The organism is Pseudomonas laurentiana (genome assembly GCF_014648275.1).
GTDB classification, from domain to species: Bacteria; Pseudomonadota; Gammaproteobacteria; order Pseudomonadales; family Pseudomonadaceae; genus Aquipseudomonas; species Aquipseudomonas laurentiana.
Genome location: NZ_BMQU01000011.1, coordinates 57,672 through 115,342, shown reverse-complemented (window position 1 = coordinate 115,342; position 57,671 = coordinate 57,672). Strand labels below are relative to the sequence as shown.

The 57,671-nt window shown below is 59.8% G+C and carries 51 protein-coding genes (2 of these 51 cut by a window edge); 17 read left to right on the top strand and 34 right to left on the bottom strand.

The features are described 5' to 3' along the window. From pyrG to rpsB, 19 genes are all read right to left on the bottom strand, one after another. Window positions 1–519, bottom strand: the beginning of a protein-coding gene (gene pyrG / locus IE038_RS13365) for a CTP synthase (RefSeq protein ID WP_099773732.1). Its footprint begins 1,110 nt before the window's first position; only the first 519 of its 1,629 coding nucleotides appear in the window; its start codon is at window positions 517–519; its stop codon lies off the left edge, out of view. 271 nt (window positions 520–790) lie between these two features. Beyond that, window positions 791–2,098, bottom strand: a complete 1,308-nt coding sequence (gene tilS / locus IE038_RS13360) for a tRNA lysidine(34) synthetase TilS (protein WP_189395762.1) — start codon at window positions 2,096–2,098, stop codon at window positions 791–793. Between the two features lie 102 nt (window positions 2,099–2,200). Then, window positions 2,201–3,148, bottom strand: coding sequence for an acetyl-CoA carboxylase carboxyl transferase subunit alpha (gene accA / locus IE038_RS13355; protein ID WP_099773730.1), 948 nt, complete (start codon window positions 3,146–3,148; stop codon window positions 2,201–2,203). A gap of 98 nt (window positions 3,149–3,246) precedes the next feature. Continuing rightward, window positions 3,247–6,768, bottom strand: coding sequence for a DNA polymerase III subunit alpha (gene dnaE, locus IE038_RS13350; protein WP_189395761.1), 3,522 nt, complete (start codon window positions 6,766–6,768; stop codon window positions 3,247–3,249). Window positions 6,769–6,872: 104 nt separating this feature from the next. Further along, entirely contained in the window at window positions 6,873–7,502 is a 630-nt protein-coding gene (rnhB, locus tag IE038_RS13345) for a ribonuclease HII (protein WP_189395760.1), read from the bottom strand. Then, complete coding sequence (gene lpxB, locus IE038_RS13340) at window positions 7,503–8,630, bottom strand: lipid-A-disaccharide synthase (protein WP_163936666.1); 1,128 nt, start codon at window positions 8,628–8,630, stop codon at window positions 7,503–7,505. It abuts the gene before it with no gap. A 2-nt stretch (window positions 8,631–8,632) separates the two neighbouring features. Continuing rightward, on the bottom strand, window positions 8,633–9,409 hold the full coding sequence (gene lpxA, locus IE038_RS13335; RefSeq protein ID WP_189395759.1) for an acyl-ACP--UDP-N-acetylglucosamine O-acyltransferase: 777 nt from the start codon (window positions 9,407–9,409) through the stop codon (window positions 8,633–8,635). Further along, entirely contained in the window at window positions 9,406–9,846 is a 441-nt protein-coding gene (fabZ, locus tag IE038_RS13330; protein ID WP_099773725.1) for a 3-hydroxyacyl-ACP dehydratase FabZ, read from the bottom strand. The genes lpxA and fabZ overlap by 4 nt, the downstream gene beginning before the upstream one ends. A 111-nt stretch (window positions 9,847–9,957) precedes the next feature. Further along, window positions 9,958–11,013 (bottom strand): UDP-3-O-(3-hydroxymyristoyl)glucosamine N-acyltransferase, encoded by a 1,056-nt coding sequence (lpxD, locus tag IE038_RS13325; RefSeq protein ID WP_189395758.1) that lies wholly within the window; start codon window positions 11,011–11,013, stop codon window positions 9,958–9,960. A 1-nt stretch (window position 11,014) separates the two neighbouring features. Further along, on the bottom strand, window positions 11,015–11,518 hold the full coding sequence (locus IE038_RS13320) for an OmpH/Skp family outer membrane protein (protein WP_099773723.1): 504 nt from the start codon (window positions 11,516–11,518) through the stop codon (window positions 11,015–11,017). A gap of 44 nt (window positions 11,519–11,562) precedes the next feature. Continuing rightward, the gene (gene bamA, locus IE038_RS13315) at window positions 11,563–13,911 is read right to left on the bottom strand and encodes an outer membrane protein assembly factor BamA (RefSeq protein WP_189395757.1); all 2,349 of its coding nucleotides are present in this window, start codon (window positions 13,909–13,911) and stop codon (window positions 11,563–11,565) included. Window positions 13,912–13,985: 74 nt separating this feature from the next. Further along, the gene (gene rseP / locus IE038_RS13310; protein WP_163934188.1) at window positions 13,986–15,338 is read right to left on the bottom strand and encodes an RIP metalloprotease RseP; all 1,353 of its coding nucleotides are present in this window, start codon (window positions 15,336–15,338) and stop codon (window positions 13,986–13,988) included. Between the two features lie 57 nt (window positions 15,339–15,395). After that, a complete protein-coding gene (ispC, locus tag IE038_RS13305) occupies window positions 15,396–16,586 on the bottom strand; it encodes a 1-deoxy-D-xylulose-5-phosphate reductoisomerase (protein ID WP_163934190.1) in 1,191 nt (396 codons plus the stop codon). Then, entirely contained in the window at window positions 16,583–17,398 is an 816-nt protein-coding gene (locus IE038_RS13300; RefSeq protein WP_163934193.1) for a phosphatidate cytidylyltransferase, read from the bottom strand. Before IE038_RS13300 ends, ispC begins: the two co-directional genes overlap by 4 nt. Further along, entirely contained in the window at window positions 17,398–18,153 is a 756-nt protein-coding gene (gene uppS / locus IE038_RS13295) for a polyprenyl diphosphate synthase (RefSeq protein ID WP_163934198.1), read from the bottom strand. The genes IE038_RS13300 and uppS overlap by 1 nt, the downstream gene beginning before the upstream one ends. A 15-nt stretch (window positions 18,154–18,168) precedes the next feature. Next, a complete protein-coding gene (gene frr, locus IE038_RS13290) occupies window positions 18,169–18,726 on the bottom strand; it encodes a ribosome recycling factor (RefSeq protein ID WP_163934201.1) in 558 nt (185 codons plus the stop codon). Next, window positions 18,723–19,466, bottom strand: coding sequence for a UMP kinase (gene pyrH / locus IE038_RS13285; protein ID WP_099773716.1), 744 nt, complete (start codon window positions 19,464–19,466; stop codon window positions 18,723–18,725). The genes frr and pyrH overlap by 4 nt, the downstream gene beginning before the upstream one ends. 183 nt (window positions 19,467–19,649) lie before the next feature. Then, window positions 19,650–20,513, bottom strand: coding sequence for a translation elongation factor Ts (gene tsf, locus IE038_RS13280; protein ID WP_163934204.1), 864 nt, complete (start codon window positions 20,511–20,513; stop codon window positions 19,650–19,652). A gap of 195 nt (window positions 20,514–20,708) precedes the next feature. Further along, complete coding sequence (rpsB, locus tag IE038_RS13275) at window positions 20,709–21,449, bottom strand: 30S ribosomal protein S2 (RefSeq protein ID WP_099773714.1); 741 nt, start codon at window positions 21,447–21,449, stop codon at window positions 20,709–20,711. 342 nt (window positions 21,450–21,791) lie between these two features. On the opposite strand from rpsB, the gene map reads away from it, so the two are divergent. The 3 genes from map to dapC are packed head-to-tail and all read left to right on the top strand — an operon-like array spanning window position 21,792 to window position 26,518. After that, window positions 21,792–22,574: a type I methionyl aminopeptidase gene (gene map / locus IE038_RS13270; protein ID WP_163934207.1), complete on the top strand. Its 783-nt coding sequence runs from the start codon at window positions 21,792–21,794 to the stop codon at window positions 22,572–22,574. A 28-nt stretch (window positions 22,575–22,602) separates the two neighbouring features. Beyond that, the gene (locus IE038_RS13265; RefSeq protein ID WP_163934210.1) at window positions 22,603–25,302 is read left to right on the top strand and encodes a [protein-PII] uridylyltransferase; all 2,700 of its coding nucleotides are present in this window, start codon (window positions 22,603–22,605) and stop codon (window positions 25,300–25,302) included. Window positions 25,303–25,324: 22 nt separating this feature from the next. Next, window positions 25,325–26,518, top strand: a complete 1,194-nt coding sequence (dapC, locus tag IE038_RS13260; RefSeq protein WP_163934213.1) for a succinyldiaminopimelate transaminase — start codon at window positions 25,325–25,327, stop codon at window positions 26,516–26,518. 144 nt (window positions 26,519–26,662) lie between these two features. On the opposite strand, the gene IE038_RS13255 is transcribed toward dapC, so the two are convergent. Further along, on the bottom strand, window positions 26,663–28,321 hold the full coding sequence (locus tag IE038_RS13255) for a Na+/H+ antiporter (protein WP_163934216.1): 1,659 nt from the start codon (window positions 28,319–28,321) through the stop codon (window positions 26,663–26,665). A gap of 254 nt (window positions 28,322–28,575) precedes the next feature. Between IE038_RS13255 and IE038_RS13250 the strand changes: the two genes are divergently transcribed. From IE038_RS13250 to IE038_RS13235, 4 genes are read left to right on the top strand one after another with little or no spacing between them, the layout of a single operon-like run. Continuing rightward, a complete protein-coding gene (locus IE038_RS13250; RefSeq protein ID WP_268244569.1) occupies window positions 28,576–28,917 on the top strand; it encodes an ArsC family reductase in 342 nt (113 codons plus the stop codon). A gap of 41 nt (window positions 28,918–28,958) precedes the next feature. Further along, on the top strand, window positions 28,959–29,993 hold the full coding sequence (gene dapD / locus IE038_RS13245; protein WP_163934222.1) for a 2,3,4,5-tetrahydropyridine-2,6-dicarboxylate N-succinyltransferase: 1,035 nt from the start codon (window positions 28,959–28,961) through the stop codon (window positions 29,991–29,993). A 54-nt stretch (window positions 29,994–30,047) separates the two neighbouring features. Further along, window positions 30,048–31,253, top strand: a complete 1,206-nt coding sequence (locus IE038_RS13240; protein WP_189395778.1) for an aminotransferase class V-fold PLP-dependent enzyme — start codon at window positions 30,048–30,050, stop codon at window positions 31,251–31,253. Further along, window positions 31,250–31,660, top strand: a complete 411-nt coding sequence (locus IE038_RS13235) for a SufE family protein (protein ID WP_163934225.1) — start codon at window positions 31,250–31,252, stop codon at window positions 31,658–31,660. Before IE038_RS13240 ends, IE038_RS13235 begins: the two co-directional genes overlap by 4 nt. Here the strand turns inward: IE038_RS13235 and tcdA are convergent. Continuing rightward, window positions 31,639–32,463, bottom strand: coding sequence for a tRNA cyclic N6-threonylcarbamoyladenosine(37) synthase TcdA (gene tcdA, locus IE038_RS13230; RefSeq protein ID WP_189395756.1), 825 nt, complete (start codon window positions 32,461–32,463; stop codon window positions 31,639–31,641). The genes IE038_RS13235 and tcdA overlap by 22 nt on opposite strands. Before the next feature lie 282 nt (window positions 32,464–32,745). Between tcdA and IE038_RS13225 the strand changes: the two genes are divergently transcribed. From IE038_RS13225 to IE038_RS13210, 4 genes are all read left to right on the top strand, one after another. Then, window positions 32,746–35,337: a glycosyltransferase gene (locus IE038_RS13225; RefSeq protein ID WP_189395755.1), complete on the top strand. Its 2,592-nt coding sequence runs from the start codon at window positions 32,746–32,748 to the stop codon at window positions 35,335–35,337. A gap of 97 nt (window positions 35,338–35,434) precedes the next feature. Next, window positions 35,435–36,586, top strand: coding sequence for a succinyl-diaminopimelate desuccinylase (dapE, locus tag IE038_RS13220; RefSeq protein WP_189395754.1), 1,152 nt, complete (start codon window positions 35,435–35,437; stop codon window positions 36,584–36,586). Continuing rightward, window positions 36,586–37,398, top strand: a complete 813-nt coding sequence (locus IE038_RS13215) for a putative RNA methyltransferase (RefSeq protein ID WP_163934231.1) — start codon at window positions 36,586–36,588, stop codon at window positions 37,396–37,398. Before dapE ends, IE038_RS13215 begins: the two co-directional genes overlap by 1 nt. A 22-nt stretch (window positions 37,399–37,420) precedes the next feature. Then, window positions 37,421–37,798, top strand: coding sequence for a hypothetical protein (locus tag IE038_RS13210; protein WP_163934261.1), 378 nt, complete (start codon window positions 37,421–37,423; stop codon window positions 37,796–37,798). A 61-nt stretch (window positions 37,799–37,859) separates the two neighbouring features. Here IE038_RS13210 and IE038_RS13205 read toward each other — a convergent pair whose 3' ends face one another. Beyond that, window positions 37,860–38,069, bottom strand: coding sequence for a cold-shock protein (locus IE038_RS13205; protein WP_099773702.1), 210 nt, complete (start codon window positions 38,067–38,069; stop codon window positions 37,860–37,862). Window positions 38,070–38,279: 210 nt separating this feature from the next. Here IE038_RS13205 and plsB point away from each other — a divergent pair, with 210 nt between their 5' ends. The 3 genes from plsB to IE038_RS13190 all read left to right on the top strand — a co-directional run bounded on the left by plsB (window position 38,280) and on the right by IE038_RS13190 (window position 41,969). After that, complete coding sequence (gene plsB, locus IE038_RS13200) at window positions 38,280–40,766, top strand: glycerol-3-phosphate 1-O-acyltransferase PlsB (RefSeq protein ID WP_163934264.1); 2,487 nt, start codon at window positions 38,280–38,282, stop codon at window positions 40,764–40,766. 81 nt (window positions 40,767–40,847) lie between these two features. Then, window positions 40,848–41,246 (top strand): YbaY family lipoprotein, encoded by a 399-nt coding sequence (locus tag IE038_RS13195; protein WP_163934269.1) that lies wholly within the window; start codon window positions 40,848–40,850, stop codon window positions 41,244–41,246. Between the two features lie 33 nt (window positions 41,247–41,279). Next, the gene (locus tag IE038_RS13190) at window positions 41,280–41,969 is read left to right on the top strand and encodes a DUF4197 domain-containing protein (RefSeq protein ID WP_163934272.1); all 690 of its coding nucleotides are present in this window, start codon (window positions 41,280–41,282) and stop codon (window positions 41,967–41,969) included. Between the two features lie 111 nt (window positions 41,970–42,080). Here IE038_RS13190 and IE038_RS13185 read toward each other — a convergent pair whose 3' ends face one another. Then, window positions 42,081–45,146: an efflux RND transporter permease subunit gene (locus IE038_RS13185; protein WP_189395753.1), complete on the bottom strand. Its 3,066-nt coding sequence runs from the start codon at window positions 45,144–45,146 to the stop codon at window positions 42,081–42,083. Between the two features lie 6 nt (window positions 45,147–45,152). Next, complete coding sequence (locus IE038_RS13180; RefSeq protein WP_189395752.1) at window positions 45,153–46,253, bottom strand: efflux RND transporter periplasmic adaptor subunit; 1,101 nt, start codon at window positions 46,251–46,253, stop codon at window positions 45,153–45,155. Between the two features lie 202 nt (window positions 46,254–46,455). Between IE038_RS13180 and IE038_RS13175 the strand changes: the two genes are divergently transcribed. Next, on the top strand, window positions 46,456–47,091 hold the full coding sequence (locus IE038_RS13175; protein ID WP_163934376.1) for a TetR/AcrR family transcriptional regulator: 636 nt from the start codon (window positions 46,456–46,458) through the stop codon (window positions 47,089–47,091). Here IE038_RS13175 and IE038_RS13170 read toward each other — a convergent pair whose 3' ends face one another. After that, complete coding sequence (locus IE038_RS13170) at window positions 47,092–47,874, bottom strand: class I SAM-dependent methyltransferase (protein ID WP_163934275.1); 783 nt, start codon at window positions 47,872–47,874, stop codon at window positions 47,092–47,094. It lies immediately after the preceding gene. Window positions 47,875–47,969: 95 nt separating this feature from the next. Between IE038_RS13170 and IE038_RS13165 the strand changes: the two genes are divergently transcribed. Continuing rightward, window positions 47,970–48,590, top strand: coding sequence for an energy transducer TonB (locus IE038_RS13165; protein WP_163934277.1), 621 nt, complete (start codon window positions 47,970–47,972; stop codon window positions 48,588–48,590). Window positions 48,591–48,612: 22 nt separating this feature from the next. On the opposite strand, the gene IE038_RS13160 is transcribed toward IE038_RS13165, so the two are convergent. The 5 genes from IE038_RS13160 to ppc form a co-directional block, all read right to left on the bottom strand. Further along, a complete protein-coding gene (locus IE038_RS13160) occupies window positions 48,613–49,482 on the bottom strand; it encodes a DUF72 domain-containing protein (protein WP_189395751.1) in 870 nt (289 codons plus the stop codon). 3 nt (window positions 49,483–49,485) lie between these two features. Beyond that, the gene (locus IE038_RS13155; protein WP_163934280.1) at window positions 49,486–49,779 is read right to left on the bottom strand and encodes a hypothetical protein; all 294 of its coding nucleotides are present in this window, start codon (window positions 49,777–49,779) and stop codon (window positions 49,486–49,488) included. Window positions 49,780–49,908: 129 nt separating this feature from the next. After that, window positions 49,909–50,583 (bottom strand): tRNA (adenosine(37)-N6)-threonylcarbamoyltransferase complex dimerization subunit type 1 TsaB, encoded by a 675-nt coding sequence (gene tsaB, locus IE038_RS13150; protein WP_189395750.1) that lies wholly within the window; start codon window positions 50,581–50,583, stop codon window positions 49,909–49,911. Window positions 50,584–50,671: 88 nt separating this feature from the next. Then, a complete protein-coding gene (adk, locus tag IE038_RS13145) occupies window positions 50,672–51,319 on the bottom strand; it encodes an adenylate kinase (RefSeq protein ID WP_099773690.1) in 648 nt (215 codons plus the stop codon). 209 nt (window positions 51,320–51,528) lie between these two features. Further along, window positions 51,529–54,156 carry a phosphoenolpyruvate carboxylase gene (gene ppc, locus IE038_RS13140; protein WP_189395749.1) on the bottom strand — a complete coding sequence of 876 codons (2,628 nt, stop codon included), beginning with the start codon at window positions 54,154–54,156 and terminating at the stop codon, window positions 51,529–51,531. 132 nt (window positions 54,157–54,288) lie between these two features. On the opposite strand from ppc, the gene IE038_RS13135 reads away from it, so the two are divergent. Beyond that, window positions 54,289–54,633, top strand: coding sequence for a pilin assembly protein (locus tag IE038_RS13135; RefSeq protein ID WP_163934283.1), 345 nt, complete (start codon window positions 54,289–54,291; stop codon window positions 54,631–54,633). A 52-nt stretch (window positions 54,634–54,685) separates the two neighbouring features. Here IE038_RS13135 and IE038_RS13130 read toward each other — a convergent pair whose 3' ends face one another. The 4 genes in view from IE038_RS13130 to IE038_RS13115 are tightly spaced (at most 24 nt apart) and all read right to left on the bottom strand, a layout consistent with a single transcriptional unit that may run on beyond the window. Beyond that, entirely contained in the window at window positions 54,686–55,012 is a 327-nt protein-coding gene (locus tag IE038_RS13130; protein WP_163934285.1) for a PA3694 family proteiin, read from the bottom strand. A gap of 2 nt (window positions 55,013–55,014) precedes the next feature. Then, window positions 55,015–55,932, bottom strand: coding sequence for an alpha/beta hydrolase (locus IE038_RS13125; protein ID WP_163934288.1), 918 nt, complete (start codon window positions 55,930–55,932; stop codon window positions 55,015–55,017). Beyond that, window positions 55,904–57,181 (bottom strand): flavohemoglobin expression-modulating QEGLA motif protein, encoded by a 1,278-nt coding sequence (locus tag IE038_RS13120; RefSeq protein ID WP_163934290.1) that lies wholly within the window; start codon window positions 57,179–57,181, stop codon window positions 55,904–55,906. Before IE038_RS13120 ends, IE038_RS13125 begins: the two co-directional genes overlap by 29 nt. A 24-nt stretch (window positions 57,182–57,205) precedes the next feature. Continuing rightward, on the bottom strand, window positions 57,206–57,671 hold the 3' portion of the coding sequence (locus IE038_RS13115) for a hypothetical protein (RefSeq protein WP_189395748.1). It continues 80 nt past the right edge of the window; only the last 466 of its 546 coding nucleotides appear in the window; its start codon lies off the right edge, out of view; the stop codon is at window positions 57,206–57,208.

Here is a 57,671-nt window from a genome sequence, read left to right as displayed (position 1 = left end):
CAGGTGCATCAGCATCGCACGCTTGGAGCCTACTTCAACACGCAGTTGACGGATCGCTTCGAGGAACGGTTGCGACTCAATGTCACCCACGGTACCGCCGATTTCCACCAGGGCCACGTCGGCATCGCCAGCACCCTTGATGATGCGGCGCTTGATCTCGTCGGTGATGTGCGGAATGACCTGGATGGTCGCGCCCAGATAATCACCACGGCGCTCTTTGCGCAGCACGTGCTCGTAGACACGTCCTGTGGTGAAGTTGTTGTTCTGGGTCATGGTGGTGCGGATGAACCGCTCATAGTGGCCCAGGTCCAGGTCGGTCTCGGCGCCGTCGTGGGTAACGAACACTTCACCGTGCTGGAACGGGCTCATGGTGCCCGGGTCGACGTTGATGTACGGGTCCAGCTTGAGCATGGTGACCTTGAGCCCCCGCGCCTCCAGGATGGCCGCCAATGAAGCCGAGGCAATGCCTTTCCCCAATGAAGAAACAACACCGCCCGTGACGAATATGTAGCGCGTCATGAAAAACCCTAGAAGTCTGCGTTAAAGCGGTCTGCGCCGCCGGGGAAAGCGAAGGAAGGCCGAAGCCCCCGATCACCTGCGTCAATCACAGTGCATCTTAAAAAACTGCCGCGTCTGGACAGACCGGGGGTAAAAAACCCGGTACGGAGCTCGCTAAACATTTTTAGAATCGCCCAGCAAAAAACTGCTTGGTAATCGGCAACTGCCGTGATTTCGATGAAGTCACAGAAGCTGTATCAAGAAGGGAGCGTAGTCTACCCGAAACTGCCCCTCATCTCAAACCTTGCTCGTTCGTCGGTACTGACCAGTGCAATTGCCACCCATCCTGCGCCAGCGACGGCAGGTTCGCTACCGCCAACAAGCGATCACCGGCAAACAGTAATGGTAGCCGGGCACGCACGAACAGCGGCAGATGTCGCTCATTAAGCAAGCGCTTGAGATCGCGCTGACCGCGCCCCGGCACATGAAGCGTTTCACCGCCCTGACGATAGCGAATCTGCAATACGCCCTGCGGCGCGTCACCGCTTATCCGGACACAGCCATTATCGATCAACGCCAGTGGGCGGCCAGGATCACTCCAGGACTGACTCGGTGGCTGCGGTTTCAGCCAGTCACCCGCCAACCACCAGATGCGCTCACCACACCGGTGCAACTCACCATCAGTGAGGCGCCACAGGGCACGACTACCCTCGGTTGCATCGCGTAGATCTTCCCAGCCAGCCCAGTGCCGGCTGTCGGGTAAACGGGTGTACCCGGCCAACCAGCACTGTAACGCGTTGCGCTGGCGTGCTGGGGAAAGCGCCCTGAGTGCCGGCAAATCCAGCGAAGGCAATGCCAACCATTCAAAGCCACTGTCAGTGCGCGCCTGAGCCAGGTCCTGCTGCGCCAGCTCCTCGAGCAGCACCCGGGCCTCTTCGAGGTGAACAGCGCTACGTGCAAGGCTAAGTGCCGCCTGAGGCCAGCGCCGGGTCAATGCCGGGAACACGTCATGGCGCAAGTAGTTACGCGAGAAGCGACTATCGGTATTGGAGGGATCTTCGACCCACTCCAGCCCCTGCTGCCTCGCATAGCGCTCCAGCTCTTCGCGCCCCACCGCCAAAAGCGGACGCACCAGTTGTCCCGCGCCCAATGGGCGCTGCACCGGAATCGCCGCCAACCCTCGCACACCTGCGCCACGCAGCAACCGAAACAACACCGTTTCAGCCTGATCCTCACGGTGCTGAGCCGTCAACAACACCTCAGCGGGGCGCAATGCTTCGGTAAACGCACGGTAGCGTGCATCCCGTGCGCCCTGCTCCAGGCTCGCACCTGGCGCTACCGTGACATGGATGACCTGAAGCTCAATACCGAGCGCGTCGCAGCGTTGCTGGCAAAGCTGCGGCCAAGCGTCAGCAGCGGCTTGAAGACCGTGATGGATGTGAATAGCACGTAGAGGGGGCAAGGCATGCTGGCGGGACAAGAGCACCAGCAGATGGAGCAGGACGCTGGAGTCCAACCCACCGGATAGCGCCACACACCAGGACGGTGCGCTGCGCCAGGGCGCCAGGCTGGCGAGCAGCCTGGAGGAAAGGTCTGTCATCGGTGCACCTCGTCAGCGAGCGCGCTGCGCTCGATCACCGATATGCCAAGCCCCAACAAAGGAGCCTGGCACACCTGCAAGCGGGGCACCGATGCCTTCAGATCAGAGCCCGTAGCTCATCAGACGGTCGTAGCGACGCTTAAGCAGCGCGTCGTTGTCGAACTTCTTCAGCATGTCCAGTTGCTCAAGCAACTCACCACGGATCGAGGCGGCGGCGGCTGCCGGATCACGGTGCGCACCACCCAGAGGCTCGGCGATGACCTTGTCGACAATACCCAGGCCTTTCAGACGCTCAGCCGTAATGCCCATGGCCTCGGCAGCGTCAGCAGCCTTCTCGGAGGTTTTCCAGAGAATCGACGCACAACCTTCCGGCGAAATCACCGAATAGGTGGAGTACTGCAGCATGTTCAGTTGATCGCAGACACCAATGGCCAGCGCGCCACCGGAACCACCCTCACCGATAACGGTAGCGATGATCGGGGTCTTCAGGCGAGCCATGACCCGCAGGTTCCAGGCAATGGCTTCACTTTGGTTGCGTTCTTCTGCGTCGATACCTGGGTAAGCACCCGGAGTGTCGATGAAGGTCAGGATCGGCATCTTGAAACGCTCGGCCATTTCCATCAGGCGGCAGGCCTTGCGGTAGCCTTCAGGACGCGGCATACCGAAGTTGCGGCGAACTTTCTCGCGCACTTCGCGGCCTTTCTGATGGCCGATGACCATGACTGGCCGACCGTCCAGGCGCGCGACACCGCCAACGATAGCGGCGTCGTCGGAGAAGTGACGATCACCGTGCAGTTCGTCGAACTCGGTGAAAATGTGTTCGATGTAGTCCAGGGTGTAAGGACGACGCGGATGACGAGCCATTCGTGCAATCTGCCAACTGGTCAGATTGTTGAAAATGCTGGCAGTCAGGGCGCTGCTCTTGTCCTGCAGGCGCGAAATTTCCTCGCCAATGTTCAACGAGTTGTCGTTACCAACCAGGCGCAGCTCTTCGATCTTGGCTTGCAGGTCAGCAATCGGCTGTTCGAAATCCAGAAAATTCGGGTTCATAGGCTTCCGTCTTGGGTCGACGGCCAGGCGGCCGGCCGGTTGATCCGTTTGGCGCCCTACCTTAAGGGATCGGGCGCATTCAGGTCGAGATTAAAAATTCATCGATATTGCAAAAAGACGTTCTCACGTCCGAACTGGTCACGCAGTGCCTGGATCAGGCCATCGGCCGGATCGATACGCCAACCCTCGCCGAACTGCAACAAGGCCTTGGCATCGGTTCCGGTGTACTCCAATGTGATCGGGCAAGCGCCACGATGACGCTTGAACAGCTCACCCAACCAGCTCAACCGATCACCTTTGAGCGCATCACTACGCACCTTCAGGCGCAGGCTCTCGGCCAGGTTGGTGCGCGCATCCTCCATACTCATGACGCGCTTGACCCGCAGGCGCAAGCCGCCGGAGAAGTCATCGTTACTGACTTCACCTTCAACCACCACCATGGCGTCGGTCTGCAGCAATGCCTGAGCAGAATGGAATGCGTCGGCGAACAAGGACGCCTCGATCCGTCCAGAACGGTCATCGAGGGTCACAAAGCCCATCTTGTCGCCTTTCTTGTTCTTCATCACCCGCAGGGCAATGATCATCCCCGCCACTGTCTGGGTATCGCGAGCCGGCTTGAGATCAATGATTCGCTGACGGGCAAAACGACGGATCTCACCTTCATACTCGTCGATCGGGTGCCCGGTCAGGTAGAGGCCAAGGGTATCTTTTTCCCCCCGCAGCCGCTCCTTGAGCGTGAGTTCCCGAGCTTTGCGGTGGTTGGCATAAACGTCAGCGTTTTCCTCGACGAACAGCCCACCAAACAGGTCCGCGTGGCCGCTGTCGTGGGTACGGGCGGTCTGCTCTGCCGACTTGATGGCCTCTTCCATGGCCGACAGCAATACCGCACGGTTGCGATCGATGTTGGCCTGGTAGGCCTTGAGCTCATCATGGAAAAACGGCCCCAGGCGGTCCAGCGCCCCGCTGCGAACCAATGCGTCGAGGGTCCGCTTGTTGATGCGTTTGAGATCGACACGCTCGCAAAAGTCGAACAGATCCTTGAACGGCCCCTCGGCACGCGCCTCGACAATGGCCTCTACCGGTCCTTCACCAACACCCTTGATCGCGCCCAGGCCATAGACAATGCGGCCGTCGTCATTGACCGTGAACTTGAAGTCGGAAGTGTTCACGTCCGGCGCATCCAGGCGCAGCTTCATGCTGCGTACTTCCTCGATCAGCGTCACCACCTTGTCGGTGTTGTGCATATCCGCGGAAAGCACGGCCGCCATGAACGGTGCCGGATAGTGGGTCTTGAGCCAGGCAGTCTGGTAGGAGACCAGGCCATAGGCCGCCGAGTGCGATTTGTTGAAGCCGTAACCGGCGAACTTTTCCACCAGGTCGAAGATGTTGCCTGCAAGCTCGGCATCGATATTGTTGTTCGCACAACCTTCGATGAAGCCCCCGCGCTGCTTGGCCATCTCCTCGGGTTTCTTTTTACCCATGGCACGACGGAGCATGTCCGCGCCACCGAGGGTGTAACCTGCCATGACCTGGGCAATCTGCATCACCTGTTCCTGATACAGGATGATGCCATAGGTTGGCGCCAGCACCGGCTTCAGGCCTTCGTACTGGTAGTCCGGATGCGGATAGGCCAGCTCGGCACGACCGTGCTTGCGGTTGATGAAGTCATCCACCATGCCCGACTGCAGCGGGCCCGGACGGAACAGCGCCACCAGTGCAATGAGGTCTTCCAGGCAGTCAGGCTTGAGCTTTTTGATCAGCTCTTTCATGCCGCGCGATTCAAGCTGGAAAACCGCCGTGGTTTCGGCTTTTTGCAGCAGCTCGAAGGTTTTTCTGTCGTCGAGCGGGATGAAATCGATATTCAGGTCGTCCAGGCCGCTCTTGGCCTGCTCACGGTTGATCGTCTCCATCGCCCACTTGATGATGGTCAGGGTACGCAAGCCGAGGAAGTCGAACTTCACCAGGCCCGCCGCCTCGACGTCGTCCTTGTCGAACTGGGTCACCAGACCGCCGCCCTCTTCATCACAGGCAATCGGTGAGAAGTCAGTCAGCTTGGTCGGGGCGATGACCACACCACCGGCGTGCTTGCCCGTCCCCCGGGTAACACCCTCCAGCTTCAGGGCCATGTCCCAGATTTCCTGGGCTTCCTCGTCGTTCTTGAGGAAGTCCCGGAGCATCTCCTCCTGCTCGTAGGCTTTCTCAAGGGTCATGCCGACTTCGAACGGGATCATCTTCGACAGCCGGTCCGCAAGGCCATAGGACTTGCCCTGCACACGCGCCACGTCTCGCACCACCGCTTTCGCAGCCATGGTACCGAAGGTGATGATCTGGCTTACCGCATTGCGCCCATAGGCTTCGGCCACATAATCAATCACCCGATCACGACCATCCATGCAGAAGTCGACGTCGAAGTCGGGCATGGAGATCCGTTCAGGGTTGAGGAAACGTTCAAACAGCAGGTCGTAGGCCAACGGATCGAGGTCCGTGATCTTCAGAACATAGGCCACCAGGGAACCCGCACCCGAGCCCCGGCCGGGGCCAACCGGCACGCCGTTGTTCTTGGCCCACTTGATGAAGTCCATAACAATCAGGAAGTAACCCGGGAACCCCATCTGGATGATGATATCCAGTTCGAACTTGAGCCGGTCCAGGTAGGTCTGGCGCTTCGCTTCGTAGTCGGGCGTGGTCTCTTTGGGCCACAACACGGCCAGACGCTCTTCCAGGCCCTCATGTGAGACATGGCGCAGGTAGTCATCAATGGACATGCCGTTGGGCGTCGGGAAGTCCGGCAGGAAGTATTTACCCAACTGCACCTGAATGTTGCAGCGCTTGGCAATTTCAACCGTGTTTTCCAGCGCCTCGGGAAGATCACTGAACAGCTCGGCCATTTCTGCCGGGCTTTTCAGGTATTGCTGATCGCTGTAGTTACGCGAGCGGCGCGGGTCATCCAATGCACGCCCTTCACCGATGCACACACGCGTTTCATGCGCATCGAAGTCGGACTGCTTGATGAAACGTACATCGTTGGTCGCCACCAGCGGCGCGCCAAGCTTGTCAGCCAGGGCCACCGCTGCATGCAGGTATTCTTCATCCCCCGTGCGGTTGGTACGCTGCACTTCCACATAGAAGCGCTCCGGGAACAGGGTCATCCAGTCCCGCAGCAGGGATTCCGCCTCGTCGGGGTTACCGGCGAGCAATGCCATGCCGATATCACCTTCGCGGGCTGCAGAAAGGGCAATCAGCCCTTCGCTGGCCTGGGCAATCCAGTCACGCTCAATGATAACCAGACCATTACGCTGCCCATCCATCCAGCCGCGGGAAATCAGCTCGGTGAGGTTGCGATAACCCTGGGCATCCATCGCCAGAAAGCAGATACGGGCCAACGGTGCGTCCGGGTCCGCGCTTGCCAGCCACAGGTCCGCACCACAGATAGGCTTGATGCCCGCCCCCATGGCCGCCTTGTAGAACTTGACCAACGAACACATGTTGCTCTGGTCCGTGACCGCAACTGCCGGCATGTTCATCCCGGCCAGCGCCTTGACCAGCGGCTTGATGCGCACCAGGCCATCGACCAGCGAGTATTCGGTGTGCAGGCGAAGATGAACGAAGGAAGCCGACATGATGATCCTATAGCAGCGCAAAACAACAAGGCCCGGATTGTACCGGGCCTTGAGCGAAACATCAGCCGGTGCAAGGCACTGGCTGAAAATGAATGGTCAAACGGTCAGATACCCGGAAAACCTTCAGCGTGCAGACTACGGGCCTCGAAGGCTGCACGCACCGGCGCGAATGAGCGCCGATGAATGGGGGTCGGCCCCAATCGGGCCAATGCCTCAAGGTGCACGGGCGTTGGGTAGCCCTTGTGCCCGCCAATACCGTAACCGGGGTAGACCTTCTCAAATTCGGCCATCTCGCGGTCACGCGTGACCTTGGCCAGGATCGAGGCTGCGGCAATCGCCGGCACCTGACTATCACCCTTGACCACCGGAGCTGCGGGCACATCAAGTTTGGGGCAGCGATTACCGTCGATCAACGCCAGCTTCGGGGTGATATGCAACCCCTCTACCGCACGCTGCATGGCCAACATGGTGGCGTGCAGGATGTTCAGTTGATCGATCTCTTCGACCTCGGCCCGGGCTATACAAAAACTGAGCGCTTTCTCGCAAATCTCGTCAAAGAGCTTTTCACGACGCGCTTCGGTGAGTTTTTTCGAGTCATTCAGGCCAAGAATCGGCCGTTTCGGGTCCAGGATCACGGCTGCGGTGACCACCGCGCCACACAGCGGCCCGCGACCGACTTCGTCGACACCGGCGACGAGGTCCTCGACCAGGTTGAAGTCCAGTCCCATTTGCATTTATCGGTTTTCCAGCAAGGCAAGCACCGCTTCAGCCGCCTGATTGGAGGCGTCACGGCGCAGCGTACGGTGAATCTGATCGAAGCTGTCGGTCTGCCCACGACCATCGGCAAGCAACGGCGCCAATGTTTCGGCCAATGCCTCGGGCGTCGCAGCATCCTGCAGCAGCTCCGGCACGAGCAGGCGCTGAGCGAGCAGGTTGGGCAGGGAGACGTACGGGCTCTTCACCAGACGTTTGAGAATCCAGTAGGTCAACGGTGCCAAGCGGTAGGCAACCACCATCGGCCGCTTGAACAGCAATGCCTCAAGGGTAGCGGTACCTGAAGCGATCAACACGGCATCACACGCCGCCAGGGCCTGGTGCGACTGACCGTCAAGCAGGGTCACCGGCAAATCACGCCCGACCAGCATCTGCTCAAGCTGTTCACGGCGCAGGGCATTGGCGCAGGGGGAAACGAAGCGCACACCCGGAACCAGTGCTTGCAGGCGTTGCGCGGCATCCAGGAACAACGCACCCAGACGGCCGACTTCACCGCCACGACTACCTGGCATCAAGGCTACCAGCGGCCCATCCGACAACCCTAACTGAGCGCGAGCTGCGTTGCGGTCGCATGTCAGGTCGATGGTATCGGCCAACGGATGACCGACGAAGCGCACCGGAACGCCCTGCTCCTCGTAGAACTTCGCCTCGAAAGGCAGCAGGGTGAGCATCAGGTCGCAACCTTCGCGAATCTTCAATACACGCTTCTGCCGCCAGGCCCAGACCGACGGGCTGACGTAATGCACCGTCTTGATGCCGACCTGACGCAGCTTCAACTCGATATTGAGGGTGAAGTCCGGGGCATCGATACCGATAAACACATCGGGCTTCTCGGCCATCAGCGTCTGGATCAGTGCCTTGCGGCGCTTGAGCAACTCACGCAGGCGCCCAAGCACCTCGACCAGGCCCATGACGGCCAGGCGCTCCATAGGGAAATACGAATCCAGGCCTTCGGCCTGCATCAACGGGCCGCCTACGCCAATGAAGCGGATATCCGGGTGACGGCTCTTCAATGCGCGCATCAGGCCCGCACCCAGGATATCGCCACTGGCCTCACCCGCCACCAGCGCTATACAAAGCTGCGCCATGGTCAGCGAGTGATGCCGCGAGTGGAGTTCTTGATCGACGTGAGGAACAGGTCGACTTCAGGAAATTGACTGGCCGACTCGGCGAGTTCGACGATGGCCTGCTCGACCGTCAGTCCTTGGCGGTAAACCACCTTGTAGGCACGGCGCAGCGCATGAATGGCATCGTCACTGAACCCACGACGACGCATGCCTTCGAAGTTCATGCTGCGTGCTTCAGCGGGGTTGCCAAAGACCGTTACGAATGCCGGTACATCCTTGCCGATTGCGGTACCCATGCCAGAGAAGCTATGAGCGCCAATATGGCAGAACTGATGAACCAGAGTGAATCCGGAGAGGATCGCCCAATCATCAACGTGCACATGGCCGGCCAGCGCGGTGTTGTTAACCAGAATGCAATGGTTGCCAATGACGCTATCGTGGCCGATGTGAGCATAAGCCATGATCAGGTTGTGATCACCCAGTGTCGTCTCCGAGCGGTCCTGTATGGTGCCCCGATGAATGGTCACGCCCTCGCGAATCACGTTGTGATCGCCAATGACCAGGCGGGTAGGTTCACCCTTGTACTTCAGATCAGGGGTGTCTTCGCCAACTGAGGAAAACTGATAAATGCGATTGTGCCGACCGATACGGGTTGGCCCTTTGATGATCACATGCGGACCGACAACGGTCCCCTCCCCGATCTCGACATCTGCGCCGATGATCGACCAGGGGCCGACCTCGACGCCTTCGGCCAACTTGGCCGAAGGGTCGATGATTGCCCGAGGGTCAATCAAACTCATAGTTTACGTTCCGCGCAGATGATTTCGGCCGAACAGACCGGCTTGCCATCCACCGAAGCCTGGCAGTCAAACTTCCAGATCTGGCGCTTGCAGCTGATGAACTTGGCCTCAAGAATCAGCTGGTCACCCGGCAGAACTGGCTGTCGGAAGCGCAGTTTGTCGGAACCCACGAAGTAGTAGAGGGTACCGTCCGCAGGTTTGACGTCGAGCATCTTGAAGCCGAGGATACCAGCTGCCTGAGCCATGGCCTCGATGATCAATACACCGGGCATGATCGGGTGCGCCGGGAAGTGACCATTGAAGAAAGGCTCGTTGATGCTGACATTCTTGTAAGCACGAATGCGCTGAGCCTCTACGTCCAAGTCCACTACCCGGTCCACCAGCAGGAACGGGTAACGGTGAGGCAGGTATTCGCGAATCTCGTTGATGTCCATCATTTCGGGGGGAAGCCTGTAGTAAAGATAGGGAGCGCAAGCATTCGCTTAACGCTCCTTTTGCAAATCAAGGCGGCTATCCAGCAGTTGAGCGCGCCTGATCAGGAAATGGTATCAGCCTTCTGATGAAGCTTTGCCGTCTGAGGTCACGGTGTCGACTCGCTTTTCCACCTGGACGAGACGTTTCGCCATCTCGTCCAACTGCCGAATTCGCGCCGCGCTCTTGCGCCACTCTGCCAACGGCTGCATGGCCGTACCGGAAGAATAGGCACCCGGCTCAGTGATTGAGCGAGTAACCATCGTCATACCGGAAACGAACACACCATCACAGACATCGATATGGCCGACCATCCCGACGCCACCTGCGATCGTGCAATGCTTACCGATCTTGGTGCTACCGGAGATTCCGACGCAAGCGGCCATGGCCGTGTGATCGCCGATCTGAACGTTATGTGCAATCTGGATCTGGTTGTCGAGTTTGACACCATTACCAATGCAGGTATCAGCCAAGGCACCCCGATCGATAGCGGTGTTGACACCGATTTCGACATCATCACCGATCGTCACACCGCCAATCTGAGCGATTTTCTGCCAGACACCCTTTTCGTTGGCAAAACCGAAACCTTCGCCACCCAACACGGCACCGGACTGAATCACAACGCGCTTACCAATCCTGACGTCGTGATACAGGGTCACCTTGGGCGCCAACCAGCCACCCTCGCCGATCACACAACGGGCACCGATAAAGCACTGCGCGCCAACCGTTACACCAGGACCGATCCGGGCACCGCTCTCGATGACAGCAAAGGCACCGATACTGGCGCTGGCGTCGATCTGGGCATCCGCAGCCACCACGGCGCTGGGATGAACTCCCGCCACAGCCTTTGGTTTGGGATCGAACAAGTGGGAAATGCGCGCATACGCAAGATAGGGATCAGGCACGATCAACGCATGACCGGCAAAACCTTCGGCATCGCTCGGCTTGAGCAATACCGCAGCGGCAGTGCTCTCGCCCAGATACTTGCGGTACTGAGGGTTGGCCAGAAAGCTCAATTGGCCCGGACCTGCATCCTGCAAGGTTGCCAGGCCGACGATTTCAAGCTCAGCAGGGCCACTGAGCGTCGCCCCGAGAAACTCTGCCAGTTGCCCCAGTTTCATACTGAACGTCATATCAGCGAGACTGATTCATGCGCTCGATCACTTGGCGGGTGATGTCGTACTGAGGTTTGACATCGATCACCGCACCGCGCTCAAGCACCAGGTCGAAAGCACCTTTCTTGATGACTTCCTCAACAGCACCGTCCAGCTTCGGCTTCAATTGCTTGAGCATGTCACGGTCAGCGACTGCCTTGGCCTCATTCAGCTCCTTGGACTGGAACTGGAAGTCACGTGCTTTCTGCTTGAACTCGAGCTCCAGGCGTTCACGCTCACCCTGAGGCATCTTGTCGCCACCTTTGACCAGGCGATCCTGAATACCCTTGGCGCTGCTTTCCAGGTTTTTCAGCTTGGTCAACTGAGGACCGAATTTTTTCTCGGCATCAACGGCATACTTCTTCGCCGCATCCGACTCCAGCAGTGCCATCTGATAGTTCAGCACGGCAATTTTCATTTCGGCGAATGCCGGGGTCGCAACCAGAGCAGCGGCCAGAACAGCCAGTTGGGTCAACTTACGCACGATGCACTCCTACAGAATCCGTTGTCGTTACAAGGATCAGACCCTTAGAAGGTCTGGCCCAGAGAGAATTGGAACACCTGGGTATCGGCGCTGCTCGGCTCTTTGACCGGCATTGCCAGGCTGAAGCTCAGCGGGCCAAGCGCCGTGATCCAGGTCACGCCCAAACCAACGGAACTGGCCAGCCCGGAAAGGCCAACCTTTTCACAGTCCGGTTGAGAACCGCATTGAGTGTCGAAGACGTTACCCACATCCCAGAAAACCGAGGTGCGCAAGGAACGCTGATCCTTGACGAACGGTAGCGGGAACAGCAACTCGACACCACCCTGAACGAGGACGTTACCACCGAACGGCAGGGGATTCTGATCCGGGTCACGAATGGTGCCTGGGTTCTTGCCGGTGCTCGGGGTACTGCGCGGGCCAAGACTGCTGTCCTTGAAGCCACGAACCGAGTTGAAGCCACCTGCGTAGTAGTTCTCGTAGAACGGCAGCCCATTGGTAGAGCCAAAACCGTCGCCATAACCGAGTTCGGTGTGCATACGCAGGGTATAGTCGTTGGTAATCGGCTTGAACACCTGGCCACGGTAGTCCAGCTTGAAGAACGACAGGTCGCTACCTGGCGTAGTCGCTTCCAGCACCAGGCTTTGCGAGTGACCACGGGTGGCCAGCACGCCCTTGTTCAGGGTCGACTCGGACCAACCTGCGGAGGCTTTGAAGTTCAGGTACTTGTCACCCTCTTGTTTGACGAAATCGAAGATCTCGTCAACGGTGTAACGACCGGTCTTGATCTGATCCTGCTGCGCGGTCAAACCAAAGGTCAGGCGCGACGTTTCGCTAATTGGGTAACCAACGCTGACACCCGCACCGAGGCTGTCTACGGCATAGCTGGCAACGTCGACATCCAGGTCCTTGTAGTCAGTGGTGCGGTAAAAGGCGTTGTAGCCCAGGCTAACACCATCCGCGGTCCAGTAAGGGTCGACGAAGCTGAAGTTGTAACGGCTCTGGTACTGGCTACGGGTCAAGCCAATGGAGACCTTGTTACCGGTACCCAGAAAGTTGCTTTGGCTGATCGAACCACCGAGGATCAGGCCCGCACTTTGGGCAAAACCAACGCTCGCAGTGATCGAACCGGAAGCCTGCTCTTCCACGCTGTAGTTGACGTCTACCTGGTCATCGGTACCTGGCACGGCAGGCGTTTCGACGTTGACTTCCTTAAAGAAGCCCAGGCGCTCCAGACGGGTCTTGGACTGATCGATCAGGTAGGTGGATGCCCACCCGCCTTCCATCTGGCGCATTTCACGGCGCAACACTTCGTCCTCGGACTTGGTATTACCGCGGAAGTTAATGCGGTTGACGTAAGCACGCTTGCCCGGATCGACTACAAAGGTGATATCGACAGTCTTGTCATCGTCGTGCGGTTGCGGCACACCGTTGACGTTGGCGAACGTGTAGCCTTCGTTACCCAGGCGACGGGTAATCAGCTCGGAGGTAGTGGTCATGACCTTGCGCGAGAACACTTGCCCAGGCTGCACCAGCAACAGTGCCTTGACCTGGTCTTCCGGTACTTTCAGGTCGCCGGATAGCTTGACGTCACGAACGGTGTATTTCTCACCTTCGTTGACGTTCACGGTGATATAGACGTGCTTCTTGTCCGGGGTGATGGATACCTGGGTGGAGGCGATATCCATGTTGATGTAGCCGCGGTCCAGGTAGTAGGAGCGCAAACGTTCCAGGTCACCGGAGAGTTTTTCACGAGCATACTTGTCATCGTTCTTGAAGAACGACAGCCAGTTGGTGGTCTTGAGCTCGAACAGACCTGCCAGCTCTTCATCGGAGAAGACGGTATTACCGACCACGTTGATGTGCTGGATCGCTGCAACGGTGCCTTCGTTGATCTTGATTTTCAGCGCTACGCGGTTACGCGGCTGCGGTACGACCTCAGTATCGACCTCGGCCGAGTAACGACCCTGGGCAACGTACTGACGCTGCAACTCGTTACGCACGCCCTCAAGGGTTGCGCGCTGGAAAATTTCACCTTCGGACAGCCCGGACTGTTTCAAGCCCTTGAGCAGATCCTCAGTGCTGATGGCCTTGTTACCGTCGATCTCGATACTCGCAACCGAAGGACGCTCGACCACATTGATGATCAGAACGTTGCCTTCACGCCCCAGTTGGATGTCCTGAAAGAAGCCGGTTTTGAACAGCGCACGGGTGGACTCCACCAGGCGGCGGTCATCGGCGTCGTCACCGACATTCAGCGGCAATGCGCCAAATACACTGCCCGCGGAAACCCGCTGCAGGCCATTGATACGAATATCGGAGATGGTGAAGGACTCGGCGTGAACTTCAGCGATCATCAGTACGGCGAGAACCGCAGTTAGCAGCAGACGTTTCATGAAGTCCTTTCTTATTCCAACTGGCAATAAACGACCCTCCGCGAAAGACGGCGGGTTCGCAATTGAGCGAAGCGTTACAGACGACCCAAATCGTTGATCAAGGCGAGCAACATCACCCCGACTACCAAACTGATACCGATCTGGATTCCCCAACCTTGCACCCGATCAGAGAGCGGGCGACCACGCGCCCATTCGATCAGGTAAAACAGCAAATGCCCCCCATCCAACACTGGAATAGGCAGCAAATTCAGAACCCCCAGGCTAATGCTCAGGTAGGCGAGGAAATTAAGGAAATCCCCAACACCGGACTGGGCTGAAGCGCCCGCCACTTTAGCAATGGTTATCGGTCCGCTCAAGTTTTTTACCGAGAGCTCGCCGAACAGCATTTTCTTGAGCGAATCCAGGGTCAGGACACTCATGTTCCACGTGCGCGAGAGCCCTTCGCCGACGGCTGCAAGCGGCCCGTAGCGCACCTCGCGCAGCATGCTAGGTGGCCATTCGACAGCTTTGACACCTGCACCAAGATAGCCACTGGCAGCCTTACCCTCACCACGGGTCGCCAGGTTCACCGGCAGCTCCAGGGTGGCACCATCTCGCTCAACACTCAGCGTGACGCGGCCGCCGGCACGACTGCGCACCTTGTCGACCACCTGCTGCCACTCACTCACCACCTGCCCATCAAGCGCAAGAAGACGATCACCCGCTTTCAGACCGGCAGCCTGAGCAGGACCTTTAGGGTCAAGTTCGGCCAACACGGGCGGCAAGGCAGGACGCCATGGCCGAATCCCCAACGAGCGGATCGGGTCCGGCTCATCAGCCCCCTTCAGCCACTTGTCGAGTTTGAGCACATGGATGCTGTCAACAGTGCCCCCCTCTTCCCTGACTGTCACCTGCAGCGAACCGGTCTCACCCAGGCGGCGAATCAACTGCAGATTGACCGCAGCCCAACCGTTGATCGGCTCACCGTCTACTGCAATGACTTCCTGACCCGCCGCCAGACCGGCAACCGCAGCAATGCTATCGGCCTCGACTGCGCCAATGACCGGGCGCACCTGCTGACTGCCAAGCATGGCCAACACCCAGAAAAACAGGATAGCGAGCAGAAAGTTGGCAACAGGACCGGCCGCGACGATAGCAATACGCTGGCGTACCGACTTACGATTGAAAGACTGATCGAGCTGATCGGGCGGCACCTCGCCCTCTCGTTCATCAAGCATCTTGACGTAGCCACCCAACGGGATAGCCGCGACTACAAACTCAGTACCATGCCGATCATGCCAACGAAGCAGTGGCAGGCCGAAACCCACAGAAAAACGCAGGACCTTGACGCCGCAGCGGCGCGCCACCCAGAAGTGACCGAACTCGTGAAAGGTGACCAGCACACCCAATGCAACCAGGGTGCCGATAATCATGTAGAGCGCACTCATGTCTCTCTCCGAATGACGTTCATCGGACGTTGACGCCGCGCCATGAAGCGCGACGTATCAGCGTCCGTGACGACTCAACCACTGTTCTGCCAGAAGGCGCGCCTGGCGATCAGCTGTAAACACGGCATCAAGCGTATCTACCGCAACCACTGGCTCACGATCGAGTACATGCTCGATCATACTCGCGATCTCAGGGAAACGGATGCGCCGCTCAAGAAATGCGGCCACTGCCACTTCATTAGCGGCGTTGAGCAGTGCCGGAGCACTGCCCCCTGCGTCAGCAGCCTCACGCGACAACCGCAGACAAGGGAAGCGCTGCTCATCCGGCGCCTGGAAGTCCAATCGGGCAATGGCAAACAGATCCAGCGGCGCAACACCGGAATCAATACGCTCGGGCCAGGCCAGCGCATTGGCGATCGGCGTACGCATATCGGGATTACCCAACTGCGCCAGCACCGAGCCATCGACATAATCAACCAGCGAATGGATGACGCTTTGCGGATGAACCACCACTTCAATCTGAGCTGGCCGCGCATCGAACAACCAACAGGCCTCGATCAACTCCAACCCTTTGTTCATCATGCTCGCCGAATCGACAGAGATTTTTCGCCCCATCGACCAGTTCGGGTGCGCGCACGCCTGTTCCGGTGTAACAGCAGCCAATTCACTTTGCGGGGTTTGCCTGAACGGGCCACCGGATGCGGTCAACAGAATTCGCCGCACGCCGACCTGAGGCAAACCACGGGAAAAATCACCCGGCAGGCATTGGAAGATCGCATTATGCTCGCTATCAATCGGCAGAAGCACTGCGCCACTACGGCGCACAGCCTGCATGAAGAGTGCGCCGGACATGACCAGCGCCTCCTTGTTTGCGAGCAGCACTTTTTTGCCAGCCTCGACAGCCGCCAGGGTCGGACGCAACCCCGCTGCTCCGACGATGGCGGCCATGACAGCATCCACCTCAGGGGCAGCGGCAACCTGGCACAACCCCGCCTCGCCGACCAGCACCTCGGTAGCTGAACCAGCAGCACGCAGATCGGCGCGCAACTGCTGCGCCGCCTCGGCACTGGGCACCACGGCATAGGATGGCGAGTGACGAACGCACAACGCCAGTAACTCGCTCAAGCGCGAGTAGCCGCTCAGCGCGAACACCTGGTAGCGCTCAGGATGACGAGCAATTACATCAAGCGTACTCAGACCAATGGAGCCAGTGGCCCCAAGCACGGTAATTCGTTGCAAGCCGCTCACATCGCGCCCCAGTTAGCTGCCCAGAGCAGCACAGCAAATAGCGGAATGGCAGCTGTCAGGCTATCAATACGGTCCAGCACACCGCCGTGACCCGGCAACAGGTTGCTGCTGTCCTTGAGCCCGGCACGGCGCTTGAACATGCTCTCGGTCAGGTCGCCCACAACCGAAACCGCCACGACCAACGCAGCGCCCAGCAGCCCCAGCAGCAGTTCAGCGACAGACCAACCGCGATTCACCCCGACCGCCGCAGTGATGGCCAAACTCAACGCTACGCCGCCATACACCCCTTCCCAGCTCTTGCCTGGGCTGACTTGCGGCGCCAGTTTGCGCTTGCCAAAGGCCTTGCCGGAGAAATAAGCGCCAATATCGGCAGCCCAGACCAGCACCATGACCGACATGATCAACCCGTTACCGAGCGGCCAGTGCTTGAGCAGGATCAACCCCTGCCATGCAGGCAGGAGGATCAACAGGCCAATGAGCAACTTGCAGGCCGCACTGGCCCACAGCTCACTGCTGGCCGGATAGGTCAACACCAACCAGGTCGCTACCCCCCACCACAGCACCGATGCACCAAGTACCCAAGGCGCCAGATCCGGCATCAGGTGAAGCAGCATCAACAAACCCGCCACCACGGCGGCATAGGTAATGCGCAACGACTGAGCAACCAGGCCCGACAAACGCGCCCACTCCCAAGCCCCAAGGGTGACAATTGCACCAATGAACAAGGCAAAATCCCCGCCATCGAGCAGGAAGAAACCACCCAGAGCGATCGGCAACAGGATCAGCGCAGTGATGATGCGTTGTTTAAGCATTAAGCACGGGCTCCAGCTTCGACCTGCTCGCTGGTTTTACCAAAGCGGCGCTGGCGCGAAGCGAAATCGGCCAGCGCCTGGCGCATGGCTTCGTGTTTGAAGTCCGGCCAGAACAGGTCGGAGAAATACAGCTCGGAATACGCCAGCTGCCACAACAAGAAGTTGCTGATGCGGTGCTCGCCACCCGTGCGGATACACAGATCAGGCAACGGCAGATCACCGGTAGCCAGGCAAGGCTGCAGCAGCTCGGGCGTGATGTCTTCCGGGCGCAAGTGCCCCGCTTGAACTTCCCGCGCCAAGCGCTGGGCTGCCTGAGCGATATCCCACTGACCACCGTAGTTGGCAGCGATCTGCAGGATAAAGCGACCACTGCCCGCCGTCAGCGCTTCAGCTTCACGCATGGCAGCCTGCAGCTCCGGATGAAAACGCGAGCGATCACCAATGATCCGGAGACTGATCTTGTTTTCGTTCAGGCGCTTGGCCTCCCGGCGCAAGGCTGAGAAGAACAGCTCCATCAGCGCACCGACCTCTTCTGCCGGCCGCTGCCAGTTTTCACTGGAGAACGCGAACAGGGTCAGCACCTCGACCTTGGCTTCGGCGCACACCTCGATCACAGCACGAACGGCATCAACACCCGCCTTGTGCCCGGCAACGCCGGGCAGCAGACGTTTCTTCGCCCAGCGATTGTTTCCGTCCATGATGATCGCGACATGGCGCGGTACCGACGGGGACACACCCTGCTTGCTCTTTTCCATGAAAAAGTCCCGGCCTCAAACAGCCATCAGATCCTTTTCCTTGGCTTCCAGGGCCTTGTCCACCTCTGCGACAAACTTGTCGGTCAGCTTCTGCAGCTCGTCAGCAGCACGACGCTCTTCGTCTTCGCTGATCTCCTTGTCCTTGGACAGTTTCTTCAGGTCGGCCAGGGCATCGCGACGCACGTTGCGCACGGCAACCTTGGCGTCTTCAGCAACACCGCGCGCCTGCTTGGTGTAGCCCTTACGGGTTTCTTCGGTCAGAGCAGGCATTGGCACACGGATGGTGGTGCCGGCGCTGCTTGGGTTCAGACCCAGATCAGAGGTCATGATCGCTTTTTCAATAGCTGCGATCAGCGTCTTGTCGTGCGCAACGATTTTCAGGGTACGTGCATCTTCCACGCTGATACCGGCAACCTGATTCAATGGCATATCGCTGCCGTAGGCCGGCACCTTGACGCTATCGAGAATGCTTGGGTGCGCACGGCCAGTACGAATGGAGGCCAGGTTACGAGCCAGCGACTCCAGGGACTTGCCCATACGGCCTTCAGCGTCTTTCTTGATTTCGTTGATCATTCTTCGCCTTCCTCGATCAGAGTTCCTTCAGCGCCGCCCACTACGATATTCAGCAGAGCGCCAGGCTTGTTCATGTTAAATACCCGCAATGGCATCTTGTGGTCACGGCACAGGCAAATTGCGGTGAGGTCCATCACGCCGAGCTTGCGGTCCAGCACTTCATCGTACGTCAGACGGTCAAACTTCTCAGCATGCGGATCCTTGAATGGATCGGCAGTGTACACGCCATCGACCTTGGTCGCCTTCAATACCACATCGGCATCGATTTCGATGGCACGCAGGCACGCGGCCGAGTCGGTGGTAAAGAACGGGTTACCGGTACCGGCAGCAAAGATCACGACATCGCCGGAGTTGAGATGACGAACACCTTTGCGGCGGTCGTAGTGATCGGTTACACCGACCATGGAGATAGCCGACATGACGATTGCCGGGATGTTCGAGCGCTCAAGCGCATCACGCATGGCCAGGGCGTTCATCACGGTAGCCAGCATACCCATGTGGTCGCCAGTGACGCGATCCATGCCCGCAGCACTCAGCGCGGCGCCGCGGAACAGGTTGCCGCCGCCAATGACCAGACCAACCTGAACACCGATGCCAACCAACTGGCCGACTTCAAGGGCCATGCGATCCAGGACTTTCGGGTCGATACCGAACTCTTCCGAGCCCATCAGGGCCTCGCCGCTAAGTTTGAGCAAAATGCGTTTATAGCGAGGTTGACGACCACTCACCTGCTGAGCCATTGCGAATCTCTCCTGCGGCGTTTGTATAAAATTCTGAGCGGGCTGTTTTCAGCCTGCGCTAACTCTAGCGTGGCGCTGCTACAGCGCCTGCGGGAAAAGGTCTCGTAAACCACCCCCGCTTTGACAAAGAGGCTGCGCGCGTAAGCGGGCAGCCTCTTTGGGGCAGACAGATGTGAGTCTGTCTTATTGCTTGGCAGCAGCCAGTTGAGCAGCAACTTCTTCAGCGAAGTTGTCAACTGGCTTCTCGATGCCTTCGCCGACCTTGAAGTAGGTGAAGGAAACGATTTCAGCGCCAGCTTTCTTGGCCAGAGCACCAACGGTGACTTCTGGGTTCATTACGAAGGCTTGCTCAACCAGGCTGGCTTCAGCCAGGAACTTGGTGATACGACCAGCAATCATCTTCTCGACGATTTCAGCTGGCTTGCCTTTCATCTTGTCTTCGTTGAGGGTCAGGAAGACATTCTTCTCACGCTCGATGGCCTCAGGAGAAACCTGCGATGGCAGCAGGAACTCAGGGTTGCTGGCAGCAACGTGCATGGCGATTTCTTTGGCCAGTTGGACGTCACCGCCCTTCAGGACAACAGCGACACCGATCTTGTTGCCGTGCAGGTAGGTACCAACAACGTCACCCTCAACGCGCACCAGGCGACGGATGTTGACGTTTTCGCCGCACTTGGCAACCAGCGCTTCACGAGCAGCTTCACGCGAAGCGATCAGCGGAGCGGCATCGGTCAGCTTCTCGGCGAAAGCCTGTTCCACGCTTTCGGCAACGAAGTTTTTGAAGTCGTCTTGCAGAGCCAGGAAGTCGGTCTGCGAGTTCACTTCCAGCAGGACGGCAGACTTGTCGTCAGCCTTGATGGCGATAGCGCCTTCAGCGGCAACGTTGCCAGCCTTCTTGGCAGCCTTGATGGCGCCCGAAGCACGCATGTCATCAATGGCTTTTTCGATGTCGCCGCCAGCCTTTTCAAGGGCTTTCTTGCAGTCCATCATGCCTTCGCCAGTACGCTCGCGCAGTTCTTTTACCAGCGCCGCAGTAATTGCTGCCATTTCAAAATCCTCTTGGATAGGTTTTCAACCATTCCACCCGATCGGAACGGGCGTTCAATTCTGTAGAAATCCACTGCCAGCTGCACACGCAGATAAAGATGATGCAACGACAATGCTGACAAGTGGATTTCAAGGTGGCAAAAAGGGGGCCTAGCCCCCTTTTTGCGCACTGAGTCAACGCAAAGCGTTACCGACTCAGCCCTCTACCGAAGCAGCTGGAGCGTCTTGGACGTACTCTTCGGTACCGCCAGCGACGTTGTTGCGGCCACGGATAACGGCGTCTGCCATGGAAGCCATGTACAGCTCGATGGCGCGGATGGCGTCGTCGTTACCTGGGATGATGTAGTCAACACCTTCTGGGCTGCTGTTGGTATCGACAACGCCGATAACCGGGATGCCCAGCTTGTTGGCTTCAGTGATCGCGATGCGCTCGTGATCAACGTCGATGACGAACAGTGCATCAGGCAGGCCGCCCATGTCCTTGATACCGCCCAGGCTGCGATCCAGTTTTTCCAGATCACGGGAGCGCATCAGGGCTTCTTTCTTGGTCAGCTTGGTGAAAGTGCCGTCTTCAGCCTGAGTTTCCAGCTCGCGCAGGCGCTTGATGGAAGCACGGATGGTTTTGTAGTTGGTCAGCATGCCGCCCAACCAGCGGTGATCGACGTACGGCGAACCGCAACGAGCTGCTTGTTCAGCAACGATCTTGCCAGCGGAACGCTTGGTGCCGACGAACAGAATCTTGTTTTTGCCCTGAGCCAGGCGCTCAACGAAAGTCAGCGCTTCGTTGAACATTGGCAGGGTTTTTTCAAGGTTGATGATGTGAATCTTGTTGCGCGCGCCGAAAATGTATTTACCCATTTTCGGATTCCAGTAACGGGTTTGGTGACCGAAGTGCACACCGGCCTTCAGCATATCGCGCATGTTGACTTGGGACATGATAGTTCCTTGATAAGTCGGGTTGGGCCTCCACGCATCCCAATGACCAACCAGCGATCCGAAGATCGAGGCACCCAGGCCATCGTGTCGACACGTGTGTGGGTTAATGCTTTCGGGGCTATCCCCGGAAAGCGGCGCATTTTATACCACAGAAGCGCGCCCAGCGAAACCCGAAATACCAACGCAACCGGGCGACTTTTGCACCGAGGGCGTAACCACGCCATTATGCGCCCCTATATAGAGGTAGCAAGCACGCCAGCGACGCCTGCTCGGCACATCGCTCTGTTAGAATCCTGACTTTATCCGTTTATTCGCGCGGCACCGCGCTGTAGAGAGCCTGCAATGACCGTCACCATCAAAACCGCCGAAGACATCGAAAAGATGCGCATCGCCGGCCGTCTGGCCGCCGACGTCCTGGAGATGATCGAAGAGTACGTCAAACCCGGCGTGACCACCGAAGAGCTGGATCGTATCTGCCACGACTACATCGTCAATGTCCAACAGGCCATCCCTGCACCGCTCAACTACAAGGGCTACCCGAAGTCGATCTGTACGTCGATCAACCACGTGGTCTGCCACGGCATCCCGAATGAGAAGCCGCTGAAGGATGGCGACACCCTGAACATCGACGTCACCGTCATCAAGGACGGCTACCATGGCGATACCAGCCGCATGTTCCACGTCGGCACCGTGCCGGTCTGGGCCGAGCGGCTGTCCAAGGTCACCCAGGAATGCATGTACAAGGCCATCGAACTGGTCAAGCCTGGCTGCCGCCTGGGTGACATCGGCGAAGTGATCCAGAAGCATGCCGAAAAGAACGGCTTCTCGGTGGTTCGCGAGTTCTGCGGCCACGGTATCGGCAAAGTGTTCCATGAAGAGCCACAGATCCTGCACTATGGTCGTGCCGGCACTGGCATGGAGCTCAAGGAAGGCATGACCTTCACCATCGAGCCGATGATCAATCAGGGCCGTGCCGACACCAAGGTGCTGGGCGACGGCTGGACGGCCATCACCAAGGATCGCAAGCTCTCTGCGCAGTGGGAACATACCTTGGTCGTGACGGCCACCGGGTATGAGATCTTCACGTTGCGCAAAGACGACACCATCCCCCGCACTTCGGCCTGAACCCGCCCTACTGTAGGAACTTGATTCGATGCCCCAGGTGGATCCCGAGCTGTTCGACCGCGGTCAGTTCCAGGCGGAACTGGCCCTCAAGGCAAGCCCCATCGCCGCCTTCAAGAAGGCCATCCGCCAGGCCCGCGAAGTGCTCGACCAGCGCTTTCGCGATGGCCGCGAGATCCGCCGGCTGATCGAAGACCGCGCCTGGTTCGTCGACAATATCCTGCAACAGGCCTGGAACCACTTTGAATGGAGTGACCGGGCCGATATCGCCCTGGTTGCGGTTGGCGGCTATGGCCGTGGCGAGCTGCACCCTTACTCGGACATCGACCTGCTGATTCTGCTCGACAGCGCCGACCACGAGGTGTTCCGCGACTCGATTGAGCGCTTCCTTACGCTGCTGTGGGATATTGGCCTTGAAGTTGGCCAGAGTGTGCGCTCGGTCGACGAATGCGCCGAACAGGCCCGCGCCGACCTGACGGTGATTACCAACCTGATGGAAAGCCGCACCATTGCGGGCCCCGAACGCCTGCGTCAGCGCATGCTCGACGTCACCAGCACGGCGCACATGTGGCCAAGCCGGGAGTTCTTCCTGGCCAAGCGCGCCGAGCAGAAAGCCCGGCACCACAAATACAACGACACCGAATACAACCTGGAGCCCAATGTCAAAGGCTCCCCTGGCGGCCTGCGCGACATCCAGACCATTCTCTGGGTTGCGCGCCGCCAGTATGGCACGCTCAACCTGCACGCCCTGGCAGATGAAGGCTTCCTGCTGGAGAGTGAAAACGAGCTGTTGGCCGCCTCCCAGGAGTTCCTCTGGAAGGTCCGCTACGCCCTGCACATGCTCGCCGGGCGCGCCGAAGACCGCCTGCTGTTCGACCACCAACGCAGCATTGCTGCACTGCTGGGTTTCACCGACGAAAACCCCAAGCGCGCCATCGAACAGTTCATGCAGCAGTATTACCGGGTGGTCATGAGCATCGCCGAGCTGAGCGATCTGATCATCCAGCACTTCGAGGAAGTGATCCTCGCCGATGACAGCTGCAGCAGCACCCAGCCACTGAACGCGCGCTTCCAGTTGCATGACGGCTACATCGAAGCCGTGCGCCCGAATGTGTTCAAGCGCACACCGTTCGCCATGCTGGAAATTTTCGTGCTGATGGCCCAGCACCCGGAGATCAAGGGCGTACGCGCCGACACCATCCGTTTGCTGCGCCAGCATCGCCACCTGATCGATAGCGAGTTCCGCCACGACATCCGTAACACCAGCCTGTTCATCGAACTGTTCAAGTGCGAGATCGGTATCCACCGCAACCTGCGTCGCATGAACCGCTACGGCATCCTCGGCCGTTATCTGCCAGAGTTCGGCTTGATCGTTGGCCAGATGCAGCACGACCTGTTTCACATCTACACGGTCGACGCTCATACACTGAACCTGATCAAGCACCTGCGAAAACTGCAGTACACGCCTGTATCGGAAAAATTCCCGCTGGCCAGCAAGCTCATGGGCCGCTTGCCCAAGCCTGAGTTGATCTACATGGCCGGGCTGTACCACGACATCGGCAAAGGCCGTAAAGGCGACCACTCCGAGATCGGCGCCATTGATGCAGCCAGCTTCTGCAAGCGCCATCAGCTACCGGTCTGGGACAGTCGTTTGATCGTCTGGCTGGTGCAGAACCACTTGGTGATGTCCACCACGGCCCAGCGAAAAGACCTCTCCGACCCGCAAGTGATCTACGACTTTGCCCAGCTGGTGCGCGACGAGGTTCACCTGGACTACCTCTACGTACTGACCGTGGCCGACATCAATGCCACCAACCCGAGCCTGTGGAACTCATGGCGGGCCAGCCTGCTGCGCCAACTCTACACCGAGACCAAGCGTGCCTTGCGCCGGGGCCTTGAAAACCCGCTGGACCGCGAGGAACAGATCCGCCAGACACAGAGCGCCGCGCTGGACATCCTGGTGCGAGAGGGCACGGACCCGGATGACGTCGAGCAACTCTGGTCACAACTGGGCGACGACTATTTCCTGCGCCACACCGCAGCCGACGTGGCCTGGCACAGTGATGCGATCCTGCAGCAACCCGCGGATGGCGGGCCGCTGGTATTGATCAAGGAAACCACACAACGCGAGTTCGAGGGCGGCACCCAGATCTTCATCTATGCCCCCGACCAACATGACTTCTTCGCCGTGACCGTGGCGGCCATGGACCAGCTCAACCTGAACATCCATGACGCACGGATCATCACTTCCAGCAGCCAGTTCACACTCGACACCTACATTGTGCTCGACAACGACGGCGGTGCGATTGGCGACAATCCAAAGCGGGTCAAGCAGATCCGCGACGGCTTGACTGAAGCACTGCGCAACCCGGATGACTACCCGACCATCATCCAGCGCCGAGTACCGCGCCAACTCAAGCATTTCAACTTTGCCCCGCAGGTGACCATTCACAACGATGCCCAGCGCCCGGTCACCGTACTTGAGCTGAACGCCCCTGACCGCCCGGGCCTACTGGCACGGATCGGCCTCATCTTCCTGCAGTTCGACCTGTCGCTGCAGAACGCCAAGATCGCCACATTGGGCGAGCGCGTAGAAGATGTGTTCTTCATTACCGATGCGAACAACCAGCCACTCTCCGACCCACAACTGTGCAGCCGCCTGCAGGATGCGATCGTGCAACAGTTGCAGGCCGACCAGGCCGGTGTCGAAATGTCCCGCTTGACCATTTAACGTTTGACGAGATTCAGCGCCGATGAACAACGCCTTGCAAAAGCTTCAGCCTTACCCGTTTGAAAAACTGCGCGCCCTGCTCGGCGCTGTACAACCGGCCGCGGACAAACGCGCCATCGCCCTGTCGATCGGTGAGCCAAAGCACACCTCGCCGGCGTTCGTCGCCCAGGCACTGGCCGACAATCTGGATCAGATGGCCGTTTACCCCACCACCTTGGGTTTGCCGGCACTGCGCGAGGCGATTGCGCACTGGTGCGAGCGCCGTTTCAATGTACCCGCTGGCTGGATCGACCCAGCTCGCCATGTACTGCCGGTCAATGGCACCCGCGAAGCGCTGTTTTCCTTCACCCAGGCCGTCGTCAACCGTAGCGACGATGCACTGGTGGTCAGCCCCAACCCTTTCTACCAGATCTACGAAGGTGCGGCCCTGCTGGCAGGTGCTCAGCCACACTACCTGCCTTGCCTGGATCAGAACGGCTTCAACCCGGACTTCGACGCCGTGCCAGCCGAAATCTGGCAACGCTGCCAGATTCTGTTCCTCTGCTCCCCCGGCAACCCGACTGGCGCGTTGATTCCACTGGACACCCTGAAAAAGCTGATTGCACTGGCTGACCAGTACGACTTCATCATCGCCGCCGACGAATGCTACAGCGAACTCTACTTCGACGAGCAAAGCCCGCCACCGGGCCTGCTGAGCGCTTGTGCGGAACTTGGCCGCAGCGACTTCAAGCGTTGCGTGGTGTTCCACAGCTTGTCCAAACGCTCCAACCTGCCGGGCCTGCGTTCGGGCTTCGTCGCCGGTGATGCCGATGTGCTCAAGGGCTTCCTGCTCTATCGCACCTACCACGGCTGCGCCATGCCAGTGCAAACCCAGCTGGCCAGCATTGCAGCCTGGAACGATGAAGAACATGTACGCGCCAACCGCGACTTGTACCGGGAAAAGTTCGACGCCGTACTGGAAATCCTCGGCCCGGTGCTGGATGTGCAGAAACCGGACGGTGGCTTCTACCTCTGGCCGAAAGTACCGATGGACGACGCCACCTTCTGCCGCGACCTGTTCGAGCAGCAGCACGTAACCGTGGTGCCGGGCTCTTACCTGTCTCGCGAGGTCAACGGTGTCAACCCCGGCGCCAGCCGCGTACGCCTGGCCCTGGTCGCACCACTTGCCGAATGCGTTGAAGCCGCACAGCGGATTCGGACGTTCATCGAGGGCTAACCCGGAAGCTGGCCTGCCAGTGATGCGAGCGCTGCAGACTCACTGAGCCCCACCGCACCCCCGTCGGCGATCCGACTCCCGCGTAATGAATAGCGGGAGTCGGTACACGGAAGAGGTAATTGGCGCTGGTTTTCCAGGCGCCAGCTATTTGACCGCCCCCAGGTTGGCCTCGCTCATGTCCAGCTCACCCAACACCTGCCGTAGCACGTCATCGCCGATCTCATGATTGCGGCGCAGGTTGTACAGCTCCAGACGTTGCGCACGCAGGGCGCGTAACCGCAGACGCCGCTCCAGTTGGTCCATCTGCTCGGCCAATGCCTGCGCTTCGGCGCTGTCATTGAAGGTATCGAGTTGGTGCCGATACTCGGCCATCAAACGCCCCTTGAGTTCTATCGCCAGCGCCGCATGGTTGGCATCCTGCAGGGCATCCGGAGGTACGCTCGACTCCACCAATTCCTCGGCCTCCAACGCATGAATTGCAGCTTCAGCGGTGCGTCGCCAAGCCTCCTTGGCCTCTTGGCGCAAAGTGTCGTCCGGGCTTTTTGCAACCCCGCGCAGCAGCAGAGGCAAGGTAATGCACGCCGAAATGAGTGACAGCAGAATCACCCCGGCAGCAATGAATATCAGCAAATCGCGCTCGGGGAAGGCTTTGCCTGCACTGAACAACAACGGCACCGACATGACACCGGCCAAGGTCACCGCACCTCGCACACCACCCAGGGTCAACAACCCGCATGAGCGCGCGGTGGGCACCAGAACCAGATCAGCCTTGCCCCGCCAGCGACGAATTACCCCGATCAGACGCCAGATGCTCTGCACCCAGACAAAACGCAATGCAATCAACACCAGGAAAATCGCCAGCACATCCAGGCAACGCCACAGCAAGGTCGGCCATAGCGACGCCTCGTGACTGGTCACCGCCTTGACGATGTCCGGCAACTGCAGCCCCAGCAGCAGGAAGATCAGACCATTGAAGGCAAACTCCAACAGCGACCAGACACTGCGATTGAGCAAGCGAGTGCTGGTCTGGCGTGGTAACAGATCGAGCCAGCTCTGCATCATGCCCGCCGCCACGGCAGATAGAATGCCCGATGCCCCGAGACGCTCGGCCAACACATAAGCCGCAAATGGCAGCAACAGCATGAACACCACGTGGGTCGCCGGATCATCCCAGCCTCGCGCAATCATCCAGGCCCGCAAACGTCCAACCAGCCAGCTCAACGCCACGCCGATAGCCAAGCCACCCACCGCGACCAAGACAAAGGTCAAGCTTGCTTCAGCCAGGGAAAATACCCCGGTGATAGCCGCTGCCAGAGCAAATTTGAACGTTACCAGGCCCGAGGCGTCGTTCATCAGCGCTTCGCCTTGAAGCATGTGCATCAAGGGCGTCGGTAGACGGTCCTGGGTAATGGCTGAAACGGCGACGGCATCGGTCGGCGACAGCACTGCAGCCAGCGCAAAGGCCACCGGCAACGGAATACTCGGCAGAATCCAGTGGATGAAATAGCCAGCACCGACGACCGTGAACAGCACCAAACCGACCGCCAGGGTCAGGATTGGCCCACGCAGGCGCCACAGCTCGCGCTTGGGCATGCGCCAACCATCGGAAAACAGCAAGGGTGGCAGGAACAAAAAGAGGAACAACTCAGGATCGAGGGCGACATGAAGCCCCAGGGTTGGCCAGGCCAGCAAGGCTCCCGCGGCAATCTGCACCAGCGGCAACGGCAACGGAACAAGCCTTCCGACCAACTTGGAAACGCTGACCAGCATCAGCAGAATTAAGACGGTATAGGCTGACTGCATGCGGCGTAATTCCTGTTCGATTTCAAAGCGTTCAATAACGATATGTATCCAGAATCGGAGAGCGCCATTGAAGCGACATATTAGCCGCTTAGGCTGCGCGCACACCGCTGCACAAAAGTCGCAAACACTGCCGCAACCTGTAACACAATGCTACAAAGAACCATGACCAGCGCCACGACCCGGTGTCGGTCGTGGCATAATCCGTCATCATTTTTTCCCAGGAGGGGCAAGACTTGACTACTAGCGGCACGCCATTGCGCCTTTACGGAATCAAGGCCTGCGACACCATGAAGAAAGCACGTACCTGGCTGGAAGAAAATGCCATTGCCTACGACTTTCACGATTACAAGAGCCAGGGCATCGATCGCGAGAGCCTTGAGCGCTGGTGCGACGAACATGGCTGGCAGGTTGTCCTCAACCGTGCAGGCACCACCTTCCGCAAGCTCGACGACGCCCAGAAGGCCGACCTTGATCAGGCCAGGGCCGTTGCATTGATGCTCGCCCAGCCCTCGATGATCAAACGCCCGGTACTCGACCTGGGTGAACGAACCCTGGTTGGCTTCAAGCCTGACCTTTACGCGGCGGCCCTCTCCTGATCGGCGCCACGCTTTCATTCAATTTCCCAAGAGGTAAACGCATGTCCACTACCCTGTTCAGCCTGGCCTTTGGTGTTGGCACCCAGAACCGCCAGGGCGCCTGGCTGGAAGTTTTCTACGCACAGCCGCTGGTCAACCCGGCTGCCGAAGTGGTTGCTGCCATTGCGCCGATCCTTGGCTACGAAGGCGGCAACCAGGCCATTCCCTTCAACACCACTCAGGCCGCACAACTGGCTGAAGCCCTGAAGGCCGTCGATGCCGCCCAGGCTGCGCTGCTGACCCGCCTGGCAGAAAGCAACAAGCCGCTGGTCGCTACCTTGCTGGCGGAAGACGGTGCCCTGACCTCCACGCCGGAAGCCTACCTCAAGCTGCACCTGCTCTCGCACCGCCTGGTCAAGCCGCACGGCGTAAGCCTGGCGGGCATCTTCCCACTGCTGCCAAACGTGGCCTGGACCAGCCAGGGCGCCATTGATCTGGGCGAACTGGCCGGGCTGCAACTGGAAGCGCGCCTGAAGGGCGAACTGCTGGAAGTCTTCTCGGTCGACAAGTTCCCGAAAATGACCGACTACGTCGTACCGAGCGGTGTACGTATCGCCGACAGTGCGCGGGTACGCCTGGGCGCTTACATCGGCGAAGGCACCACCATCATGCACGAAGGCTTCGTCAACTTTAACGCAGGCACCGAAGGCCCAGGCATGATCGAAGGCCGTGTGTCGGCTGGCGTATTCGTCGGCAAGGGCTCGGACCTTGGCGGCGGCTGCTCCACCATGGGTACCCTGTCGGGTGGCGGCAACATCGTGATCAAGGTTGGCGAAGGCTGCCTGATCGGCGCCAACGCCGGTATCGGTATTCCACTGGGCGACCGCAATACCGTCGAGGCTGGCCTGTACATCACCGCCGGCACCAAGGTGGCCCTGCTTGACGAGCAGAACCAACTGGTCAAAGTGGTCAAGGCACGCGACCTGGCTGGCCAGCCAGATCTGCTGTTCCGTCGCAACTCGGTCAGCGGCGCAGTGGAGTGCAAGACCCACAAATCGGCTATCGAGCTGAACGAAGCGCTGCACGCTCACAACTAAGTGGTACGATCGGGCTTGGCCCTTGCCAAGCCCGATGCCCAGAGCCCGACCATCATGTTCCTGCCTTCTCCATGGCGCGCTGACTTTCCGGCCATCGCCGCCCTGCAACGACAGCACCAGACCTATCTGGACAATGCTGCGACCACTCAGAAACCTCAAGCGCTGCTTGACGCCCTGAGTCACTACTACAGTCACGGTGCAGCCAATGTCCACCGTGCCCAACACCTGCCCGGTGCGCTGGCCACACAGGCCTTTGAACGTACCCGGGAGAAAGTTGCCGGCTGGCTGAATGCGGCCAGCACCGACGAAATCATCTTCACCCATGGCGCCACTTCGGCATTGAACCTGCTGGCCTATGGCCTGGAGGCACGCTTTCATCCGGGCGACGAAATAGTCATCAGCGCCCTGGAACACCATGCCAACCTGCTGCCTTGGCAGCAACTGGCCCGACGCCGCAACCTCAAGCTGGTGGTGCTGCCCATCAATCCTGAGGGCGTCATCGATGTAGAGGCTGCGCTGCAACTGATTGGCCCACGCACGCGCCTTGTCGCACTCAGCCAGCTGTCGAACGTGCTGGGTAGCTGGCAGCCCCTCGAACCCTTGCTGGCCCACGCCCGGGCTCAAGGTGCACTGAGTGTGATCGACGGCGCCCAGGGTGTGGTCCATGGTCGGCATGATGTCCAGCAACTGGGCTGTGACTTCTATGTCTTTTCCAGCCACAAGCTCTATGGCCCGGACGGTGTCGGCGTGCTCTATGGTCGACACCAGGCCCTGAACCTGCTGCAGCACTGGCAGTTCGGTGGCGAAATGGTGCAACTGGCCGACTATCAAGAGGCCACGTTCCGCCCGGCCCCATTGGGTTTTGAAGCGGGCACACCGCCGATAGCCGGTGTCATTGGCCTGGGCGCAAGCCTTGATTACCTGGCCAGCCTGGACCCATCTGCAGTTGACGAACATGAGGCCACCCTGCACCGCCTGCTGCTGCGCGGCCTGAACGACCGTGAAGGCGTGCGTGTGCTTGGCGCGCCAGAGTTGGCACTGGCCAGTTTCGTCATTGAGGATGTACACAGCGCCGATCTGGCCCACCTGCTGACCGAGCAGGGTATCGCCGTACGTGCCGGCCATCATTGCGCTATGCCACTGCTGAAAAGCCTCGGCCTTGCAGGGGCAGTACGGGTGTCATTGGCGCTATATAACGACTCCGATGACCTGCAACGCTTCTTCGAGGCACTGGATAAGTCACTGGACCTGCTGCGATGAACCTGCCAATAGCCGCCCAGGAGGCGCTCGATAGTTTTGAACAGGCTGCCGGCTGGGAGCAGCGCGCCCGCTTACTGATGCAATGGGGCGAGCGTTTACCCGCCTTGAGCAGCGACGAACAGTGCGAAGCCAACCGTGTACAGGGTTGTGAAAGCCAGGTGTGGCTGGTGGCCGAACAACACGCCGGACACTGGCACTTTCGCGCCAGCAGCGATGCACGGATGATTCGTGGCTTGCTGGCGCTGCTGCTGGTCCGGGTCGAAGGCCTGTCCAGCAGCGCCCTGCAACAGCTGGACTTGCCTGGCTGGTTCAACCAGTTGGGCTTGGGTCGACAGCTATCGCCCTCGCGCAGCAACGGCCTCAATGCCGTGCTGCAGCGTATGGCTCAGCTCGCCTCGGGCGGCTGAGCCGGCTTGCGCTCAGACGGGCGCCGGGTACCGGCCACCAGCTTATCCAGCGCCTTGCTCGCCGCAACCATGCCGAAGGTCGCGGTGACCATCATGACCGCGCCGAAGCCACCCGAGCAGTCCAGCTTGACCCCATCACCGACAAAACTTTTCTGCAGGCAAACACCGCCGTCCGGCTTCGGGTAACGCAACTGTTCAGTAGAGAACACACACGGCACGCTGTAGTTGCGGCTGACATTGCGCGAGAAGCCGTAATCACGGCGCAGGGTCGACCGTACACGCGAAGCCAAGGGGTCGTTATAGGTACGGTTCAGGTCGGTGACCTGAATCTGGGTAGGGTCGATCTGTCCACCCGCCCCCCCCGTGGTGATGATCGAGATCTTCCGACGTTTGCACCAGGCAATCAGTGCCGCCTTGGCCTGCACAGCGTCAATGCAGTCGATGACGAAATCCAGGTCTTCGGTGATGTACTGAGCGAGGGTCTCCTTGGTCACAAAGTCCGCCACCGCATGCACCGTGCATGCCGGGTTGATCGCCCTCAAGCGTTCGGCCGTTGCGTCCACCTTCGGTTTGCCGACATTGCCTTGCAGCGCATGCAACTGACGGTTGGTATTGCTGACACAGACATCATCCAGGTCGAACAGCGAGATTTCACCAACACCGCTGCGAGCAATGGCTTCGGCCACCCATGATCCGACGCCACCGATGCCGATGATCGCCACATGGGCGTCGCGCAGGCGCTGCAGCCCCTCCAGCCCGTACAACCGGGCAACACCGGCAAAGCGTGGATCTTCTGTACTCATGGTCCTACCCCGAAAAAACCGGCGCGCATTATAGGCTGCTCTGCGCTCGATGCCATCCCGTGGCTGAGCGACAGCCAACACAACCGATTGGTCATACCGGTTGCAATGCTGCTTTAATATCCAGCGTAACCCCAAGTCCTGGACGACAATTGCACGGGCGTCAGAACTAAAGCTGCTAATGAAAATCCAAGTCGATACCTGCCGGCATCATACGGCAGGCAACGATAAGGATTTGCGCCGCACGGCGCTTGCCCGTTCCACCCTTCGGAACCCGAACTCCCTATGTCATCGCGTAAATTTGGTCTCAACCTGGTCATCGTCGTGGCAATCGCCGCGCTGTTCACCGGGTTCTGGGCGCTGATCAACCGCCCCGTCTCGACACCCGACTGGCCGGAGCAAATTTCCGGCTTCTCCTACTCACCTTTCCGTCTAGGGCAAAACCCACAGAAAGGCCAGTATCCAACCACCGACGAGATGCGTCAGGACCTGGAACAGCTGAGCAAGCTGACCGACAGTATCCGTATCTATACGGTGGACGGCACCCAGGATCAAATACCGGCCCTGGCCGAGGAGTTTGGCCTGCGCGTAACGCTGGGGGTATGGATCAGCCCCGACCAGGAACGTAACGAACGGGAAATCCAGCGCGCTATCGAACTGGCCAACAGTTCACGCAGTGTCGTAAGGGTCATGGTCGGTAACGAAGCCCTGTTCCGCAAGGAGATTACGCCGGAGGCGTTGATAAAGTACCTGGATCGGGTTCGTGCTGCCGTCAAGGTACCGGTCACGACCTCCGAGCAATGGCACATCTGGAAAGAACACCCGGAGCTGGCCAAGCACGTCGACCTGGTAGCGGCGCACATCCTGCCGTATTGGGAGTTCATCCCAATGAAGGACGCCGGCCAGTTTGTTCTCGACCGTGCCCGCGACCTCAAGCACCTGTTCCCGAAAAAGCCACTGCTGCTCTCGGAAGTCGGCTGGCCGAGCAATGGCCGTATGCGTGGTGGCGCTGAAGCAACCCAGGCCGATCAGGCCATCTATCTGCGCACACTGGTCAACAAACTGAACCGCCAGGGCTACAACTACTTCGTCATCGAAGCCTACGACCAACCCTGGAAGGCCAGCGACGAAGGTTCGGTCGGCGCGTACTGGGGCGTATTCAATGCTGCCCGCCAACAGAAGTTCAACTTTGAAGGCCCGGTCGTTGCTATCCCGCAGTGGCGCCTGTTGGCCATCAGCTCCGTGGTACTGGCGATGCTCTCCCTGGCCCTGCTGCTGATCGACGGCTCGGCCCTGCGTCAGCGTGGTCGGACCTTCCTGACCTTCATCGCCTTCCTGTGCGGCTCGGTGCTGGTCTGGATCGGCTATGACTACAGCCAGCAATACAGCACCTGGTTCAGCCTGACCGTGGGCTTCCTGCTTGCCCTCGGCGCACTGGGCGTCTTTATCGTGCTGCTGACCGAGGCCCATGAGCTGGCCGAAGCGGTGTGGATTCACAAGCGGCGTCGCGAGTTCCTTCCGGTTCAGACCGATAGTGCCTACCGCCCCAAGGTCTCGGTTCATGTGCCCTGCTACAACGAGCCGCCGGAAATGGTCAAACAGACCCTCAACGCGCTGGCGGCACTGGACTACCCGGATTACGAAGTCCTGATCATCGACAACAACACCAAGGATCCGGCGGTCTGGGAGCCGATCAAGGCCCACTGCGAGCTGCTCGGCGAGCGCTTCAAGTTCTTCCACGTCGCCCCTCTGGCAGGTTTCAAAGGCGGGGCGTTGAACTACCTGATCCCGCATACGGCCAAGGACGCCGAGGTCATCGCAGTGATCGACTCGGACTACTGCGTCGATCGCAACTGGCTCAAGCACATGGTGCCGCACTTCGCCGACCCGAAAATCGCCGTGGTGCAATCGCCACAGGACTACCGCGACCAGTATGAGAGCACCTTCAAGAAGCTCTGCTACTCGGAGTACAAGGGTTTCTTCCATATCGGCATGGTGACCCGTAACGACCGTGACGCGATCATTCAGCACGGCACCATGACCATGACCCGCCGCTCGGTGCTCGAAGAACTGGGCTGGGCCGACTGGTGTATCTGCGAAGATGCCGAGCTGGGCCTGCGCGTGTTCGAAAAAGGCTATTCGGCAGCTTACGCCCACAACAGCTACGGCAAGGGCCTGATGCCCGACACCTTCATCGACTTCAAGAAGCAGCGCTTCCGCTGGGCCTATGGCGCGATTCAGATCATCAAGCGTCACGCCGCAAGCCTGTTGCGCGGCAAGGACACTGAACTGACGCGCGGCCAGCGCTACCACTTCCTGGCCGGCTGGCTGCCGTGGGTCGCCGATGGCATGAACATCTTTTTCACGATCGGCGCACTGCTCTGGTCGGCGGCGATGATCATCGTGCCGCAGCGGGTCGACCCGCCGCTGATGATTTTCGCCATCCCGCCCCTGGCTCTGTTTGTGTTCAAGGTGGGCAAGATCGTGTTCCTCTATCGCCGCGCGGTCGGGGTGAACCTCAAGGATGCCTTCGCCGCAGCGTTGGCGGGCCTGGCCTTGTCGCACACCATTGCCAAAGCGGTGCTGTACGGCTTCTTCACCAGCAGCATTCCATTCTTCCGTACGCCGAAGAACGCCGACAGCCATGGCCTGCTGGTGGCGATTTCCGAAGCTCGCGAAGAGTTGTTCATCATGCTTCTGCTGTGGGGGGCTGCGGCGGGTATCTACCTGGTTCAAGGCATGCCGAGCGCCGACATGCGTTTCTGGGTCGCCATGCTGCTGGTCCAGTCGCTGCCCTACCTCGCCGCGCTGATCATGGCGATGCTGTCGTCGCTGCCAAAACCGTCGGATGAGGTGCAGCCTGCCACCGCCGGATAAAATCCGCGCAACCTCTAAACGGCGGCCTTGGGCCGCCGTTTTTGCTATAAGATAACGCCCCTAATTTTTGTGCCTTGCCTTGCTTCCGGAGTCTTTCATGACGGCCCCAGCCGACCTCTCGCCTACCCTTGAACTGGCCTGCGACCTGATCCGTCGGCCCTCGGTGACCCCTCTCGACGCCGACTGCCAGAAACAGATGATGCAGCGCCTGGGCGATGCCGGCTTCATGCTGGAGCCGATGCGTATCGAAGACGTTGACAACTTCTGGGCTACCCACGGCACTCAGGGCGGTCCGGTGTTGTGCTTTGCCGGTCATACCGACGTGGTGCCTACAGGCCCGGTACAAGCCTGGCAGAACGATCCGTTTGAAGCCCTGATCGACGAGAACGGCATGCTTTGCGGCCGCGGCGCGGCCGACATGAAGGGCAGCCTGGCGGCCATGGTCGTGGCCACCGAGCGATTCGTGGCCGACTACCCCAACCATCGCGGCAAGGTTGCATTCCTGATCACCAGTGACGAAGAAGGCCCGGCCCACCACGGCACCAAGGCCGTAATCGAGCGCCTGGCCGCCCGCCAGGAACGCCTGGACTGGTGCATCGTCGGCGAACCGTCGAGCACCACCCTGGTGGGTGACGTGGTCAAGAACGGTCGACGTGGCTCCCTCGGCGCGAAGCTGACCGTGCGCGGCAAGCAAGGCCATGTGGCCTACCCGCACCTGGCGAAGAATCCGATTCACCTCGCCGCCCCGGCACTGGCCGAGCTGGCCGCCGAGCACTGGGACGAAGGCAACGCCTTCTTCCCGCCAACCAGTTTCCAGATTTCCAACCTCAACTCGGGCACTGGTGCCACCAACGTCGTGCCCGGTGAGCTGACCGCACTGTTCAACTTCCGCTTCTCCACCGAGTCGACGGTTGAGGGCCTGCAACAACGCGTCGCAGCCATCCTCGACAAGCATCAGTTGGATTGGCATGTGGAGTGGGCGCTGTCGGGCCTGCCGTTCCTGACCGAGCCGGGCGAACTGCTCGATGCGGTATCGGCAAGCATCAAGGCCGTGACCGGTCGCGACACCCAACCGTCGACCAGCGGCGGTACCTCCGATGGCCGCTTCATCGCAACCCTCGGTACTCAGGTCGTCGAACTGGGCCCAGTCAATGCCACCATTCACCAGGTCAACGAACGTATCCTGGCCAGCGACCTCGATGTGCTGACCGAGATCTACTACCAGACCCTGACCCGGCTGCTCGCCTGATGCTCACCTGCCCTCTTTGCAGTGCGCCGCTGGCCAGCGTCGATAATGGCGTGGCCTGCCCCGCTGGCCATCGATTCGACCGTGCTCGTCAAGGCTATCTGAACCTGCTGCCGGTGCAGCACAAGAACAGCCGTGATCCCGGCGACAACCAGGCCATGGTAGAAGCGCGTCGGGACTTCCTCAGTGCGGGCCACTACGCCCCGGTCGCACGTCGGCTGGCCGAACTGGCGGCTGAGCGCGCACCTCAATGCTGGCTGGACATCGGTTGCGGCGAAGGCTACTACACCGCCCAGATCGCCGAAGCCCTGCCCGCTGCCGAAGGCTATGCACTGGACATCTCCCGGGAAGCGGTGAAGCGAGCCTGTCGGCGAAGCCCCGCGGTCACCTGGCTGGTCGCAAGCATGGCACGGGTGCCACTGGCCGACGCCAGTTGTGGCTTCCTGGCCAGCGTCTTCAGCCCACTGGATTGGCACGAGGCCAAGCGCCTGCTGGCTCCGGGGGGTGGACTGATGCGCATCGGCCCGACCCGTGAACACCTGATGGAACTGCGCCAGCGTTTGTACGATGAAGTGCGCGACTACAGCGACGACAAACACCTGGCGCTGGTTCCCGAGGGCATGGTTCACGATCACAGTGAAACCCTGACGTTTCGCCTGACCCTGGACAACCCCAAGGCCCGCGCCGACCTGCTGGCCATGACCCCTCACGGCTGGCGTGCCAGCGCGGAAAAACGCGCGGCGGTCATCGACCAGGCCGATCCTTTCGAGGTGACGGTCTCCATGCGTTACGACTATTTTGTACGGCAAGGCTAAGCCGAACCTGGAGGATTGCCCCATGCGTCAACCCGATATCGAGATTTACCTCAAGGATGCGGACGTCGACCACAAAGCCGTTGCAGCCTGGTTAAGCGAAGCCCTCGGGCCATGCACTGAATGGGTGCAGAAAGGCCAGACCTGGAAATGCAAGGCTGGAAACGTGCCCGTAACCTGGCTGCCGAAAGCCGTTGGCAAATGGAACAGCCTTTACCTGGAAAGCGACCAGACCCCGTGGGAAGATGACATTGCCTGCGCCCGTGCAGCATTTGCAGTGCTGAACGTCGAAGTACGCTGCGCACCGGGAAGCTGGGTAGAGGAAGAAGGCGAGGAAGACGCCGATCGCTGGATTCGCATCAGTGCCGACGGTGAAGAAGAGATCACCTGGCGCACGCAGTAACCTGCATGTCTTCGAAAAGGCCCGTCCCGGTCGTCCGGCGACGGGCCTTTTCGTTCATGGCTTAAAGGCCGACCACATCTTCAGCCTGAAGGCCTTTCTGGCCCTCCACCAATGCGTACTCAACCCGCTGCCCCTCGCTCAGGGTGCGATGCCCCTCTCCACGAATCGCACGGTAGTGAACGAATACATCGGCACCGCCTTCACGCTGAATGAAGCCATAACCTTTGGCGTCATTGAACCACTTCACGTTCCCAGTCTCACGAGACGACATCTTTACTACTCCGGTTTTTTATTTTGGAATCGCCTTGCTGGCAGGGATCACCACCCTCTGCCGACGCAGCTTGCAACAAAAAACTTGCAAGCTGCGGACCGAGTATAAGGCAGCCTTTAAAGATTTTTTATGACCTGAGTGCTTTTTGCTGAACTTGCACAGATACGGCACACTAACCTGCTTGAACTCAATATCCAGAGCAGAGCCCGTATGACCCGTTCACCTTTGCACCGCCTGATCTTTGGTGCTCTGCGCCGCCTGCTGTACCTATGGGTTCGTTCCGAGACTATCAACCAGTCGTCTTTCACCCTGAACCTGGACCGCAGTCGCCCGGTGTTCTATGCCCTGCAATCACCGTCGCTGGCCGATCTGGCCGTGCTGGATCGTGAATGCAGCAAAGCCGGCCTGCCCCGCCCTGTGTTACCTGTTTCTCTGGGTAACCTTGAAGAGCCCGCTGCTTTCTTTTACTTGACCCCAGACCCGGACTGGCTCGGTCGGCACGACAAACGCGGCGCGCCACCGACCTTGGCACGACTGATCAATACCGTCAGCCTGCACGCCGAGCTCGACGCGCAGATCATCCCGGTCAGTGTGTTCTGGGGCCAATCACCAGCCAGTGAATCGAGCCCTTGGAAACTGCTGTTCGCCGACAGCTGGGCCGTGACCGGACGCCTGCGCAAGCTGCTGAGCATTCTGATCCTGGGGCGAAAGACCCGTGTGCAATTCTCCGCCCCGATTCATCTGCGTGAGCTGGTGCAGCACGAAAAGGGACACGCGCGTACCGTGCGCATGGCCCAGCGTCTGCTAAGGGTTCACTTTCGCAACCTCAAGACAGCCGTCATCGGCCCGGACATTTCTCACCGGCGTAACCTGGTCAAGGGCCTGGTCCACGACCCGCTGGTACGTCAGGCCATCGTCGAGGAAGCCGAACGCGAGAAAATCCCGCTGGCCAAGGCCGAAGCCCAGGCGTTGCGCTATGGCAATGAGATCGCCTCGGACTACACCTACACCGCCATCCGCTTCCTCGAGGTGGTGCTCAGTTGGTTCTGGAACAAGATCTACGACGGCATCAAGGTCAACCACATCGAACAGGTGCAAGGCATTGCACCAGGGCACGAGGTAATTTACGTCCCCTGCCATCGCAGCCACATCGACTACCTGCTGCTGTCGTACCTGCTGTTTCGCAATGGCCTGACCCCGCCGCATGTTGCCGCCGGCATCAACCTCAACATGCCCGTCATCGGCAGCCTGCTACGCCGTGGCGGTGCGTTTTTCATGCGTCGTACGTTCAAGGGCAACCCGCTGTACACCGCCGTGTTCAACGAATACCTGCATACCCTCTTCAGCAAAGGCTTCCCCGTGGAGTACTTCGTAGAAGGTGGACGCTCGCGTACCGGGCGCATGTTGCAACCCAAAACCGGGATGCTGGCAATTACCTTGCGCAGTTTCCTGCGCTCCTCACGTACGCCTATCGTCTTCGTACCGGTCTACATCGGCTACGAACGCGTACTGGAAGGGCGCACGTATCTGGGTGAACTGCGTGGCGCGAGCAAGAAGAAAGAGTCGATTTTCGATATTTTCAAGGTCTTCGGTGCCCTTAAGCAGCGCTTTGGTCAAGTGGCGGTGAACTTCGGCGCGCCTATTCGCCTGGCCAGCTTCCTTGACGAGCAGCAGCCCGGCTGGCGCGAGCAGGACCATGGGCCGCAATTTCGCCCGGCCTGGCTTAACCAGACCACCTCGCGCCTGGGCGAAAAAGTTGCCCGGCACCTGAACGAAGCAGCGGCGATCAATCCAGTCAACCTGGTGGCCCTGGCACTGCTGTCGACCAGCAAGCTGGCCCTCGACGAACGTGCCCTGGCACGCGTGCTGGACCTGTACCTGGCATTGCTGCGCCAAGTGCCCTACTCGGCGCACACCACCCTGCCGGAAGGCGACGGCCTGACGCTGATCGCCCACGTCAAACGCATGGACATGCTCGCCGAACAGAGCGATGCGCTGGGCAAAGTGCTCTACCTGGACGAGCAGAACGCGGTCCTGATGACCTACTACCGCAACAACGTTCTGCACATCGTCGCCCTGCCCGCACTACTGGCCAGTTTCTTCCAGAGCAGCTCACGAATGAGCCGCGACTTGATCCTGCAATACGTCCGGGCACTGTACCCGTACCTGCAATCCGAATTGTTCATCCGCTGGTCGCTGGACGAACTGGATGCGGTGGTTGACCAATGGTTGCAGGCGTTTGTCGACCAGGGCCTGCTGCGCGTTGAAAATGGCGTCTACCTGCGCCCGGCCCCAAGCTCAAGGCAGTTCGTGCTGCTGACCCTGCTGGCCCGCGCCATTACCCAGACCTTGCAGCGCTTCTACATGGCCACCGCCCTGCTGCTCAATAGCGGCCAACACAACCTCAGCGCCGAAGCCCTGGAAGACCTCTGTGTGGTCATGGCCCAGCGGCTGTCGATCCTGCATGGTCTCAATGCCCCGGAGTTCTTCGACAAGAGCCTGTTCCGCCACTTCATTCAAACCCTGATCGAACAGGGAGTTCTGCGCCCTGATACCGCTGGCAAGCTGGGGTATCACGAAAAACTCAGTGAGCTGGCAGAGGGTGCGGCCAAGCGTGTGCTTTCGGCGGAGGTTCGCCTGTCAATTCGTCAGGTGGCCCTTCATCGCCATGATGACAACCCTGAAACTACGACATGAACCCCAGGTGGTTTTGCCCGGAGCACGACCACGAAATGACGTTGGCGCCGACGTCACGGCGCCTTCGATAAGGAGATCCTGATGAAAAAATTGACCTTGGCCTTGCTCGGCAGCCTGTTGGCAGCCTGCAGCAGTACACCTCCAACCCCCAAGGCCAGCCTGGACGGCGAAGTGTTCTACCTTCAGCGTATCGCCCTGCCCCCAAGCGCTACCCTGAGTGTCAGCCTGCAAGACGTCTCCCTGGCTGACGCACCCGCGGTCACATTGGCCAGACAGAGCGGCCCGGTAAACGGCCAGGTTCCGCTACCGTTCCACCTCACCTATGACCCGGCCCAGGTCAAACCTGGACATCGCTATGCTGTCAGTGCACGTATCGAGCTGGATGGCAAACTGATGTTCATCAACACTGAGCACCATGCGGTGCAACTTGATGGCCATGATCCACAGCCTGTACGTATCAAGGTCGACGCGATTCGCTGATTTCCCCCTTCGTTCCAAGAAAAGGATGCTGCCATGTTCCGCCCCGTTCTCACCTTTACCAGCCTGTGCGCAGGCCTGCTGCTCTCGGCCAGCGCACTGGCCTTGTCGTTGAGTGATCTTTCGCAACAGGACGCCACCGGCGGCCTCAAGGATGCCTTGACCCAAGGCGCCCAGATCGCCGTCAAGCAACTGGGTACCCCAGGTGGTTTCAGCAACAACCCGGATGTACGCATCGAGCTGCCAGGCAACCTCGGCAAGGCGGCCAAAACGATGAGAAAGTTCGGCATGGGCGCCGAGGTCGACCAGCTGGAGGCAAGCATGAACAAAGCAGCCGAGGCAGCCGTACCGCAAGCTCAGGCGCTGCTGGTGGATGCCGTGAAGAAAATGACCGTGGCCGATGCCAAGAGCATTCTTAGCGGCGGCAATGACTCGGCGACGCAATACCTGAACAAGACCAGCCGTGAACAGATCCGCGTCAAGTTCCTGCCAATCGTCAAGCAGGCCACCGACCAGGTTGGCCTGGCACAGCAGTACAACAGCTTTGCCGGTCAGGCCGCGAGCCTGGGTGTGCTGGACTCGAAAAATGCCAACGTCGAGAACTACGTCACCGAACAAGCGCTCAATGGTCTGTTCGAAATGATCGGCAAGCAGGAAGCCAGCATTCGTGAAAACCCGGCCGGTGCGGCCACCAGCCTGGCGAAGAAGGTGTTTGGCGCGCTCTGACACAGCACGGGGTGCCACATAAGGCATGACACCCTACCGATACCATCGCGGGCAAGCACGTTCCCACAAGAATTGCGTACTGTGGGACGGGCTTGCCCGCGATGCCGGTCTCTAAGGTTTCTTGACCCTGAACCAGGCCGCATACAGCGCCGGCAGGAACAACAGGGTCAGCACCGTCGCGACGATCAGGCCACCCATGATCGCTACCGCCATCGGCCCGAAGAACACGCTGCGCGACAGAGGGATCATCGCCAGTACCGCTGCCAACGCAGTCAGCACAATGGGTCGGAAGCGTCGTACCGTGGCTTCGATGATCGCCTGCCAACGGTCAAGCCCTGCGGCAATGTCCTGCTCGATCTGGTCCACCAGAATCACCGAGTTGCGCATGATCATCCCAGACAGGGCAATGGTGCCAAGCATCGCGACGAAGCCGAACGGCTGACGGAACACCAGCAGGAACAAGGTCACTCCGATTATCCCCAGCGGAGCGGTGAGGAACACCATCACCGTGCGCGAGAAACTGCGCAATTGCAGCATCAGCAAGGTCAGCACCACCACGATGAACAGCGGGAAACCGGCTTTCACCGAGTCTTGCCCACGAGCGGAGTCCTCAACCGTACCGCCCACCTCCAGCAAGTAACCATCTGGAAGTTGCGCACGCACGGTCTCAAGCGTTGGCAGGATCTGCTGAACCAGCGTCACTGGCTGCTCCTTGCCGTAAATATCGGCACGTACGGTGACCGTCGGCAGGCGGTTACGGTGCCAAATCACCCCTTCCTCAAAACCATATTCCAAGGTTGCGATCTGCGACAGTGCAACGCTACGACCATTGTCCGTCGGTACTGCCAGGCTCGGCAGGCTTGCAAGTTCACGTCGCTCCTGTGGCGTGCCGCGCAGCAGTATCTCGATTAACTCATTGTCTTCCCGGTACTGGCTAACGCCCGAACCACTCAGGGTGCTTTGCAGGAATTGGGCGAGATTGGCCGTACTCACGCCGAGTGCGCGGGCACGATCCTGATCGATGAGCAGGTGGACCACCTTGCTTGGCTCCTCCCAATCCAGATGAACGTTGGCCACATAAGGGTTCTCGTGGACCTTGGCTGCAACCTTGCGCGCCAACGCCCGCACCACCTCGATATGCTCCCCGGTCACCCGGAACTGCACCGGATAGCCAACCGGCGGGCCATTTTCCAGCCGAGTGACACGCGAGCGCAGGTGCGGAAACTCCTCGTTCAGGCTTTCGATCAACCAGCTACGCAGCGCCTCGCGGTCTTCGATGGTCTTGGCCAGTACCACAAACTGGGCAAAGCTCGCGGCGGGCAGTTGCTGATCCAGCGGCAGGTAGAAACGTGGTGAACCGGTACCGACATATGCCACATAGTTTTCAACATCAGGACGTGCCTTGAGCATCGCCTCCAGCCGCTCCACCTGCTCAGCGGTGTTACTCAGCGATGCGCCTTCAGCAAGTTTCAGGTCAACCATCAACTCCAGTCGCCCGGAAGCCGGGAAAAACTGCTGTGGCACAAAGCGGAACAGCAGAATACTTGCGATGAACATGCCGATGGTCAGCACAATCACGGTTTTACGCCGCCGCACACACCACTCCACCAACCGCCGAACCCGTTGATAGAAGGGGGTGCCATAAGGGTCAGGCGCGTTGCCGTTCGTACCGTGTTTAGCCGCATGCAACTTGGCCAGATCCGGTAACAGCCGTTCACCCAGGTAAGGCACGAAAACCACCGCGACGATCCAGGACGCCAGCAACGCGATCGTTACCACCTGAAAGATCGAGCGGGTGTACTCGCCAGTACCTGACTGCGCCGTTGCAATCGGCAGGAAACCGGCTGCGGTGATCAGCGTACCGGTGAGCATGGGGAATGCCGTACTGGTCCAGGCAAAGCTGGCGGCCTTGAAGCGGTCAAAGCCCTGCTCCATCTTGATCGCCATCATCTCCACGGCAATGATCGCATCGTCCACCAGCAATCCGAGCGCCAGCACCAGTGCCCCCAAGGAGATCTTGTGCAGACCTATACCGAGGTAATACATGGTGGCAAAGGTCATCGCCAGCACCACTGGAATCGCCAAGGCGACCACCAACCCGGTGCGCAGGCCCAGGGAGAAGAAACTCACCAGCAACACAACGGCCAGCGCTTCGACCAGAACCTTGACGAACTCACCGACGCCGGTCTTCACTGCCGCAGGCTGATCAGACACCTTGCGCAGCTCCATGCCAGCAGGCAGGTTGCGGGTAATCCGCGAAAACTCGGCCTCCAACGCCTTGCCCAAGACCAGAATGTCGCCACCGGGCTTCATCGACACCGCCAGACCGATGGCGTCTTCACCCATGAAACGCATACGCGGTGCAGGCGGGTCGTTGAAACCACGACGCACATCGGCGACATCGGCGATTCGGAACGTGCGGTTGTCGACCCGAATGGGAAACTGCTCAATCTGCTCAACCGTCTCGAACTGACCGCTGACACGCAACTGCAATCGCTCAGTGGGCGTTTCAAAGAAACCTGCGGTGCTAACCGTATTCTGTTCTTCCAGCGCTTTCTGCACAGCCGCCAATGGCAAACCCAGGGTAGCCAGCTTGACGTTCGACAGTTCGATCCAGATCTTCTCGTCCTGCAACCCCAACAGTTCGACCTTGCCTACGTCCTTGACCCGCTGCAACTGAATCTGCACACGGTCCGCGTAGTCCTTGAGCACGGCATAATCGAAGCCCTTGCCTGTCAGGGCATAGATGTTGCCGAACGTGGTACCGAATTCATCATTGAAAAACGGCCCCTGAATACCCGGTGGCAAGGTGTGGCGGATGTCCGCGACTTTCTTGCGCAACTGGTACCACAACTCCGGGATCTGGTTCGAATGCATGGAATCCCGGGCCATGAAGGTGACTTGCGATTCGCCCGGCCGGGAGAACGACACAATCCGTTCGTACTCGCCGGTTTCCATCAGCGTCTTTTCAATACGCTCGGTCACCTGACGCGACACTTCCTCGGCACTGGCGCCAGGCCAAAGGGTGCGGATCACCATGGCCTTGAAGGTGAAGGGCGGATCCTCACTCTGACCCAGTTTGGTGTACGACAGCGCCCCGACAAGGGCGACCAGAAGCATCAGGAACAGGACGATCTGGCGATTACGCAGCGCCCAGGCTGAAAGGTTGAAACCCATCGGGGACTACTCCTTAGTCGCCAGATTGACCACACGGTTGGAACGGTCCACCGGGCGAACTTGCTGACCTTCGTGCAATACATGCACACCCGCAGCAACCACCCAGTCAGAGGGACTCAAGCCTTCCAGCACCGGCACGCTGGTCTCGCCAAAGGCACCGACACGCACAGGTGTTCGCTTGAGTGTATTGTTGGCGTCTACCCGCCAGACATACGTCTGGCCATTCTCGGCAGTCAGCGCCGACAGTGGCACCGCCAGCGGTACCTGCTCGTCGTGCTGAATGAACACCCGCGCACTTTGTCCAAGCTCGGCCTGCACCTTGCCGGCATTGAAGGTGATACGCGCGGCGAAGGTACGCGAACGAGGATCAGCCGCAGGCGAGAGCTCACGGATAATGCCGTTGAACCGCTCCTGGGGCTGCGACCACAGCTCAACCGACACCGGCTGGCCCACCTTGAAACGTGCGAAATTTTGCTCGGGCAGGCTGATCAGCACTTCCCGCTCGCCATCGGCTGCCAGGGTAAACACCGTCTGCCCAGCCGCGACCACCTGGCCGACCTCGACCTGGCGCTTGGCAATTACCCCATCCTGTGGCGCCCGCAGCACGGCATAGCCGGCCTGGTTACCCGCCACATCGAACTCGGCACGCACCTGTTTGAGCCGAGCCAGGCCCGCACGATAGAGGTTTTCAGCATTGTCATACTGGGAGCGACTGACCAGTTGCCGCTCCAGCAGCTTTTGGTAGCGATCGCGCTCAGCCTGTACCAAGCTCAGGTTGGCCTCAGCGGCCGTAACCTGGGCTCGCGCGGCTTCCAACTGCAGACGCACGTCCTGTGGGTCGAGCTCGGCCAGCGGCTGATTGGCCTTGACCCGCTGCCCTTCCTCCACCAGCCGCCGACTGACCTTGCCCGCGATGCGAAACGCCAGCTCTGGCTCGAAGCGTGCGCGCACCTCCCCCGGGTAACTGGCTACCGCCGCACTGGCCGGTTGTGGCTGTACCACCATGGCGGGCCGAATGGTTACCTGTTGCTGGCCCTCCTGGCCACACGCACTGAGTAACAAGGCAAAACTGACGGGCAAAGCAAGGGGCAGGAAATGGCGCAACATATGGAAAACCCTTTCTCGAGTGGCGCTTTTAATATTTGTACTGAGCGGTATATTAATCAGACCCCATAGCGCTGGGAAGCGAAAGCCCCGTTTTTTGTCCGACAATGTTTTGGGATGGCTTGACTGACCAGTCGGATTTCCCTCTCGCACACGAAGCACGCGATGTACCATGACCGCCCTTCAACCGCTGCCCAAGGACACCATGCTCAACGACACCCCCGCACCCAACGGTCCTGGCCGACCGAAAGACCTGGCCAAGCGCCAGGCCATTCTCGAAGCGGCCAAACGACTGTTCCTGACCCATGGCTATGCCAGCACCAGCATGGATGCAGTCGCGACAGCGGCAGGTGTTTCGAAATTGACGGTCTACAGCCACTTCACTGACAAAGAGACGCTGTTCTGCACGGCGGTAGTGGCAACCTGCAAGGCTCAACTGCCAGAGTTGATTTTCGAACTGCCCGATGGCGCCTCGCTACAGCAGGTGCTGCTGAACATTGGCCGTGGTTTTCAGGGGCTGATCAACGGCGAGGAGTCGATCAAGCTGCACCGTTTGATCATGGCGCTGGGCAGCCAGGACCCCAAGCTCTGCGAGATTTTCTTCGAGGCAGGCCCGATGCGCGTGCTACGGGAAATGGAGGCCCTGTTGCAGAAGGCTGACGAACTCGGCCTACTGCGGATCGAGCACCCAGGCAATGCCGCTGAGCATTTTTTCTGCCTGCTCAAGGGTGCCCCCAACTTCCGCCTGCTGCTCGGTTGCGGCGAACCGTTGGATGCCCAAGGTGCCGAGGCGCACGTACAGGATGTGGTCAACCTGTTCATGCGCGCCTTCGCGCCCTGATCAGGCCTTGAGGGCTTTCTTCGGGTAGATGTCGTAGCGGCTCGACTTGCCTTCCAGGCTATGGCTCGGCTTGGCGCCCTCGATGATCGGCGCCTTGCGCGGGCGCTTCACCACGACCCGGTGAGTGGCCAACGCCAAGGCTGCCTCAAGCAGCGCCGGGGCATCCAGATCGTCGCCCACCAATGGGCGGAACACGCGCATTTCTTTTTTGACCAGTGCGCTCTTGTCCCGGTGCGGGAACATCGGGTCAAGGTAAATCACTTGCGGCGCCTCACCTTGCCAATTGCGCATCAGTTCAATCGCGTTGCCCTTCAGCAACTGCATGCGCGCTGCGATTGGACCGACTTCGGCGTCTGCACGGCCTCGCACCAGCCCGTCCTCAAGCAACGCAGCAACCAGCGGTTGACGCTCGATCAGTTGCATCTCACAACCCAGGCTGGCCAAGACGAACGCATCCTTGCCCAACCCCGCCGTGGCATCCAGTACACGCGGACGCACACCTTGGGCGATCCCCACCGCCTTGGCGATCATCTGCCCGCTCCCGCCGCCAAACAGCCGTCGGTGGGCGGCCTGCCCTTCCACGAAGTCGACACGCACAGGACCGGGGGCCTGCGGCCCCAACTGCTGTATCTGCAGACCGTCGCCTCCAACCTGAACGGCGAAACCCGCAGTATCGTCTTCTAGCGGCAAGCCCAGGCGTTGCGCCCATTGCTCGGCATGCCCCTGATACTCGGGCGACAATGCCTCGACGCGCAGACGGCTATCCGCCAGTTGCTCAACCATAGTTCGTACGTCCAAAAAAAATTAAATGATCGGCGACCACGGCCGATACCTGAAGTACTCGGTATTTTGCCAGACCCGGACAGCCTCCGACTGCCATGTCAGACATTCTTCAGCTCAATTCAGGCTACTTGTCGCCCGTCGGCGACTACAGCCGCCATAACACCCAGGCATTGGGTGGCGTTAGCCACCTGTGGCAAGATTTTTTCGCCCGGGCGTTGGCAGAGCAACAGGCTGAAGGCACTGAAGCAACAACGCTGACCCATAACCCGGTGGACGCCACTACCGGCGAACCCGTCGGCGGTAGCCAGGCCCTGGCACAGATCAACAGCCAACGCGCGTGCGATGTTCAAGACAGTGAGATCACCCCGCCTGAACCACTGTTTCTGCCAATCGCCGAGTTTGAACCAGAACTACTGGAAAAACCTGCCCCCCCCTTCAGCGCCGCCGAACTGATCGAGCAGCAACGCCAACTGGACATCAGCAACAGTTGGGTTCGCCCCATCGTGCTCAGCGCCGGCCAGCCGACCCCTGAGCCAGGTCCAGCCCCTCAGGCACGTCCTCTGCACCTGCCGATCGCTGAATTCGAAATGGACCTGCTGGACAAGGCCGCAGAACCTTTCGATGAGCACACCTTGATTGAACAGCAGAAACACCTGGACTTTGACCTGCGCTGGGCCCGTCCAGTGGTGCTGAACAACGTCCGTATTGCCGCCTAAAGACAGCCCCACCAGTAAGCCGTCAGAGCAGGCCCAGTTGCTCGGCAAGTGGCGCCCGTTCGATTTCAGGCAATGACAGGAGCCCCGGCAGACGCTCCATCAATCCCCGATGAAAGCGCTGAGCCAGCGCAGCGGCCAGGCGGTTGTCGGCGGTATGCAGAAATACATAGGGGGTTCGCCCCTCTTCGATCCAGGCGGCAACCTTATCCAGCCAAGGCTGTAAAAACGGCTCATTGGCAGCAAGTTCGGGGTGGCCGATGAAACGCACCTGCGGGCACTGTGTAAATGCGGCCGGTCGCGGTGACACCCTGGGCTTCTTGGCCTGGGCATGCAGCACCGAGGCCTCGCGGGATGTGCAACTGAACAACGCACGCGGGTCCAGGCAAATACGCTCCACCCCACGCGCCAAAAGCAGGCGATTGAGCGACCGCTCTGCCTCGCCCTTGGCAAAGAAGTCCGCATGGCGAACTTCTACTGCGACAGCCACACCGACTTCGTCGAGAAACCCGGCCAACTCTGCGAGCCGCGAAGGTCCGAAACTGGCCGGTAACTGCAACCAGTAAGGCGTCACCCGCTGACCTAAAGGCCGAAGCAGTTCAGTAAAATGCTGGGCAGCGATCAGTTGTCCAAGCAGGTCGCCACTATGGCTGATATCGCCGGGAAACTTGGCAGTAAAACGAAAGTGCTCCGGCATGACCTGCGCCCAACGTTCCACCGTGGCAGCCGCCGGGCGGGCATAGAACGTGGTATTGCCTTCGACGGCATTGAACACCTGGCAATAAAGCCCAAGGAAATCGGCGGTTTTTGCGTCGGCAGGGTACAGGTACTCGCGCCAGGCGCTTTCACTCCAGGACGGGCAACCCAGAAAATAAGGAAGTGGGGACGGAATCATCCGTCAAATGTACAGGTCCAGCCCCAGCACTTCCATCTCCCAATCGACGAAACCGGCGGTGGTCAGGTAGCTGCTCAGGGCCTTGGCAGTGCGCTTGTTGGAGGCTCGTGGAAAAATCATGTCCTGCTGGCGGGCGGGCAAGCCGGTATTGCGGCTGGTACCTGCAGCCGCCGAAGGCTGCGCCTGGATTTCGAACTCGCCCGGAATGTCGTCGTCCAGCTCTTCTTCACGCAGCGGCGCCTTACGCGCGGAGCGTTTGACCGGGTAAGACTGCGAGGAAAAACCGTCGATACGCATGGCGGAATACTCAGGAGCAATGATGGCAATTTAGCGGCACCTGATGACCTTCGCAAATGCCTGACTGATAACTGGACCACAGATCAGGCAAAAGATTCGGGTTTGCTGGCGCTAATTGACCGGCGGTGCTCAACGCGCCTTGGGCGTGGCCACCTTATCGCGCAGGTAGACCGGCTGCGCCAGATCCGCGGCAATGGCCTCACCGCGCTGCCAGGCGAACGTCGCCAGGCTGAGCAGGTCCTGGGCGTGGGGCAGCAGGCTGGCATCCTGGGCACTGACCTTGACGGCAAGGCGCTCGGCATAGCCCCAGCCGGTACCCGCACCAAACCAATCCCCGGTAGCACCTGCCGGCAAGGCCACCTGCTCCGGTGGCAGCACGGCTTCCTCACCCAGCAGGCGCATCTCGCCCGCCGTCGCCTGGTAGCACCCCCAATACACTTCATCCATGCGGGCGTCGATGGCGGCGGCGACCTGCTGCACGCCCTGCTCACGCATTGCCCGCTGCGCCAGCACGGCCAGATTCGACACCGGCAGTACCGGACGCTCCAGCGCAAAGGCCAGGCCCTGCACCACACCAATAGCGATACGAACCCCGGTGAACGCACCCGGGCCACGGCCAAAGGCAATGGCATCAAGCGCCGACAAGGCGATACCTGCCTCGGCAAGCAGCGTCTGAATCATTGGCAGCAGCTTCTGCGCATGCAAGCGTGGGATCACCTCATAGTGGCTCAACACCTTGCCGTCATGCAGCAGGGCAACGGAGCAGGCTTCAGTGGCGGTATCCAGGGCCAGCAAGGTGGTCATCGGTGGTTCCAGGCGAAAGAAAAAAGAGCGGCATTATAAACAACAACGGCCCGCAAGCGGGCCGTTGTTCAGAGGCTTGAGCGATAAATCAGCTCAGCGCTTCCAGTACTTTGGCCGTGATGGCCTCAACCGAGCCCACACCTTCGATGTGGCTGTACTTCGGCTTGCCATTGGCGGCGGCCAGCTTCTGGTAGAAGTCCACCAGCGGCTTGGTCTGGTCGTGGTAGACCGCCAGGCGGTGACGTACGGTTTCTTCAGTATCGTCTTTACGCTGAACCAGCGAATCGCCGGTTTCATCGTCCTTGCCTTCAACCTTTGGCGGGTTGTAGATCACGTGGTAGACGCGACCCGAGGCTTCGTGCACACGGCGACCGGCAATACGCTTGACGATTTCCTCGTCAGCCACTGCGATCTCGACAACGGCATCCAGTTCGACACCGGCAGTCACCAGGGCTTCAGCCTGAGGAATAGTGCGAGGGAAACCGTCGAACAGGAAGCCCTTCGCGCAGTCAGGCTGAGCGATACGGTCCTTGACCAGGTTGATGATCAGTTCGTCGGAAACCAGCTTGCCAGCGTCCATGATCGCCTTGGCCTCGAGGCCCAGCGGGGTACCCGCCTTGACGGCGGCACGCAGCATGTCACCGGTGGAGATCTGTGGAATGCCGAACTTCTCGGTGATGAACTTTGCCTGAGTACCTTTACCGGCCCCGGGAGCTCCCAGCAGAATTACACGCATCTTGTGCTCCTCAATTTTTATAAGCAAATCAAAGGATTCGCCGCTAAGGCAAAATCCCGGAATTAGGTCATGACCACAATTCGGTCAAAAGGCTGCTCAAGATACACAGCAGCTTTCGGCCACACAAGCGCTCCAAAGTCGGAAGAACCTGCTGCCGAAGGCCCCATCATGCTCCGGTTGCGCCGGGAGCAACCCGGCGCGGACACGCCTCAACCGGTATTGCGCAACCCTGCCGCGATACCCGCCACCGTTACCAGCAAAGCCTGCTCCAAAGGGCTGTCCAGAGCGGCATCACGGCCGCGCGAGCGGGCCAGAAGATCAACCTGAAGCAGATGCAGAGGGTCCAGATAGGTATTGCGCAAACGAATGAACTCCAGGGTATCGGGACTGTGTGCAAGCAGTACTGGCTGCCCGGTCAGACCCAACACCACCTGGCACGCCTGCGACAATAGGTCGCGCAGCTGCGCACCTAAAGGTCGCAGTTGCGATTGAACTAGACGTTCGTCGTAGGAGCGAGCGATCTCCGCATCGGCCTTCGCCAGGACCATTTCGAGCATATCGATACGGGTACGGAAAAATGGCCACTGCTCACGCATTTCCGCCAACAGCGCACCTTGTCCACGTGCCAGCGCGTTACTCAACGCCGCCTCCCAACCCAACCAGGCCGGCAGCATGAGCCGCGTTTGCGTCCAACCGAAGATCCACGGAATCGCCCGCAGGCTTTCAATACCACCGGCACGGCGCTTGGCCGGCCGACTGCCCAACGGCAAGCGGCCCAGTTCCTGCTCTGGCGTGGCCTGACGGAAATACTCAACAAACTCCGGGTTGTCACGTACCACGCTGCGGTAAGCCTTCAAGCCATCCGCCGCGAGCTGGTCCATCACCTCGCGCCAGGCTGGCTGCGGTGGTGGTGGCGGCAACAAGGTGGCCTCGAGCACCGCAGCCAGATACAGGTTGAGGTTCTGTTCAGCGATGTCCGGCAGACCGAATTTGAAACGGATCATCTCGCCCTGCTCGGTGGTACGGAACCTGCCGGCCACCGAACCCGGCGGTTGCGACAGAATTGCCGCGTGAGCCGGGCCGCCACCACGGCCCACAGTACCGCCACGGCCGTGAAACAGCAGCAATTCGACGTTCTGCCCTCGACAGATCTCCACCAGGGTTTCCTGAGCACGGTATTGGGCCCAGGCCGCTGCCGTAGTACCGGCATCCTTGGCCGAGTCAGAGTAGCCGATCATCACTTCTTGAGGGCCTTGCAAACCCGCGCGATAGCCCGGAAGACCCAGCAGGCGCTGCATGACCGGCCCGGCATTGTCCAGGTCGGCCAGTGTTTCGAACAACGGCACGACCCGCATCGGACGGGTTACGCCCGCCTCCTTGAGCAGCAACTGTACCGCCAGCACATCTGAAGCCGCCCCCGCCATGGAGATCACATAAGACCCCAACGATGCTGCCGGGGCGGCAGCGATCTCACTGCAGGTGGCCAGCACTTCAGCCGTCTCGGCCTGGGGCCGGAAATGCCGTGGCAGCAACGGACGACGGTTATTCAGTTCGGTCTGCAGGAAAGTGATACGCGCGTCTTCGTCCCACTCCTCATAACGCCCCAGCCCCAGATAGTCGGTGATTTCACTCAAGGCCGAGGCATGTCGCGCTGCGTCCTGACGCACATCCAGGCGCACCAGGAACAGGCCAAAGGTTACCGCCCGACGCAAGGTGTCGAGTAACGGGCCATCGGCAATGACGCCCATACCGCACTCATGCAACGACTCGTAGCAGAGCCGTAGAGGCTCAAACAAGTCGTGATTGTTGTGCAAGACCTCAGCGGGGGCCGGCTGAGTAACCGCCAGCGACGACTGAGCCCAGGCACGGGTCGCACGCAGGCGCTCGCGCAGTTGCTTGAGCAGCGCCCGGTAGGGTTCAGCATGCTCACCCACCCTGGCCCTCAATGCCGGGCTGGCCTGCTGCATCGACAACTCGGCAGCCAGGAAGTCGACATCACGCAGGAACAGGTCGGCTGCCATCCATCGGGCCAACAACAGCACCTCGCGTGTGACCGTCGATGTGACATTGGGGTTGCCGTCACGGTCGCCGCCCATCCACGAGGCAAATCGAATCGGTGCAGCTTCCAAAGGCAAGCGCAGGCCCGTGGCCGCAAACAATGCCTGGTCAGCCTTGCGCAGGTGGTTGGGGATAGCCTGCCAGAGCGAGTTTTCAATGACCGCGAAACCCCATTTGGCTTCATCGACCGGGGTGGGCCGAGTACGACGTATCTCTTCGGTGTGCCAAGCTTCAGCAATCAGTCGCTGCAGGCGCTCACGGACCTGCGCACGTTCGGCAGGTGTCAGGTCACGGTGGTCTTGAGCCGCCAGCTGCGCGGCGATGGCATCGTACTTATGGATCAAGGTGCGGCGAGCGACTTCGGTCGGGTGCGCAGTGAGCACCAGTTCGATGCTCAGCTTGCCGAGTTGGCGAGCCAGCGCGTCTGGACTATGACCCGCTTTTTTCAGGCGATCGAGCAACTCGGGAAGCACCCTGGCCTCAAACGGTTCGGGCTGATCAGCGTCGCGGCGGCGGATCAGTTGGTACTGCTCGGCGATGTTGGCCAGGTTGAGAAACTGGTTGAACGCACGGGCTACCGGCAGCAACTCTTCCTCGGCCAAACCATCGAGACTGGAGCTCAGTTGTTCGGCGCTGCCACTGCGGTCGGCCTTGGCACTGCGACGGATATCCTCGATCTTCTGCAGGAATGCTTCACCGTACTGTTCGCGTACGGTGTTCCCCAACAACTCGCCCAACAGATGGACGTCTTCACGCAAGCGCACATCAATACCGGTCATCAGCCTTCATCTCCAGCGCGGGCAAACAGCGATGCCATCAGAGTGCCGCAGTACCGCCTGTGCTTCAAGGCAGACCAAAGTGCGACCAGTAGCTACGCTGAAGGTAGGCCATCCGTCTTAAACGAGGTCACCATGAAAATCCGCGAACTTGCCCAGAACTGGGAACAGACTGCCACAGGGCGCATGAGCCCTACCGGCTATGTGTTGCATCTGGATGTCGAAGCCGCGGCGCGCCTGGCGGCGCTGGCAGAGATGTACCCTAAACGTCAGCCAGAGGAACTGCTAGGCGACCTGCTCGGCGCGGCGCTCGAGGAGCTGGAGGCGAGTTTCCCTTATGTCCGCGGTCAACAGGTCATCGAGACCGATGAAGACGGCAATCCGCTCTATGAAGACGTCGGCCCAACGCCACGCTTCCTGGCACTCTCGCGACACTACCTGCAGGTCATAAGTGCCGAGAAAGAGGCGTCCAACAGCTGAAACCAGCGAGCGCTGGGCTTGCCAGCGATACGGACGCCACGAACTGACTGCGTTACTGCACCTGCTGCGGCGTCTCCTGCCCCATGCAGCGCACCGCCTGTTTCTTGCTGTCGACCAGTACGCCGGTAAGCCCCTTCTGCTGGGTATCAAAGAGTACCAGCACACCATCGATACACTGCGCCACCTGGGGCGCCGGGCTGAGCGAGACCTTGTAATCCTCGCCCGGAACGGTCTTGAGCATGGTGAAGTCGGACAGCAGCAGCGCATCCTCCGGCTTGGCGAAATGCAGGTAGCCGTAGTACCAAAGCGCACCAACGGTGCCAATGATGCTGCAGACACCGGTGATAATCATCGGGATGGCGTTGCGTTCTTCACTCATTACTACTTCTCATCAGGGTAATTGGGGACTTCGGCCAGACGTCGCAGGCCATTGAAATGTTCAGGGTCTTCCAGAAAACGCAGCATGACCTTACGCCAAATCGGGTCGTTGAAGGTCTGCACATGACCACCACGGGTCAACTGCAGCACGCGCGGCGGTGGGGCAGCCTGATACAGCCGGATACCATTGATCATGGGTACAGTGGTGTCGTCGATGCTGTGGTAGATCAGCTTCGGAACCCCGGACAATTGTCCAACCGAGCGCACGGCACTGTCGCCATCCGGCACCAGCCACGACAGTGGAACCTGAAAAGGCCAGGTCAACCAGGTCGAACTCAAGGCGCTACGCCCAACATCCCGGTAACTGGCCGGCACACCGTCAAACACCATCGCGGTGAACCGTCGGGACTGCTCGGGGTGTTGCGCCAGGTAATGGATGGCCAGGGCACCGCCCAGACTCTGCCCCAGCAATACCAACGGCTTGCCTTGGACTTCAGGCGACTGCTGCAACCAATCCATCGCTGCCGCGATGTCATCATAGACCTCCGGCAAGCTCGGGGTGCCTTCAGACAACCCATAGCCACGGTAGTCGATCATCAACACCTGATAGCCCTGCTCCGGCAGCCACCAGCTACCGCCCAGGTGCAACGCCAGGTTGCCACCATTGCCGTGCAGGTGCAGTACCGTCCCCTTGACGGCTACCCCTGCCTTGGCCGGCAACCACCAGCCATGCAGGCGCGTACCGTCTGTAGCAGTCAGGGTGAGGTCACGGTACTCAAGCTTGGCCCGCTTCGGCGTGAAAGGCTGGCCCGGTTCGGGATAAAACAGCAAGGCGCTGCAGCCGCCCAGACTCAGCAGTAACAGGAGCAGGCCCAGCGGCCAGCCCCAGGCGTCAGAGAATGTTCGAGTAGTCGGCTTCAATACGGTCCAGGCTCAGGTGATTGAGGAAGTTGGAGAAGCACATCCAGGCCGACAGCGCATTCAAGTCACGGAACTGCTCGGGCAAGTACTTGGGCGGCTCCACCAGGCCTTCGTCGACCAATTGACGCAGGGTCCGCATATCCTCCAGCGTGGTCTTGCCACAGAACAGCAAGGGGATCTGCTCAAGCTTGCCTTTACGCACGGCCAACTGAATATAGTTGTAAACCATGATAAAGCCCTTGAGGTAGGACAAGTCCTTGGTAAAGGGCAACCCATTAGGCACCGAGCCACGGAACACCCGGCTGGCATTGCCATAGCTCTCCTGCATGCCAAAGCCCTGGGCGCGGAAGAACTCGAACACCTGGAGGAAATCGGCCCCCTCTTCAACCATGTGAATGGCCCGGGTGCGGTTGGTCAGTTTACGTAGTCGGCTGGGGTACGAGGCGAAAGCGATCACCTCCATGAGGATCGCCAGGCCCTCCTGGGTGACAGTGGAAGAAGGCGGTCCCTTGGACAGAAAGGTACAGATCGGCTGGTTCAGCCCGTTGAGGGTGGTGCCGACATGCACCAACCCCTCATGGACCTCCAGGGCGCGCACATCGCGGCTGTTGAACATCGCGTCGGCGCGGATCTTGATGTAGTCGGCACCGGCCGCCGCGTCGGCGACGATACCGTCAGACTCAAACACCCGGATGGTCTCTTCAGCCTCACCGAACACCTTGTTCAAGCGGTGCTGGAGTATGTCCACAGCCTGTTTGGCGGTAAGGTTTTTCGGCTCGTCTTTCAGGTCACCCAGGCAATCGATATTGTTCAGGTAATCGGAGAGCATCAGGCCCAGATCGGACAGGGTCGGGTCACCGGCGTGAAAGGCATCGGACGCAGCGCCATAAAGCTCCTGAGAGATCAGCCCGAAGTCCTCGGTACCGCGTGCCTCCAGCATGCGTACCACCATGCGGTATTCCTTGCACATGCGTCGCATGATTTGCCCGACCGGATTGAACTGACCAAGCTGACGGGTAATGTCGCGCTCGATGTTCTGAAACTCCAGCTTCACCGCACTGGAGTCAAAAGACAGGGGGCGAGCCTGATAGTACTCACGGTCCACCTTCGGCAACTCTTTGCCCTTGGCCTTGAGAAACCCCTGGCGGATGCTGTCGTCCCACTTCACCGCATCGAGCACGCGGATCGGCGCCTGTGCCTGAACAATGCGATCAGACAAGCCGCGTATCGTCTGCTGGTACTCGTCCACACCACACTCCTTGCTTCGAATCGGTTATTTGCCTGCGCGCTGGAAACGCGCGACTTCGATGAACAGGTCGGAGTTGGCCGGGTCATCCAGGTAAGCAAAGACCTGTTGTGCAGCGCTGTCGATCAACACGCCCTCACCGTTATCATCCGGCACTTCATAACGCTGGCCACTCAGCGCCTTCTGCTCCACCGCCTGGTTGATCCGTTCAACATCAAGGTTGTAGACCACCAGTTCGTTGTTAGCGGTCACGTCAAAACCGGCAATCAGGAAGTTTCCGCCGAGCCTTTTCGGCACCCCGGCCGAGAGATACCAGCGATTGCCGTGCCGAGAGACCGTGAAGGCATACTCCTCACGCGGCTTGCCCTTGGCTGTGGCCACGGCCTTGTAGGCATTTCCCCCGGTGCGACTGATCAGCAGTTTCAAGGGTTCACCCCAGGCGTCCTTGCTGCTCCAGTTACCGAGCAACGCCTTGGGCGCCGGCTGATTCGCC

Bases quoted from the DNA above. Each gene is read 5' to 3' on its own strand.
- IE038_RS13195 (WP_163934269.1), top strand. From the start codon at position 40,848: ATGAAAAAATTGACCTTGGCCTTGCTCGGCAGCCTGTTGGCAGCCTGC.
- IE038_RS13135 (WP_163934283.1), top strand. From the start codon at position 54,289: ATGAAAATCCGCGAACTTGCCCAGAACTGGGAACAGACTGCCACAGGG.
- rnhB (WP_189395760.1), bottom strand. From the start codon at position 7,502: ATGCAAATGGGACTGGACTTCAACCTGGTCGAGGACCTCGTCGCCGGT.
- IE038_RS13165 (WP_163934277.1), top strand. From the start codon at position 47,970: ATGTCAGACATTCTTCAGCTCAATTCAGGCTACTTGTCGCCCGTCGGC.
- IE038_RS13205 (WP_099773702.1), bottom strand. From the start codon at position 38,069: ATGTCGTCTCGTGAGACTGGGAACGTGAAGTGGTTCAATGACGCCAAA.
- IE038_RS13225 (WP_189395755.1), top strand. From the start codon at position 32,746: ATGTCATCGCGTAAATTTGGTCTCAACCTGGTCATCGTCGTGGCAATC.
- tcdA (WP_189395756.1), bottom strand. From the start codon at position 32,463: ATGAGTACAGAAGATCCACGCTTTGCCGGTGTTGCCCGGTTGTACGGG.
- map (WP_163934207.1), top strand. From the start codon at position 21,792: ATGACCGTCACCATCAAAACCGCCGAAGACATCGAAAAGATGCGCATC.
- plsB (WP_163934264.1), top strand. From the start codon at position 38,280: ATGACCCGTTCACCTTTGCACCGCCTGATCTTTGGTGCTCTGCGCCGC.
- dapC (WP_163934213.1), top strand. From the start codon at position 25,325: ATGAACAACGCCTTGCAAAAGCTTCAGCCTTACCCGTTTGAAAAACTG.
- lpxD (WP_189395758.1), bottom strand. From the start codon at position 11,013: ATGACGTTCAGTATGAAACTGGGGCAACTGGCAGAGTTTCTCGGGGCG.
- IE038_RS13185 (WP_189395753.1), bottom strand. From the start codon at position 45,146: ATGGGTTTCAACCTTTCAGCCTGGGCGCTGCGTAATCGCCAGATCGTC.
- dapD (WP_163934222.1), top strand. From the start codon at position 28,959: ATGTCCACTACCCTGTTCAGCCTGGCCTTTGGTGTTGGCACCCAGAAC.
- uppS (WP_163934198.1), bottom strand. From the start codon at position 18,153: ATGGAAAAGAGCAAGCAGGGTGTGTCCCCGTCGGTACCGCGCCATGTC.
- dnaE (WP_189395761.1), bottom strand. From the start codon at position 6,768: ATGTCGGCTTCCTTCGTTCATCTTCGCCTGCACACCGAATACTCGCTG.
- IE038_RS13155 (WP_163934280.1), bottom strand. From the start codon at position 49,779: ATGCGTATCGACGGTTTTTCCTCGCAGTCTTACCCGGTCAAACGCTCC.
- pyrH (WP_099773716.1), bottom strand. From the start codon at position 19,466: ATGGCTCAGCAGGTGAGTGGTCGTCAACCTCGCTATAAACGCATTTTG.
- lpxA (WP_189395759.1), bottom strand. From the start codon at position 9,409: ATGAGTTTGATTGACCCTCGGGCAATCATCGACCCTTCGGCCAAGTTG.
- IE038_RS13130 (WP_163934285.1), bottom strand. From the start codon at position 55,012: ATGAGTGAAGAACGCAACGCCATCCCGATGATTATCACCGGTGTCTGC.
- adk (WP_099773690.1), bottom strand. From the start codon at position 51,319: ATGCGTGTAATTCTGCTGGGAGCTCCCGGGGCCGGTAAAGGTACTCAG.
- IE038_RS13175 (WP_163934376.1), top strand. From the start codon at position 46,456: ATGCTCAACGACACCCCCGCACCCAACGGTCCTGGCCGACCGAAAGAC.
- IE038_RS13190 (WP_163934272.1), top strand. From the start codon at position 41,280: ATGTTCCGCCCCGTTCTCACCTTTACCAGCCTGTGCGCAGGCCTGCTG.
- IE038_RS13210 (WP_163934261.1), top strand. From the start codon at position 37,421: ATGCGTCAACCCGATATCGAGATTTACCTCAAGGATGCGGACGTCGAC.
- IE038_RS13180 (WP_189395752.1), bottom strand. From the start codon at position 46,253: ATGTTGCGCCATTTCCTGCCCCTTGCTTTGCCCGTCAGTTTTGCCTTG.
- fabZ (WP_099773725.1), bottom strand. From the start codon at position 9,846: ATGATGGACATCAACGAGATTCGCGAATACCTGCCTCACCGTTACCCG.
- accA (WP_099773730.1), bottom strand. From the start codon at position 3,148: ATGAACCCGAATTTTCTGGATTTCGAACAGCCGATTGCTGACCTGCAA.
- rpsB (WP_099773714.1), bottom strand. From the start codon at position 21,449: ATGTCCCAAGTCAACATGCGCGATATGCTGAAGGCCGGTGTGCACTTC.
- rseP (WP_163934188.1), bottom strand. From the start codon at position 15,338: ATGAGTGCGCTCTACATGATTATCGGCACCCTGGTTGCATTGGGTGTG.
- dapE (WP_189395754.1), top strand. From the start codon at position 35,435: ATGACGGCCCCAGCCGACCTCTCGCCTACCCTTGAACTGGCCTGCGAC.
- ppc (WP_189395749.1), bottom strand. From the start codon at position 54,156: ATGACCGGTATTGATGTGCGCTTGCGTGAAGACGTCCATCTGTTGGGC.
- tilS (WP_189395762.1), bottom strand. From the start codon at position 2,098: ATGACAGACCTTTCCTCCAGGCTGCTCGCCAGCCTGGCGCCCTGGCGC.
- tsf (WP_163934204.1), bottom strand. From the start codon at position 20,513: ATGGCAGCAATTACTGCGGCGCTGGTAAAAGAACTGCGCGAGCGTACT.
- IE038_RS13170 (WP_163934275.1), bottom strand. From the start codon at position 47,874: ATGGTTGAGCAACTGGCGGATAGCCGTCTGCGCGTCGAGGCATTGTCG.
- IE038_RS13265 (WP_163934210.1), top strand. From the start codon at position 22,603: ATGCCCCAGGTGGATCCCGAGCTGTTCGACCGCGGTCAGTTCCAGGCG.
- lpxB (WP_163936666.1), bottom strand. From the start codon at position 8,630: ATGGCGCAGCTTTGTATAGCGCTGGTGGCGGGTGAGGCCAGTGGCGAT.
- IE038_RS13235 (WP_163934225.1), top strand. From the start codon at position 31,250: ATGAACCTGCCAATAGCCGCCCAGGAGGCGCTCGATAGTTTTGAACAG.
- IE038_RS13160 (WP_189395751.1), bottom strand. From the start codon at position 49,482: ATGATTCCGTCCCCACTTCCTTATTTTCTGGGTTGCCCGTCCTGGAGT.
- IE038_RS13300 (WP_163934193.1), bottom strand. From the start codon at position 17,398: ATGCTTAAACAACGCATCATCACTGCGCTGATCCTGTTGCCGATCGCT.
- IE038_RS13255 (WP_163934216.1), bottom strand. From the start codon at position 28,321: ATGCAGTCAGCCTATACCGTCTTAATTCTGCTGATGCTGGTCAGCGTT.
- frr (WP_163934201.1), bottom strand. From the start codon at position 18,726: ATGATCAACGAAATCAAGAAAGACGCTGAAGGCCGTATGGGCAAGTCC.
- IE038_RS13240 (WP_189395778.1), top strand. From the start codon at position 30,048: ATGTTCCTGCCTTCTCCATGGCGCGCTGACTTTCCGGCCATCGCCGCC.
- bamA (WP_189395757.1), bottom strand. From the start codon at position 13,911: ATGAAACGTCTGCTGCTAACTGCGGTTCTCGCCGTACTGATGATCGCT.
- tsaB (WP_189395750.1), bottom strand. From the start codon at position 50,583: ATGACCACCTTGCTGGCCCTGGATACCGCCACTGAAGCCTGCTCCGTT.
- IE038_RS13215 (WP_163934231.1), top strand. From the start codon at position 36,586: ATGCTCACCTGCCCTCTTTGCAGTGCGCCGCTGGCCAGCGTCGATAAT.